Genomic DNA, 56,392 nt, shown 5'->3' with positions numbered 1-56,392 from the left:
GGCTGTCGTCGACCATGACCATCGCATCGTATTTCTCGGCGAGATCGCACACGCCCCGAAGATTGGCGATGATGCCGTCCATCGAGAAGACGCCGTCGGTGGCGATCAGCCGGAACCGACAATCGCGCGCCTCTTTCAGCCGCGCTTCGAGATCGGCCATGTCGTTGTTGGCATAGCGGAAGCGCTTTGCCTTCGACAGCCGTACCCCGTCGATGATCGAGGCGTGGTTCAGCGCATCGGAGATGACCGCATCCTCTTCGCCGAGCAGCGTCTCGAACAGGCCGCCATTGGCGTCGAAGCAGGAGCCATAGAGGATAGTGTCCTCCATGCCGAGGAAATCAGAAATGGTCGCCTCGAGCTGCTTGTGTTCCTCCTGTGTGCCGCAGATGAAGCGCACCGACGCCATGCCATAGCCGTAACGATCGAGCGCCTGCTTGGCCGCCTCGCGCAGTTCGGCGCTGTCGGCGAGGCCGAGATAATTATTGGCGCAGAAATTTAGCACCTTCTCGCCGTCCACCTCGATCTCGGCCGATTGGGTCGAGGTTATCACCCGCTCGGATTTATAGAGACCTGCCGATTTCAGCCCTTCAAGCTCGCTGTCGATGTGGGAGAGGAATGCTGCGGTCATGATCAGGCCCTGTTGAGATCGATGAGGACTGTCGCGCCGCGCGGACGAAAAATCCATCGCAAAAGCGACCGCTTCGGTGGCGGCAATGGCACGGCAGAGGCCGCGATGTTCAAATGCGGAGGTGCTGCGAAAGATTGCAATAACCACTTTGCGGATTTCCCGCCACGGTCGCCGCTGTCGGCCTGTTGCTGCCCTAACCTGTTAACACTTTGAAGCCAAAGGTTGTCGCACAAGAATTCGTTGGCGAGAGGGCCGACTCAGAAAATGTCGCAGCAGCCGGTGCACGCCGTTTCAGGCAGGCTCATACTCCTCATCAAATCGGGCTACTGGCTGGCTCTGCTGATCATCGCCGCCATGGTCGTGGCCTCCTTCATCCTGCTGCAACAGATGATGGCGGCCCAGCAACACAACCAGGCGCTGCTCGATGTGGTCAGCACACAAAAAGCCCTGTCGCAACGCATCGTCTTCCTTGCCGGCGCGACCGGTACCGCCTCACGCGACCAGCAGCCGGCCCTGATCAGCGCGCTCAAGCAAGCGACGGTAGAGTTCGAGAAGAACTACGATCTGCTGCTCGAGCGGACCGCCGCCGATCCGGCGTCGCCGGCAAGGTTCGATCCCAAATCGATCGAGAGCGTGCTTTTCGCCAAGCCGTTCCATCTCGACTATTTCTCGGTCGGGCTTATCGCCAACGGCGAACGCCTGATCTCGTCATTCGAATCGCGGCTCAACATGGCCGGCAATGGTGGCTACAAGGGCGGAGAGGAGCGCGTCAACCTGAACGCTTCCGTTGCCAACGCAACATTGTCGGGCTATGCCGCACTTGGCCAGCGCATCAGCGCCTTTGCAGACCGCCGATCCGAAACACTTCTCGAGCTTAACCGCACATTGTTCTACTCGACCATGGGCGTCATCGTGCTGGTGGCGCTTTTCATTTTCAGGCCGATGTCGAACGCCATCCTGCGCAGGACGCGTGAGCTGGTCGATGCGCGCAATTCCATGGCCTTTATTGCCGTGCATGACGGGCTGACCGGCCTGCACAACCGCACCTTCCTGACCGAGCATTTCAATACGTTGATCAATGCCGCGCAGCGACGGCGTGAACGGGTTGCCGTGGTGCAGTTCGATCTCGACCGGTTCAAGCAGATCAACGACACGTTCGGCCACGCCGCCGGCGATTATGTGCTGGTGACGGCTGCGCAACGCATGCGTGGTTCGTGCCGTACGTCGGATCTCAACGTGCGTCTCGGAGGCGATGAATTCGTCGTCGTCCTCAACGACGCCGGCAGCACCGAGGACATCGATATCGTCGCCAGACGCATGCTGGCCAAACTCAATGAACCGGTCATATTCCGAGGCACGACGATCCATCCGGGCGTAAGTGCGGGGATTGCGGTCTATCCTGTCGACGCCGACAATGCGCAGGATCTGCTCGTCCATGCCGATCTGGCGTTGTATTCCGCCAAGAAGCAGGGCGGCGGCAGTTTGTCGTTCTTCTCCGATGAGCTGAGGCGCGAACTCGACAACCGAAAGCAGCTCGAGCTCGACATCAGGGTCGCCATCTCGGAGAAGGCGTTCGAAGTCTATTTCCAGCCGCAGGTGTCGCTGTCGGACGGCACCATCAGTGGCATCGAAGCTTTGGCTCGCTGGAGGCATGCCGAACGCGGCATGATCGCGCCGGGCGAGTTCATTTCAATCGCGGAAAAATGCGGCTTGATGTCCGAGATTGGCCGCATCGTCATTGCCAAGGCGATCAACGAAGCAGCCGAATGGAACCGCGCAGGCATCGGCTTCGGCCGGATCGCCGTCAACGTGTCCGGTTCGGAGCTGCGCGAGACAGATTTCGAAGTCTTCCTGTTCGGGACGCTGGAAAGGACCGGCCTGCCCGCGCACAAACTATCGCTGGAGATCGTCGAATCCGTCATTCTCGACGACGAGAAGACCGGTATCGCGGCAAAGCTGCGGCACATCCGCGCCGCCGGCATCCATCTTGAGCTCGATGATTTCGGCACCGGCTACGCATCGCTCAGCCATGTCAATCCAAACGAGATCGACCGGCTGAAGATCGACCGCCGCTTCGTCCAGAACATCAACGAGAACAGCGGCAACAACAAGATCGTGCGTGCCCTGACCGAGCTCGCCCGCGGTCTCGGCATCTCGATCGTCGCCGAGGGCCCCGAAACCGAAGCCGAGCTCGACTCGCTGATGGCGATCGGCTGCGACCAGGTGCAAGGCTATTCCATCGCTTTCCCGATGCCGCCGGACAGGGTGCGTGAATGGCTGGTGGCACGGACGCCGAAAAAGGCCAGGCTGACAGTGCTGCAGGGCAGCCGGGCGTAGATCCGTCATGGTTCGGCCTTGCGAACCGACCTGATGGGCCGAGGCGGAAGGTCATCCTCATTACCGGGAAATGCTGCCAGCAATTGTCCAAAGCTGGGCACACGCGCCAGCTTTTCATAGTCCTGGAACGACAGAATGACCGCCTGCTTGCGGCCACGCCGGGTGATGACGGCCGGTTCTCCCGCGATGACCTGATCGAGCACCGCCGAGAGTTTAGCCCTGGCATCCTTCAGCGAAATTTCGCGCATGGCGTCTTCCTAGCCTAATTTCTAGCTCTCGACATTGGCCCGCAGCGCAGCCAGCACCTGTGCAAACTCCGCCAGCCTGTCGTCGGACAGCCCTTTCCGCAGCCGTTTGTCGAAGGCTAACGCGGCCGTGCGCAATTTCAGGAACAACGCCTCTCCGGCCTGGGTCAGCTCCACCTGGTGAACCCGGCGGTTCTCGGGATCGCGGCGGCGCATCAGCAGGCCCTGCGTCTCCATGGCGTTGAGATGGTGGGTCAGCGTTGCGCCCCGAATGCCGATCATGCCGGCGAGCTCGCGTTGGTTGGCCAGCTCCCGCGACTTGACCGACAGCAAAGTGACCCAGACCGGCAGCGTGCCGCCGGCTTCGACCAAGGCAGCGTCGAAAGCCTGCGCGACCAGCTTGGCGGTGCGGGCGAGATTCATCCCGATCGGCGGGCGGTGAAAGGGCGTCATGATCCGACACTAGAACAAGGGCAAAGCCGATGGAACCGGCTCGAGCTTATGCGTTGACATCTAATCATTTGATATCTATCAATATGCCTAGCGGTGGGCAAGATAGGAAATGCGGTCATGCAATATGTCTACATCATCGTCCTCGGCCTTCACGTCATGGCGGGTGTGTTCTGGGCCGGCACCACCATCGCGGTTGCCCGCGAACCGGAGATCAGGGCGGAACGTTTCTTCCGGCCGCAAATGGGCGCGGCCGGCGTGGTTTTCCTCACAGGCTTGCTGCTGTGGTATTTCTTCCACAACGGCTCTTTCGGCTCGATGGAGAGGGTGTTGGCGCTCGGCATCTTGACTGCCTTGATTGCCGGCGGGGTTCAGGGCGCACTGGTGGGTTCCGCCAGCAGGCAGTTGGCCGGCGCCGATGCGGCGAAGCAAACCCAGTTGCGCGCCAAGATGACAAAAGGCGAACGCATCGCCGGCGGCCTGCTGGTCATCACCGTGTTCTGCATGGCCACCGCCAGGATGTTTTGAACGTCCTGCCGCAATCGCAAGATCGTACGGTGCCCGGCGATGGCCGGCGGCGTGCGCGGCGCGCAGCCCGGACCAAAGTACCGTGGTGGCTCTCCGTACGGAGGTTCGGCTGCGCGCCACCAATCAATCCAAAATATTCCTCAGATCCGCAAGCCGAACCTGATGCCGTCATAGATTGCGGCATGGATGTTACGCGAGGCAACTGCGTCGCCGATGCGGAAGAGCACGAAGCCACTTTGCGGATTGCGCACGGGGAAGATGTCGCCGCCATTGACCAGTTTTTCGTAATCGATCGCGCCGGCGTTCTTCGACAGCGGCTTCAGCGCCAGATAGAGATCGTCGAGCGGCAGCGTGCCATGCTCGACCACCACCTGGTCGACCCGCCGCTCGCCGCGCCAGCCATAGGCGAAGTCGGAGGCGAGCTCGGCGATCAGCTGGTTGCCCTCGCGCCGCACAGAACGCAGCCGTGTGTTGATGGTCACCGTGACACCCTTTTCCTGAAAGGCGCGCATGTAGGGCACATGGTTCATCCCGCCCATTTCCGGGGCGAAGAAGCGTTCCGGTGAGACCAGCTCCAGCTTGGCGCCGCTATTGGCGATCAGTTCGGCAGCACCCATGCCCTGATGGCCGCCATTGTCGTCATAGAGCAGCACATTCTCGGCCGGCTTGACGCTGCCGGCCATGATGTCCCAGCTCGAAGTGACGAGATCGTCGCCCGCCGTCAGAGGCGGGTTCTGCGGCAGCCCGCCGGTGGCGATCACCACCACGTCGGGCGACAGCGCCAGCACGTCGTCCTTCTCCGCCCAGGTATCGTAGCGGATCTCGACACGGAGCCGGTCGAGTTCGGCCAGACGCCAGTCGATGATGCCGATCAATTCCTTGCGGCGCGGGTTCTGCGTTGCCAGCCGCACCTGGCCGCCGGCCTGGCTCGATGCTTCCAGCACCGTCACCTGGTGCCCACGTTCGGCGGCGACGCGCGCCGCCTCCAGTCCGCCGGCGCCGGCGCCGACGACGCCCACCTTCCGCTTCGGTCCCTCGGTTTTCGGAATAGTATGCGGTATCGACGCCTCGCGGCCCGTCGCCGCATTGTGGATGCACAGTGCCTCACCGCCCTCATAGATGCGGTCGAGGCAATAGGTGGCGCCGACGCAAGGGCGGATCTCGTGCTCGCGGCCCTCCATCACTTTTTTGACGATATGCGGGTCGGCAATGTGGGCACGCGTCATGCCGACCATGTCGAGCTTGCCAGTGGCGATGGCGTGGCGCGCGGTGGCGACGTCGGAAATCCGCGCCGCATGGAAGGTCGGGAATTTCGTCGCCGCTCTCACCTCCCCTGCGAAGTCGAGGTGTGGTGACGAGCGCATGCCGGTCACCGGGATGACCTTGGTCAGCGCGGCATCGGTCTCGATCGAGCCACGGATGATGTTGAGGAAATCGACCTTGCCGGATCCGGCCAGCCGCCTGGCGATTTCGACGCCCTCCTGTTTCGACAGGCCTTTCTCGAAATCCTCGTCGGCGACCATGCGGATGCCGACGACGAATTTTTGGCCGACCGCCGCCCGCACCGCGTCGAGCACCATGCCGGTGAAGCGCAAGCGGTTGTCGAGCGAGCCGCCGAAATCATCGTCGCGCTGGTTGGTGGCCGGCGACCAGAAACCGTCCATCAGATGGCCGTAGGCCTCGAATTCGATGCCGTCGAGGCCGGCAGCCTGGCAGCGCTGGGCGGCCGCCGCGTAGTCGGCGACGATGCGCTCGATGTCCCAGTCCTCGATGGTCTTGGGGAAGGCGCGATGCGCCGGTTCGCGCACCGGCGAGGCCGACAGCACCGGCAGCCAGTCGGCCTTGTTCCAGCCGGTACGGCGGCCGAGATGGGTGATCTGGATCATCACCTTGCAATCATGCTCGTGGCAGGCGTCGGTCAGCTCGGCGAGCCAAGGCACGATGCGGTCGTCATAGACATGCAGATTGCCAAAAGCGGCCGGGCTGTCGCGCGAGACGATCGCCGAACCGGCGGTCATGGTCAGCGCCATGCCGCCCTTGGCCTTTTCGGCATGGTAGAGCCGGTACCGCTCCTTCGGCATGCCGTCCTCTGAATAGGCCGGCTCATGGCTGGTCGACATCACCCGGTTCTTCAGCGTCAGATGCTTGAGCTGATAGGGCTGGAGGAGCGGGTCGTTGCTAGTCATCGTCTTCCTGCTGTTTCAAATTGTGCTAATGAGCGGCAAATTTTTGTTTTTACGCATGTCGCTGTCCCAAAATCGCTGCGCAGTTTTGGGCGACATGCAGCAAGGAACCTGCTCATGACCGATACGAAAAACCTCACCCAGCTCGGCACCAACGTCGAGGCGCCACAGAGCCCTGAAGCGGCCGTCCTGGAAACCGTGCCGTTTTCGCGCGGCGACGGCCCGCCGGCCATCGTTCGCTTCACCTGCCCGGAATTCACCTCGCTCTGCCCGGTCACCGGCCAGCCGGACTTCGCCCATATCGTCATCGACTACGCACCCGATGCGCTGCTGGTGGAATCGAAGTCGCTCAAGCTGTTCATGACCTCGTTTCGCAACCACGGCGCCTTCCATGAAGAATGCACCGTCATGATCGGTCGCCGTATCATCGCCGCGACAAAGCCATTGTGGTTGCGCATCGGCGGCTATTGGTATCCGCGGGGCGGCATTCCGATCGACGTGTTCTGGCAAACCGGCGCACCGCCGGAAGGTGTGTGGCTGCCCGACACCGGCGTCGCCCCCTATCGCGGGCGCGGCTAATCGGACGGAGCGGCTCATCTGATCCCGGTCCGGCACAGGTTGGTCTCCAGGAAAGGCATCACCGCGTCGCGGTACCGCTGTTGGTCATAGCGATAGAGATCGACATGCGGCGCGCCGTCGAACCACACCAGCTTTGCGTGAGCGCCCGCCGCATCTTTCAACGCCAGTGTCTGGCTGCGAGCGACAAACGGATCCGAATTGCCTGCTAGCAGCAAGATCGGCCGATCAATCGTGCCGATGCGATCGACCGGCCTGACATCCTCTACCCCGAAGCCAAGGCGGAGCTGCATCTGCGCCAAGAGGACGGTCGCCTGTACGTCGCGTAATATAGGCAAGGGCGCTCGCAACGCCGTGGTTTCCAGCAAAGTCGCGTAGAGCTGCTCCAGGACATAGGCATCGGCATGCTCCTGCTGAGCGCCAAACACAAAAGCAGCCGCACCGAGCGACGAACCGATGGCCGCCACCTTGCGACCAGCGAAGCGTTGCCGCGCAAAGGCGAGGATGCGACTGGCGTCCTGCCGTTCGATGTAACCAAAGCCTCTGATATCGCCGCCGCTTTCGCCATGTCCCGACAGATCGAACAGCACGATCGAGTAGCCGCTTTCGAAAAGCAGGTTCGCTCTTGGAACCATGGCCAGCTTGTTTGAACCGCGTCCGTGTAACAGCACGATTGTTCCGCAACTGTCCTGCCGATCCGCCACCCAACCGGCAAGGTCGGGCGCGCCCTCCTGCTTCAGAACGCTGCGCTCCACCGGTAACCCCACAGGCAGCGTGAAGCTTTGCCGAGGCACGCGGGCCACCGCGCGGCTTCCTGCCTCCCAGCTGACAGCGCAGGCCAGGACGCAAACCGCCGCGAATAAAGCAACCACGACAGGACCTCTTCTCATCGATCGGTCACGTGCACTTCGCATCAGTTGAGCGGCAGCCGCCGGTAGCGGCTGGGATTATTCGGGTCGCTGAAATGGCCCATCGGCCCGTGTTCGGCGAAGTGGCCCGCCCAGCGCTTCATCGAAGCCGGATCGAGTTCGACGCCCAGGCCATGCCCCTCCGGCACGCGCACCGTATTGCCGGTCTGCCGGAATGGGCCGTCCTTGATGACATCGCCGATCTGCCAGCGAAACAGCGACTGCGATGCTTCGGTGATCCACGGTGTCGCCGCCACGACGTGCAAATAAGCCGATGTCATGATGCCGAGATCGTTCGAATAGCACCAGAACCCCTTGCCCATCGCCTCACAGGCGGCGATGAATTTCAGAGTTTTCGACAATCCGCCGAGTGCTGCGAAATTGCAGACGAAGTAATCCGGCGCACCGAGCGCGACTGCCCGCCTGAGATCCGGGATGTGCGTGGAGAACGGAATGCGCGAATGCTGGCGCAGCGCCGCCATCTCCTCGAAGGTCGCGACCGGATCCTCGTAATTGCGGATGTTGAACGGCTCGATCTCGCGCAGTACCCAGCGCGCTGTGGTTAGCGACCACTGCATGTTGGAATCGAGTTTGATCTGCGCCTTGTCGCCAAGCGCCTCGCGCAGCATGCGCACTGTCCTGATCTCGAGCTCGGGATCGCCCATGATCAGCTTGCCCTCGAAGATCGTCGAGCCGTGCTGTTCTCGCATGCCGAGACAGTAGTCGACGATCGCTTCGGCGGTCATCTCGCCGCCGGCTCCGCCTTGAGCGGGGCGAAAGGCGAAATATTCCGAAAACGGAATGTCCTTGCGCACCGCGCCGCCGAGCAGCTTATAGAGCGGCATACCGAAGACCTTGCCTCTTATATCCCACAGCGCCAGGTCGACGGCGCCGAACGCCACCGTGGCTGCGTTCTCGCCGGTGTTGGCGGTGATCTGCCAGGGCGGCACACAGCGCGCCTCGCAGTCGGCGATGTCGAGCGGATCGGCGCCAATCAGCGCCGGCGCGATCTCGGCCTTGATCACCTCGCCGAAATGCCACCATGGCGCCTCGCCCAGTCCGACCACGCCTTCGTCCGTCTCGACCTCGATGATCGATTTCGAGGCGCCGCCGTAGAGACCAGCCGTCCACCAGAACGGAGCATCGAGCGGGACGTTGACGTGGGTGACGCGGATGTTGGTGATCTTCATCGGTTCCGTTCTCACTCACACTGGTATTGGCTTAGCGCCCATTCGCCGGTCACCGAGAGAAGGTCCGATATCTTCCAGTCGCCATCGACTTTCCTGAATTTCCACTCCAGCCGGTGCGGGTTGCCGGCGACGACGAAGGCGACGACGACCTTGGCCTCGTCGCCCTTGATCGCTTCGATGGTCTTCAGGCTTTTGTCGATCTCCGCCTTGTCGTATTCGGAATTGTCGAGCGCCATGTTGGGATCGAGGCATTCGCCCTGCCCCGACTTCCGCAGCGCGTCGCTCTTGTCGAGCACCGACTTTGCCGGGTCGGTGAAATGGCCCCGCTGAGCCGGATCGACCTCGAGCCCGGCATGCTCGTAGAACGGCTTCACCACCGCGGTCGGCGAGCCCGGCTGCACGGGTGTGGCCGGCGCGTTTTCTGGCGGCGGCAACACTGCCGGCGGAGGTGCCGCACTGTCGGCCGGAGCGTTTGCGGGCGGCGCGCCGAACAGGCCCTGAGCGGCGGCGCTGCTCAATCCGGTCAGCAGGCACGCAGTCGCCAAAAGCCAGGAATGGCAGCGGAGCACGGCATCACTCCGGCGACTGCCCGGCCAGGCATTCGAGCGCACTCAGCGTCCAGCCGCTGGTCTTCGAGGTGATGTCGGCGACCTTCCACTGGCCGTGGATCTTCTTCAACGACCAGACCATTTCGCGTTTGGAATCATCCCCTTCCGGAAAAAGGTTGAAGGTCGCCGTCACCTCGGCGCTGTCGCCATCCAGCGTTTCGGCCAGCGTCAGCGTCTTGGCCACGGTCTTTTCGTCATAGTCCTGCGCATCGAGACCAGGGGCGAAGTCGATGCAGGGAACTTCATCCGGATGGTTCTTTGCCGCATTGTCGTTCAGTTCGAACAGTTTCGTCACTGGCGCGGTGAAGCGGTCGCGATATTGTGCATCGGCCTCGAATTTGACCGACGGGACATAGAAGAACTTCACGGCGTTGGCAGCGGGGCCGGCAAACGCGGCCGCCGGCAAGGCCATCGAAAGCGCGGCAACAAAAAGTGGCAGTTTCATGCGTGTCCCCGATTGTTCACTGACGGAAGCTATCAGTACCACGCATCTTGCCCGTCGGCTTTCTTGCGGTCCATGAAATCCTGCAACGCGTCCTTTGCTGGCAACTCAGGCGTTCAGCCAGACGTTCTGGAGATCCATCTCGAAGGTTTGGTGGACACCGTAGTTCTTCACCTTCTCGTTCATGTGGCTGAACAGCTTCTGCCAAAACGGCTGAATGATGACGCCCGAATCCTGCAGGATCTGCTCGATGTCCTTCATGACCTCGCGGCGCTTCTCGACGTCGATGAGCGAGAGAGCCTGCTTGAGCTTGGCGTCAAAATCAGGGTTCGAGTAGCCGGTTTCGTTCCAGGCCTCGCCGGTGCGATAGCCGAGCGCCAACACCTGGACGCCAAGCGGGCGCATGTACCAGATGGTCATGGAATAAGGATATTTCGTCCAGTCGTTCCAGAAGGTCGAACCCGGCAGCACCGTGCGTTTCACTTTGATCCCGGCATCGCGCAACTGGCCGGCAATCGCGTCGCCGGTGTTCTTTTGCCAATCGTCCTCGACGGTGATCAGTTCATGCTCGAAGTCGGCCCGCCCGGCCTCCGCCATCAGCTTCTTGGCGCCCGCGGCGTCGCGTGTCTTCTTGGGCAGCGCGTAGTATTCCGGATGAATCGGGCTGACGTGGTGATTTTCACCCACGGTGCCTCGCCCGGCATAGCCAAGTTCGAGCACCGCATTGTTGTCGACGGCCATCTGGAGGGCGTTGCGGACCCGCTTGTCATCGTAGGGTTTGTGCGTGATGTTGGTGCGGGCAACGAGCGTGGTCGCTGTCGCGACCTCCGATTTCACCAGCCCCATCTTGTCGAGGATGTCAATGAAGTCGGCAGGCGTCTCGAAGTTGAGATCGATTTCGCCGGAGTCGAATGCATTTATCGAGGCGTTGAAATCGGTTCCGTAGTCGATGAATTCGACGCCGTCGAGAAGCGCTTCACCACCCCACCATTTGCCAGTCTCACGACGTTTGACGACCGCTTTCTGGCCGACCGCATAAGACACCAGTTCGAACGGCCCGGTGCCAATCGGCTTCTCGATCGGATTGGCGCCGTCGGCGTCGAAGTTGCGATGGACCACCAGCGCCGGATAGTCGGTGAAGTTCGGGATCAGCGAGATGTCCGGTTCGTTCAGCTTCAGCTTCACCGTGTTGTCGTCGACCTTGGTGATCGCTCCTTCCCTGGCCTTGCCGGTCTTTGCATCAATCAGCGCACCGACGCGCGCGGCCATCGAATTGCCGGCGGCAGCCTTCTCGCACCAGCGCGTCAGATTGTAGACCACATCTTCGGCACTAAAAGCATCGCCGTTGTTCCAGGCGATGCCCTTGCGAACATGCAGCACATATTCGGTGGCGTCGTCGTTGACCTCCCAACTTTCGAGCAGAACCGGCTCGAAAGTGAACTGGCGGGTGTAGCGGACAAGCGGCTCCAGCCAGCAGCGTGAAATGTTCGCGAGTTCCACCCAGTCGTAGGTGCGCGGATCCTTTTGTGCCTTCACCGACATCGAAACGTGGAGCGTGCCGCCTTTCTTCGGCTCTTCAGCCAAAGCCCGCTGCGGGACGGCAAGGCCGATCATGCCGTAGGCAAAGGCCGTCGATGCGCCGAAGGCGCTTGCCAGCGCCAGAAACTCGCGCCGGTCGACACGACCTGCACGAGCCTCGCTGGCCATCGCTTCGATGGCGCTCGGTACGCGATCACCGTTGCTTCTGAAGAGTGTCATTTTTTCCTCCGTTATGGTTCCCATCGGGTCTTCGCCCGTTATCAACTAACGCTGTCCGGCAGTTTCTCCTCGCGCCGCGCAATCAAATCTTTGAGACCATCGGCGATGCCCTCGTCGAGCTTCGGCTCCTCGTAATCGGCGAGCATGTTGCGCGCTTTCTCGCGGCCGCGGGTGTCGTGGTCCTTTGCTCCTTCCGCCTTCCACTGTTCGAACGAATTGAAGTCCATGATGCTCGGTATGAAGAAGGCGGACTCGAAATGTTCGAGCGTGTGCTGGGTGCCGAGGAAATGGCCCTGCGGTCCGACCTCGCGGATAGCCGCCATAGCCTCCTTGAAATCGTCGAATGGCAACCCGCCAGCATATTTGTACCAGCCGACAAGCTGCTCGCAGTCGGTGGCAAATTTCGAATAGCCGCAGGTCAGGCCGGCCTCGAGCCAACCGGCGGAGTGCCAGATGTAGTTGGCGCCGGCAAGGATGGCGGCATGCATCAGCATGTTCGCCTCGTAGCCCGCCTGGGCGTCGTTCAGCTTCGAGCCGACATGGAAACCGGACGTGCGCCACGGCAGCCGATACTTCCGCGCCAGCGCGCCCATGAGATACATCATCTGGGCCGCCTCCGGCGTGCCGCCCATGGGAGCGCCGGTCTTCATGTCGACCGTCACCATGAACTGTCCGTAGATCTGCGGCGAACCCGGACGCAACAGCTGTGTGAACGCGACGCCCGCCAGCGCTTCGGCGTTGACCTGCGCGACCGCACCGACGGCAGAGGCCGAAGTCGAGGCGCCGCAAAGGGCGAAGGGCGCGAGAATCAGCGGCTGGTTGTGGCGCGCATAGACTTTCATCGCGTCCAGCATGGTGGCATCCCAGACCAGCGGCGAATTGCAGTTGGTGATCGCCACCAGGACCGGGTTGTCGCGGACATAGTCCTTGCCGAACACGATGCCCGCCATCGCCATCGTGTCTTCGGCTCGATCCCTGGACGTCACGATACCCATGAACGGCTTGTCGGAGTGCTTCAGCGCCGAATGGATGATGTGGAGGTGACGTTTCGGCACTGGAATTTCCATCGGCTCGCAGATGATCGAGCTCGACGAGTGCAGCGCCGGCGCCATGTAGGCGAGCTTGTGGAAATTGTTGAGGTCGGCGAGTGTGCCGTAGCGCCTGTTGTTGTCGAGGTCGCGCACGTATGGCGCCCCATACATCGGCACGAAGATGGAGTTGTTGCCACCCACACGTACGGAACGCTGGGGATTCCTCGCATTGAGCGTAAATTCCGACGGGACCTTCGAGATGAGCTCCATCAGCAGGGCGCGGTCGATGCGGACCCTTGTCTCCGAGACATCGGCGCCCGCCGCCTTCCACAGTGCGATCGCCTCGTCGTCGCGGAACTCGCATCCCACCTCTTCGAGGATCGAGAGCGATTCCTGGTGGATCAGCTCCACCGCCTCGTCCGGAACCATCTGATACACCGGAATCTTGCGGACCAGGGTCGGAAATGACGCAACGGGTGCGCCTCGCAGCGCCTTGCGCCCCAGGCGGCCACCCGCGCGACGATTGGTATGTTCGCTCACTTCAACGGCCGGTGCGTTCATGGAGGCTCCATCTTCCTGTCTCGACCAATCTAGCCAGACAAAATGCAGCTGTGACGCTGGAAAATCCTGATCTCTTGTATAAGGTCAGCTTATGCGAAGCTTGCGCCACCTGCTGCCGTCGGCGGGCAGCCTGATCGTTTTTGAGGCCGCCGGGCGGCTGTCGAGCTTTACCGCCGCCGGACGGGAGCTCGGCATGACGCAGGCTGCCGTCTCCTATGCGATCCGCGGGCTCGAAGAACAGCTCGGCGCCAAACTCTTCCAGCGCCGCCATCGGCAAGTCAGCCTTACAGAGGCCGGCGACCGCTTCCATGCCGACGTCTCGCTCGGCCTGTCGCACATCCGCAAGTCGGCGGAGGATCTGCGCCAGATCGCCGTCGGCGCGCATGTGACGCTCGCCGCCTCGACGGCCTTCGCCTCATTCTGGATGATGCCGCGCCTGCAGCAGTTTCGCGACGAATTACCGGGCATCGACCTGCGCATCCAGACCGCCGACCGCGATCTCGACATCATCGCCGAGGACATCCCGCTCGGCGTCCGCGGCGGCGAGCCCAGGGAATGGCCGGATTATCATTCGCTGCCGCTGGCCGATGAAGTGATATTCCCCGTTGCCGGCGCGAGTTATGTGGCCCGGTTCGGGCTGCCGGAGCGTGTCGCGGACCTTCAATCGCACCGCCTCATCCATCTCGAAGAGCCGTTTCGCGAGGCCGCGAGCTGGGACGAGTGGTTCGCCTCGGCCGGTGTCGACATCGCCGATGCCGGACGTGGCTTGCGCATCAACGACTATGCGCTGGTGATCCAGGCAGTCATGGAAGGGCAAGGCATCGCGCTCGGCTGGGGTCACCTCGCCGAGCGGCTGCTGGCATCAGGGCTGCTGGTGCGCGTCACCGGCCACGCGATGACGACCGGCAAGGGCTTTCATGTCATCTGGTCGAGGAACCGCGAGCTCAGCGACAACGCCCGCAAGGTGCGGGACTGGCTGGCAGCGCAGGCGTGATGCCGATAAATGCCCGGTCAAACCGTCACGACGATCTTGCCGAATTGTTCGTTCGCTTCTAGATAACGATGCGCCTCGACGATCTGGTCGAACGGAAAGGTTCTGGCGATTGCCGGCTTCAGCGAACCCGAGCTTAGTCCGTCAAGGATGAACGCCTTGGCGGCCTGCAGCCGGACCGGATCGCGCACGATCTCATGCATGAGATAACCGCGCAGCGTCAGTGTCTTCGCCAGCACTGCAGGTAGCGGAAAGGGTGTCCGGTCGAGGCTCAATCCGCCATATTCGATGAGAATGCCACCCGGTGCCATCGCTGCCGTCAGAGGCTCGAAAATCGGACCGCCGACGGCGTCGAACACCACGCGCACGCCGTCCGGGCCGGCGATTTGCTTCAGCCTGGCTTCCAGATCCTCCTCTGCCGAAGCGATGACGTGGGCCGCGCCGAACGCAACCAAAGCCCGCTTCTTGGCGGACGTCCGTGTGACCGCGATCGGGGTCGCGCCAATCAGGTTGGCAATCTGGGTCGCCGCAAGTCCGACGCTGCTCGATGCCGCGGTGATGACGACAACGTCCTCCCTGCCAAGTTTGGCAATGTCGATCAGCGCACCATAGGCCGTGAGATATTGCATCCACGCGGCGGCGGCCTCTTCCCAGCTCAGCGCCGGCGGGTGCTTGACGACGAGCTCGGCGGGGTATGTGGCAATCTCACCATAGGCAGGCCAGCGGACCATCGACAATGGCGGCACGATGCTGACGGCATCGCCCGGCGCAAAACCGCTCACGCCTTCGCCCACCATCTCGACGAGGCCAGCGGCCTCAAGCCCAAGACCGGAAGGCAACGGCGCAGTCTGGATATATCTGCCTGAACGGAGCAGCGCCTCGGCCCGGTTGAGACCCAACGCCTTGACACGGATCTGGACCTCGCCTCGCCCGGGCGCAGGCATGTCGACATTCTCGATGCGCAGAACCTCGGGACCACCAAGCTCATGAAAACGAACGACACGCGTCATCGGTCACAACTCCAAAATATTTGAACTGAATCACCTATGCCAGCGGCGATCAGGCGGATAAATAGCCGCTTGAGTAGATCAGCAGAAACTATAGGTTTTGAATATGGATCGCCTTACGAGCATGGCCGTGTTCGTCAAAGCCGTCGATCTGGGCTCGTTCGCGGCCGCGGCGGCCGCTCTCGATCTGTCCGGGCCGATGGTCGGCAAGCATGTCCGGTTTCTCGAGGAGCGCCTGAGCGTGCGCCTCATCAACCGGACCACGCGCCGCCAAAGCCTGACGGATTTCGGGCGCGCCTATTACGAACGCTGCCGGCTGGTGCTTGCCGAAGCGGAGGCCGCGGATGCACTCGCTCCGACCAGCTTGCCGAACCGCGCGGAAAGCTGCGCGTGCTCATGCCGGTGCATTTCGGCCGGCGCTGCGTTGCCCCGATCCTGTTCGGGCTTGCGCAGCAATATCCGGCGCTGGAACTTGACCTGTCGTTCAGCGACGCCCTCGCCGACCTCGCCGAGGACGGCTGCGATCTTGCCATTAGAACGGGCGACCTGGAGGACCAGGCCGGGGTAATGGCGCGTCGCATCGCGCGCCAGCACATGGTCGTCTGCGCGTCGCCGTCCTATCTCGACCGCCACGGCCAGCCGCAGGAAATAGATGACCTGGGCCGCCATCACGCGATCATCTACCGCCGTTCCGGGCGCGCCGTTCAGCCGTGGCTGTTTCCGCGCAACGGCCAGCCCGCGATGGAGATCCGGCCCGTCAGCAGATTGCGGCTCGACGATCTCGATGCCATCGCCGATGCCGCGGCCGCCGGCATGGGGCTCGCCTGGCTGCCGTACTGGCTGGTTCGCCGGCGCATCCAGGCGGGCGCGCTTGTCCTGCTATTGGCGGAACAATCCCGGTTTCTCTACGACGTTCATGCCCTTTGGTTGCAGACGCCTCATCTGCCGATGAAAGTCCGCCTTGCCGTCGATGCACTGGCGGCAGCGCTGCCCAAGCTCATGAGTTGAAGGCACGCTCGCGGTCAGCTGCGCGGATTTCCTCGAGAACGACCCGACGATTGAACAATAATCTATATGGTAAGATTTCGAATATACAGGAGGTAAACCAGAACAACTGTTAGCGATATTGAAATAATTGTCCAAATAGTGAACAAAATTACTCTTGCAATACGACTCTTTCGACGCTGTATCCATCGAGCGAACTTTACCATTAAGTAATCTAGGATGACGTCCAAATGTCGCCTCCAACGGCCATTCGCTTCAGATTTTGGCCTTCGCCCGACTAAATCCACTAAGTCAATTGGGGGCCAAGCCCATTCACTTCAACAATATTCCTATCTCTACATCGTGGCGGGACAGCACCCCCCTCTGGCCTGCCGGCCATCTCCCCCGCAAGGGGGGAGATTGGCGGTTCATGCGTCCCGCCAACCTTTGAGACATTGGAGACTGGCGGAGGCCGAGGCGACATCCGATCTCCCCCCTTGCGGGGGAGATGGCCGGCAGGCCAGAGGGGGGTGGGACGGAGCGCAACGGAGCAGTCTCCCTGCCTTGCAACAATCAACGCTATTCTCCCCCTCCCGCATCGGCCACGAATCCGCCTATAGTGCTGCCATGCCCATCCGCCAGCTTTCCGAAACGATGATCAACCAGATCGCCGCCGGCGAAGTCATCGAGCGTCCGGCAAGCGTGGTCAAGGAACTGGTCGAGAACGCGCTCGATGCCGGCGCTACCAGAGTCGAGATCGTCACCGCCGGCGGCGGGCTGAACCTGATCCGCGTCAGCGATGACGGCTCGGGCATTCCGGAAAAGGAACTGGCGCTGGCGATCGCGCGCCATTGCACCTCCAAGCTCGCCGACGACATTCACGACATCCGCTCACTCGGCTTTCGCGGCGAGGCCTTGCCCTCGATCGGCTCGGTGGCGCGGCTGTCGATCCGCTCGCGCACCGCGTCCAGTGAAAACGCCGCCGAGATCGGCATCGACGGCGGCCGCGTCTCCGCCGTCAGGCCGGCGGCTGCCAATCGCGGCACCACGGTCGAGGTGCGCGACCTGTTCTTCGCCACGCCGGCGCGGCTCAAATTCATGAAGGGCGAGCGCGCCGAAAGCTCGGCCATCGGCGACGTGGTCAAGCGCATCGCCATCGCCTTCCCCGCCGTGCGCTTCACCCTGGCCGGCCCGGACCGCTCGACGCTGGAACTGCCGGCGACCGACGACAGCCCGGAAGGCCGGCTGCGCCGGGTGGCACAAGTGATGGGCGCCGACTTTCCGGACAATGCGATCGCCATCGACGCGATGCGGGACGGCGTGCATCTCGCCGGCCATGTCTCGGTCCCCTCTTTCACCCGCGCCAACGCGCTACAGCAATACGCCTATGTCAACGGCCGCCCGGTGCGTGACAAATTGATCGCCGGCGCCATTCGCGGCGCCTTCGCCGACGTGCTGCCGCGCGACCGCCATGCCGCCACCGTGCTGTTCCTGACGCTCGATCCGGCGATCGTCGACGTCAACGTCCACCCGGCCAAGGCAGACGTGCGCTTCCGCGACCCGGGGCTGGTGCGCGGGCTGATCGTCGGCGCCATCCGCGAAGCGCTGGCCAATGCCGGCATCCGCGCCGCCACCACGGGGGCAGCCGGCATGATGGCAGCGTTCCGGCCCGGCGCGGCATCCTATGCGCATGGCGGGCCGGCCAACGGCCATCGCAGCTACGAGGCCGCCTATCGGGCCTCAGGCTTTGCCGGGTTCGATCCGGCCCGTTCGCCGCAGCGGCCGCTCGATATGGGCGGCGGCTTTGGCGAGGACGAGCAGGCGGCGTTCGATGCCGGGCCGCCGCACAGTGCCGACGCGCGCGCCGGACAGGACCAGGCGGCAGAGACGCTGCTCGGCACGGCATTGGGCGCGGCGCGCGCACAAGTGCATGAGAACTACATCGTCGCCCAGACCAGGGATTCGCTCGTCATCGTCGACCAGCATGCGGCGCATGAGCGGCTGGTCTATGAGGCCTTGAAAAATGCGCTGCACTCACGCGCGGTGCCGTCACAGATGTTGCTGCTGCCCGAGATCGTCGATCTGTCAGAGGAAGACGCCGAACGGCTCGCCATACACTCCGAGACGCTGGCCCGCTTCGGCCTTGGCATCGAGCGCTTCGGCCCCGGTGCCGTCGCGGTGCGCGAGACGCCGTCGATGCTTGGTGAGACCAACGTCCAGCAGCTGGTGCGCGACCTCGCCGACGAGATCGCCGACAACGATACGGTCGACACGCTGAAAGGGCGGCTGGACAAAATAGCCGCGACCATGGCCTGCCACGGCTCGGTGCGCTCCGGCCGGCTGCTCAAGCCCGAAGAGATGAATGCGCTGCTACGCCAGATGGAGGCGACGCCGGGCTCCGGCACCTGCAACCACGGCCGCCCGACCTATATCGAGCTCAAGCTCGCGGATATTGAGAGGCTGTTTGGGAGGCGGTGAGAAGGTCGCTCGCGCTGGCGCTATCTATAACTCGCTAGCAAGGCTGGTTCCACAGGCGGCTTTAATCATCGTCTGGGGGTTCGAACTTCTGACGGACAAACTTCCCCTCGATTCTCAAAAACGCACTTCCACAAGGCGCCTCTAAACAAGAGGTAATGAGCGGGTCGTAATTCGCAATTGTATTGACATCGTACAAGCCGGAATTGTTGGGGTCATTGATGTATTCGTCAGATTCATCGCCTGCAAAAAAGCACCATCCGCTATCAACCGGATGATCTGGCGTTTCGCGGTAAAGATAGCCTACTTGCGCGCCATCCACGGTGATGCGGTCGGTCGCAATACACCTGCCGTAACCAACTGCTATTGGGCGAAACGTCGAACCATCCCTGAAAAACGTCTTAGGCATTCAAAGCTCACTGGTGGCAACCGTACTTCTAGTTAAATCAGCCGCGTACGCCACCAGCAGTCAAGCACTAAAGCTCTCATCTCTTCAAATTCACCACGATGACGCCGCCCAGCGCCAGCGCGCCGCCGAAGATGCCGAGCAGCGTCGGCACCTCGCCCAGCCAGAAGAAGCCGATCAGCGTCGCCACCGGCGACACCAGATAGAGGAAGTTCGAGGCACGCGCCGCGGGCAGGCGGGAAAGTGCTGTTGCCCAGGCGGCATAGGCGATCAGGCTGGGCACGATGCCGAGAAAGATGACGGCGCCGAGCCCGGCGGTGTCGGCGACCGCCGCCTGTGCCAGACCGCTCGACAGGAACGGCGACAGGCAGAGCGCGCCAAGCACCATGTTCGAGCCCGAGATGGTCAGCGGGTGGTGGCGGGCAAACAGCGGCTTCTGGACGATGGTGTTGACGGCCGAGCACAGCGCCGAGCCGAGGACAAGCAGCGCACCATTGTTGAAATGCAGCCCTTGCCCCTCGCCCATGGCGATGATCCCGATACCGGCGAAGGACAGGAATGTGCCGGCCCAGGCGAGGCCCGAGAAGCGTTCGCCGAGCAGCGCCATGGCCATGATGGCGGTGAAGATCGGGCTGACATTGATGATGAAGCCCGCCGCACCGGCCGAAACGGTCAGCTCGCCGAAATTGAGCATCACCGTGTAGAGTGCGACGAAGACGGCACCACCGAAGATAAAGCGCCAGAGTTCATCGAGCCTGGGCAGTGCCGGCCGCTTGACCGCGAGGAAGATCGCCGCCGGAACCGCGGCGATGGCAAAGCGCAGCGCGCCAAGTTCCAGCGGCCCGAAAGCGGCAAGGCCGGCGCGGATCGCCGGAAAGGCGGAGGCCCAGCCGACCACCGTCAGCGCCACCGCGATGGCAGCCGTGGCATCCATGCGCTGTGTCGTATTCAACGTGCCGGTGTAAGCGCTCATCTGGGTGTCCTCGCGATCCAATGCCATGAAGTAGAGAAACGCTATTGCGGGTCGGTTGACAAACGAACAAATCAAGGATCACCTGTGACTATGGATCACAGCTTAGACCCGATGCTGCCGCTCGAAACGCTGCGCGCCTTCGACGCCGCGGCTCGGACCGGCAGCTTTTCGGCGGCGGCCGAGAAGCTCAACATCACCCACGGCGCCGTCAGCCGGCAGATCGCCAAGCTCGAGGGCTGGCTTGGGCTGAAAGTCTTCGATCGCGGCGCGCGCGGCGTCTCTCTGACCGTCGAAGGCAATCGCCTGCATCTGCGCACCACCGAAGCCTTTGCCCTGATCGCCAGCAATTCGGACCGTTGGGTCGAGCCGCGCGGCACGGCGGTGGTGCGGCTGACCTCGATCCCCTCGGTCAGCGGGCTGTGGCTGATGCCGCGCATAGCGGCGCTGGAGAACCACCCGTCCAAGCTGCGTATCGTGCTCGACGTCGACATCCGCCAGGGCGATCTTGCCGACGAGGGCATCGACCTGTCGATCCGCTGCGGGCGCGGTCGCATTCCGGGCCGGATCTCGGTGCAGCTTTTCGAAGAATATGTGTTCCCTGTCGCCTCGCCGGAATTGGCCAGAGAGATCGGTCGCGGAGATCCCGCCCGACTGCTCGAATTTCCGGTGATCAATGATTCCGACGCTTCGGCCTGGCGCGCCTGGTTTGCGGCGCAGGAGATGGACTATCGGCCGCGGCCGCACGACCGCCGTTTCGAGGACTACAACCTCGTGCTCGACGCCGCCGCGCACGGGCTCGGTATTGCGCTGGCACGTCCGCCGTTGACGGTGGACCAATTGAAATCGGGCCGCATCGTCGCCGTCGACGAGCGCAGTGCGCTAAGCCCGATATCTTACTGGCTCGACCGGCCGCTGGGGCGGCCGCGCGCAGCCGCCGCCGAACTCGCCCGGCGCATCGCCGTCCAGGCAGGGCTGCCAGCGGAGAAGATCGAGCAGTTTATCACGGCCGAGGAATGAGATGCCTAAGACGCGTCGCGTTCGACCGGCCTCATGCGACGTGCTTCAGGTTCTTGTGTTTATGCATGTCGCGCAAAACCGCCGCACACTTTTGCGCGACATGCATTGGCATTCGCTTTGCCGGCTTGTTTGAGCAGGTGTCACCAGAAACAGAACCAGGCAAGGCCAACCAAGCTTGACCTCGCCGCAATTTGTGGCGATGACATCGTCATGAATTTCGGCACCACCCCATGATGAACCGTTTCGAAGGACCCGGCGGCAAGGAAGCCCGCATCCGCTATCTCGATGGCGACTTCCAGGTGACCAGCCCCGGCGCCTTCGTGCGCTGCGCGGTGACCGGCGAGAGCATCCCGCTCGACGAGCTCAAATACTGGAGTGTCGCCAGGCAGGAACCCTATGTGAATGCCGCCGCCTCGCTGCGCCGCGAGATCGAAGCGCATCCGGAACTGCGCCGCCGACGCTAGTTCAGCGCAAATGGGAGTCGCCCCGTTGCGATCCTGCGCCCTCTGCCGCGGCGTCAGGCCGGCAACACCGAAACCTTAGAGGTTATCTTGAAATAAAAAACCCGCCTCGGGCTCGAGGGCGGGTCACCGGCGAATCATCACCATACTCAGATTAGTAGCATAGCTGCCGGCACAAAGCAAGAACAAAATACGCTCGACCGGCGGAAAGCTGCAAATTCCAGTCCTACATCGCCTCGGTGCTCAAGCTGCTGGTCAGCCCCTCAGCCTGCGCTGCCGCCAGGCATCCAGCGTCTCGTCGATAATGCGCTGCGGCACGTGGTCAAGCTCGAACACAGTGTCGATCTTCAGCACATCGAGCCCGTCGAGGAATTCCGGCGGTGCTGCGCCGTGACGCAGGCGGGCAGCGTCCTTGGCGGTGGTAATGAGGCCAAGTCCGGCTTTACGTGCTGTCGCCGCCAATTCGGCAAGCTCGTCCGCACTGTAGAAATGATGGTCAGGAAATGGTCGGGCCAGCGCAAGCTCGCCCCCGGCCTCGCTTACGGTGTCGAAAAACCTGTCGGGATGACCGATGCCGGCGAACGCCAGGAACCGCCTGCCGGCCAGCGTCACCTTGCTGCTCGGCGCGGTATGCGCCTCGAAGATCGGCCTGCCGGCGCGCGCTGCCTGGCGCACGACCGTATCGGCCGCGGTGCCCTCGCCCATCTTCAGCAAGGCGCTGGTGAAGACCAATTGGTCGACGATGTTTGCCCGCAGCGGTCCGCCAGGGATGACGCGGCCATTGCCGATGCCATGGCGCGCGTCGACGACGACCAGCGCATAGTCGATGTGGATGCGCGCGCTCTGAAAACCGTCATCCATGATCAGGAAATCGCAGCCGAGCTTCTCCAGCAGAAGCCTGGCGCCGGCGGCCCGGTTCGGCGTCACCGCGACCGGCGCGTGTCCGGCCAGAAGCAGCGGCTCATCGCCGACATGCTTGGCGGCGTCGTGGTGCGGATCGACGATATGCGGCTGCGCGAAGGAGCCGCCATGGCCGCGTGACAGGAAACCCGGATTGAGCTGCATGCGCCGGGCCTGCTCGGCCAATGCGATCGCCACCGGCGTCTTGCCGGTGCCGCCGACGGTGAAGTTGCCGACGCAGAGCACCGGCGCCTCTACCTTTTCGCGCGGCGCATGCCGCATGCGGCGACCGGCGACAAGCGCATAGATGGCGGAGAGCGGCGACAGCGCCGTGACCCGCCAGTCGGGCTCTTCCCACCAGAAGGGCGGCGCTTCCGAGGTCACGTCAGCGCCCGTTCGCGCCCTTCAGGCGCGACTTGACGACCAGCGGCTGGATATAGGGCTCGAGCGACCTGAGGGTATGTGCCAGCGCACCGCGCATCTCGTCGACCGTCGCCGCGCCCGCCGCCATCATCTCATGGCGGGCCGCCTCGTTGGTCAAAAGGAAATTGACGGCGCCGGCCAGCATATCGCGGTCGCGCACCAGCTTGGCGCCGCCGCTATCGAGCAGGCGCTGATAGGCCTCGCGAAAATTCTGGACATTGCGGCCGGCAAGCACCGCCGTCTCCAGCATGGCCGGTTCCAGCGGGTTCTGGCCGCCTTCGGAAGTCAGCGAACGGCCGACAAAGGCGATTTCCGTCAGTCTCAGATAAAGCCCCATCTCGCCGATCGTGTCGCCGAGCAGAATATCGGTGTCGGCAGTGATCCTGTCGCCCTTGCTGCGCTGCGCCAGCTTCAGGCCCATGCCGGAAATCTGGGCGGCCAGCTGCCCGGCGCGATCGGGATGGCGCGGCACGATGATCGTCAAAAGCCCGTGGTGGCGCTTGTGCAGCATGGCGTGAACTTCGGCGGCGACCGCCTCTTCGCCATCATGGGTCGAGATCGCCGCCCAGGTCGGGCGACCGCCGATCTGGCGTTTCAGCGCCGCCAGTGCTCGCTCGTCGGCCGGCGGCGGCGCGGTGTCGACCTTGAGATTGCCGGACACGGTGACCGGCCGGGCGCCGAGCGAAAGGAAGCGCTCGCCATCGAGATCCGATTGGGCAACGACATGGGCGAGATTCTCGAACAATGCTTCGGCAATGTTGGCGCGCTTCTTCCAGGATTTGAAAGAGCGGTCGGACAGCCTGCCATTGACCAGAACCTGCGGCACGCGGCGGGCGCCGAGTTCCAGGATGGTCATCGGCCAGATCTCCGATTCGGCGATGATCGCCAGGTCCGGCTGCCAATGGTCGAGGAAGCGGCTGACCGCCGGCTTGAGGTCGAGCGGCACATATTGGTGGATGATGCGGTCGCCCAGCCGTTCTTCGGCGACCTGCGCCGAGGTGACGGTGCCTGTGGTCAGCACGATGTTGACGCCGTAATCGAGAATGCTCTCGACCAGCGGCACGACGGCGATGGTCTCGCCGACGCTGGCTGCATGGATCCAGATCACCGGGCCTTCGGGGCGCTCGCGTCCGGCGACGCCGTAGCGTTCACGCCGGCGAATGCGGTCCTCCTTGCCTCTGGAAGTGCGCCAGGCGACGTAAGGTCCGACCAGCGGGTAGGCGGCGGCCCCGGCGAAACGGTATGCCGTCAGGAAGGCGCGCGCCCAGCGCATACTCATTTCGAACCGTCCACAAGCCGATAGGCCTCGGCGGTCGCGGCATTGAGCGAGGCCGTGACCTCCTGGCGCTTGCGTTCCATTTCCGCGGCGTCGGCGTTGGCCGGCACGAAGACGGGCGTGCCGACGACAATCGAGGAGCGGCCGAAGGGCAGGTTGATCGTCGTCTTGTCCCAGCTGCCCTCGATCACCTTGCGGCGGCTGGTGGCTATCGCGGCAGGCAGGATCGGCCGGCCGGACAGCCGCGCCAGGAGGACGACACCCAGCCCCGCATCGCGTGGCGTTCCGTGGGGAATATCAGCTATCATGGCGACATTCTTGCCGGTGGCGAGCGACTTTTTGAGGGCGATGAGCGCCTTGGCCCCGCCCTTGTCGAGATGCCTTGCGCTTTGGCGCCCGCCAGAGCCGCGCACCGCCTCGATGCCGAATTTCTCGACCATCAGCGCGTTGAGCTCGGCATCGGCGCTGCGCGACACCATGGCAACCAGCGGCCGTCCCTTGGGATAATAGGCCGGGGTCAGCAAATGCTGGCCGTGCCAGAGGGCGATGATGCCAGGCTCGAGCTGCGCATAGGCGCCGCCGGAAAACTTGGCCGATCCGTCGACCATGCGGTTGGTCAAGCGGACAAGGCGGACGAAATACGCAAACAGCGCGGCAAGCGCATTCTTGACGAATCGCGACTGCGCCAGCGGTTCGCGGATCTTGCGCCAGAACGTCTTCGGCTTGCGACGTCTGACCGCCGACCGCGGGGCTGAACGCTTGACCGCTTCATGGTTCATCGATGTCAACCGACAGCCTTGTTTTCGGGGTCGAGCAGGCGGTGCAGGTGAACGACGAAATAGCGCATATGGGCATTGTCGACACTAGCTTGCGCCTTGGCCTTCCAGACGGCGTGCGCCGATTGGTAGTCCGGATAAATGCCGACGATGTCGAGCGCGTCGAGATCGCGGAATTCGGTGCCGCCCAGCTTCTTGAGTTCGCCGCCGAACACCAGGTGCAAAAGCTGTTTCTTTCCGTCTTCAGCGGCCATGTCGATCCTTCACATATCGTGAGTTTGGGACAGGTCTAGACCAAAGCCGCCGACTTTGGAACTATTGATAGCGCTCAATTGTCCAGCCCGGCGATGACGCCCGCGAGCACGGCGAGGAGTTCGCCGCTGCCGGCGGCGAGCGGTCCGTGACGGATCACTTCGCCGGCATAGAGCGGCGCGCGGCCGTGCCGATCGAGCACGGCGCCGCCTGCCTCGCGCAGGATGAGATCGGCCGCAGCGATGTCCCAGTCATGCGCGTTGGCCTTGACGAAGGTGGCATCGAGCTGGCCGCCGGCGATCATCGCCAGCCGGTAGGCGAGCGAAGGAATATAGGGCACCCGCTTCAGCCGTTTGTGCCATTTCGCCGGCAGCAGGTCGATCATCGGCTTCGGTCCGGCGATTTCGGCCGTTTCCGACGGCGGACGCACGCTGATGCGCTTGCCATTCAGGAACGCGCCCTCGCCGGGCAGCGCCCAATAGATCTCGCCCTTCGCCGGACAGTCGAGCACGCCGGCAAGCGTGCGGCCGTTCTCGACCACCGCTACGCTGACGCACCATGTGGGCAAGCCCTCGAGGAAGCCGCGCGTGCCGTCGATCGGATCGACGACGAAGGTGCGGCGCGCGATAAGCCTTACCGGGTCGTCGACGGTTTCCTCCGACAGCCAGCCGTAGTCCGGCCGGGCCGCCAGCAAGGTTTCGCGCAGATATTTGTCGGCGGCGTGATCGGCTTCGCTGACCGGCGAGGTGCCGCCCTTCATCCACACCTGCGGATTGTTGTTGAAGTACTGCATGGCGATGAGCCCTGCCTCGCGGGCAGCGTCGAGCAGCAGCTGCAGGTCTTCAGTAGCGCCGGCCGAGACGGCCGGATCAAGCTCCGGCAAGGGTCATTCCTTCGATCAAAAGCGTGGGCGCGGCAGTGCCGAAATTGCTGTCGAGATCGCTCGCCGGAACCATGTTGAGGAACATGGTTTTCAAATTGGAGGCGATGGTCACCTCGGCGACGGGATAGGCCAGCTCGCCGTTATCGATCCAGAAGCCGGAAGCGCCGCGGCTATATTCGCCCGTCACCATGTCGACGCCCTGGCCGAACACTTCGGTGACGTAGAAGCCGGTCTTGAGCGACTTGATCAGCTCTTCCGGCGTCCGTTCGCCAGGCTCGATTGCAAGATTGGTCGATGACGGCGAGACGGACGAGCCATTGCGCGAGCCGCGCCCATTGGTGACGAGGCCGAGTTCCCGCGCCGCGGAAGTCGACAGGAACCAGTGGTTGAGCACGCCCTTGTCGACCATGAACAGTTTTTCGCCCTCGACGCCTTCGCCGTCGAACGGGCGCGAGGCCTGGCCGCGGCGCCGGAGCGGCTCGTCGGTGACGGTAATTGCGGCCGAAGCCACCTTCTTGCCCATCATGTCGCGCAGAAAGCTGGTCTTGCGCGCCACTGCGGCGCCATTGATGGCACCAGCGAGATGGCCGGCAATGCCGCGCGCCACGCGCGGATCGAACACCACGTCGACCGGCCCGGTCGCCGCCTTGCGCGCGCCAATACGGCGTACGGCGCGCTCGCCGGCCTTGCGGCCGATGTCTTCCGGCGCGTCGAGATCGGAAAAATGCTGGCGCGAGGAGAATTCGTAATCGCGCTCCATGCCGGTGCCCTCGCCGGCGATCACGCTGGTCGAACGCGAAAAGCGCGACGCGACATAATGGCCGACAAAGCCATGCGAAGTGGCGAGCACAAGGCCGCCCAGCCCGGCACTGGCGCTACTGCCGGCCGAATTGGTGACGCCCTTGACGGCAAGCGCCGCCGCCTCGGCGGCAAGGGCTGCTTCCTTCAACTGGTGGGCCGATACCTGAGTGGCGTCGAACAGATCGAGGTCGCGCGGCGTCTTGACCAGCAAGGCCGGATCGGCCAGACCCTGATAGGGATCTTCGGGCGACACTTTGGCCATGGCGACGGCACGCTCGGCCAGCATATTGGGGTCGGATGCCGCCGTTGCCGAGACGCTCGCTACCCGCTTGCCGACGAAGACACGCAGCGAGACGTCTTCGCTCTCGGACGCCTCTGTGCCTTCGACCTTGCCGAGCCGCACCGACACGCCGGTCGAACGGCCGCGCACCGCAACCGCATCGGCGGCATCGGCGCCGGCCCGTTTGGCAGCCTCGACCAGGGCTGCGACGCGATCGGTCAGTTTCGCTGCGTCGAGCGTATCGGTCATGCGCATGATCCTGTTATTTCCGGCCGGCTGAAGGGCAGCCGTTGCTGCACCATCTATTGTCCCGGTGCGGCTTCTGCAATGGGAGAAGCGGACAATCAGGGGGCATCCAGCCCAGGTCGGCGCGACTCCTGATCGCAACCCGACGGCGAAATGTTCGATCGATCAGGCGCGGAAGCGATCAGCCGAAAACGCCGCGAGACGCGCTGGATCGCCGCGTCCAGCGATCAGTTCGGCGACCAGGCGCGCGGCGATCGGCGCGAGTGTCAGGCCGAGATGACCATGACCGAAGGCATGGATCACCTGGAGCTGCCGCGCGACGGACCGATGACCGGCCGGGAATCGGTGACATTCATCGAGTCCGGGAAGTACAGACCGCTGGCCCCGGTCGCGGGCAGGCCGGGCTCCAGCGCGGCCACCGCTTCCGCCATCACAACCTCTTGATGGACGCCAAACCCGGCGCGCAGTGCCCTGCCCCCAGCGGCCTTGGCGAAATCGCTCTCGCGACGATACAAGTAGAGACAGCCGTGGAGCGCGGCAAGTCTGCCAGGTCAGCGTCCGCCATCACCTCCTCCCAGGCCGTCAGGGCCTCGGCCAGCAGACCGGCGAGCGCCAGCGCATTGGCGCGGGTGGCCGCCGGAAGCGATTGCCGCACGAATTGGAGGCATTGAAAGAGTGCCGCCGGAGCAGGCGATCTTCCTGCAGGTGTTCATGCCCACATTCTTCGTCGCCGCGGTGGAGACGCTGGCCACGCTGATACTGGGCTTCCCCCTCGCCTGCCTCATCGCCTCCGTGCCCAAGGGCCTCGCATGGTGATCCTGTTTCTCCTCGTGCCGATCCTCGTTCCGGTCCCCTTGTCGTTCAACAGCGGCGCCTTCTTCATCTTTCCGCTGGAGGGGATTTCGACGCGCTGGTACGCGGTCGTGCTCGGCACCCAACGCTGGCAATCGGCGATCGGGAACAGCCTGATCGTTGCGTTCGGGACGACGCTGATCGCAACGACACTCGGCACGTTTGCAGCGATTGCGCTTTCCGACGAAAAGTTTCCCGGCCGCCGCATCGTCATGCCGCTGCTGCTGTCGCCCCTGATCGTGCCGGTGGTGATCACCGCCGTTGGCTCATAGCATGTGCGGCAGTCAGCCTGTAGAGTTGGGATCGGCTGGATCCACCCACGGGCGGCCCAACCGTGTCACCATCGCCGCGTACCCGACGGCACCTGCCGCCCAAAGGAAGATGCCAAGCTCTTTGACAGCGTCTTCCGCGATGTCGACCGCCGAACTCGGGCTAGGAAACAGCTCTCCCAGCTGGTCGATCGCTGCTGACATCGCGAGTAGGAAGCCTGCGGCCACAAATACGATCGAGCCGTCGAATGTCTTCCGTCGCAGCCGAAAGAACCAGAACAACCCGGCGACGGCGTAGGCAATCATCGTAACAATCTCTGGTATCGCGACAAACGGCAGCACGTCCTCATGGATCAACAACAGGTCATCGAGGCCCATGACCAAGGTAAGGCCGCCGAGAAACGTGCAATCCCATCGGTGCGTGAGCAGACCGGCAAACAGGGTCGCCGCGCCGGTGCCGATCCACAGTGAAGCACCTAGGGACGAAATCCACCCCGTATAGAAGCCGACATCCGCGGCTGCAGATGGATCTCGATAGAAGATTGTAGCGTCCAGACCAAGAGTTTGCGCGACGAACAGCGCGGCCAAGAGCATCACAACATTAATCGCCACGGCCGCAAGTATGACCAGGCGCCAGGACATTGTCCATTCGCTGCTATGTTTTGCGTTCAGCGCGTTTTTGTCTGGCATTGTGCCGAAGGCCATTCTGAGTACGACGGCCGATAGCTCCGCGGCGCCGAGAACCCCGCCAGCACTATGCCGGCCCACCATGATCGTGGCAACACACGGAACGGTTGCAGCGTCTCGCACATGACGAGGTCGTCGCGGTGCAGTTCCTGGCCAGCGCCAACCAACGCACCATGCCGCTCGAAATGTTCATCGGCTTGCGCGAAAAGCTCTCCCCGGCAATAGCGCCGCCGCCACGCTGATGATGGGGCTGTCGATAATCCTCCTGGTCGTCGCCAATCTTCTGGCTCGACGGAGCCGGCGGCGGCCTGGACCGACCATCTGATCCTGGCTTTCAAGCCGGGCGAGATCGGCTTGTCCAACCTTCCTCAGGGACCAGCCACCGGCGTCCAGATCACGTCGTCGATCCTGAGCGCGCCGGTGGCGAGCATCACCAGCCGGTCGAAGCCGAGCGCCGCGCCGCTCGCCTGCGGCATGATGGCGAGCGCGGCGAGGAAATCCTCGTCGATCGGGTAGCGTTCGCCATAGACGCGCTGCTTCTCATCCATTTCGGCGGCAAAGCGTCGGCGCTGCTCGGCCGGATCGGTCAATTCGCCAAAGGCGTTGGCGAGTTCGATGCCGCAGCAATAGAGCTCGAAACGCTCGGCGGTGCGTGGATCGTCGGCGCTCGGCCGGGCCAATGCCGCCTCCGAGATCGGATATCCGAAAAGAATGGTAGCGCGCCCCTGCCCCAGCGCTGGCTCGATTTTTTCGACCATCACCCGGCTGAACAGGTCGGCCCAATTATCGTCGGGCGCGGTCCGCAATCCGGCCTGGACCAGGGCGGCATGCAACCCCGCGCGGTCGGTGTTGCCATCGGCCGCAACCGTCGCCAGCAGATCGATGCCGGCATGGCGCATGAAGGCTTCGGCGACGCTCAACCGTTCCGGCCCGGCGAACGGATCGGCCTCACGGCCGCGGAAGCTAAAACGCTTCGCTGCGGCCCGTTCGGCCGCCAGCGCTACGAGCTCGGCGCAATCGCGCATCAGGCTCTCATAGGTCTCGCCGACGCGGTACCATTCGAGCATGGTGAACTCAGGATGGTGCAAGGGGCCGCGCTCGCGGTTGCGCCAGACAGCCCCGAGGCTGAAGATGCGCTCTTCGCCGGCGGCAAGCAGCTTCTTGCAGGCGAATTCCGGCGACGTGTGGAGGTAGAGCGGCTGGCGCTGCCCGTCCGGCCCGATCGCCTCGGTGGCAAAGGCCGACAGGTGCGCTTCATTGCCGGGCGAGACCTGCAGGGCCGATGTCTCCACCTCGACGAAGTCGCGGCGGGCGAACCAGTCGCGCATCCCGGTGGCAATGGCATTGCGCAGGATCAGCCGCGGCCGGCGGTCGGCGTGGACATGCGGCGTCCACCACGGCGAGGCGGCGGTCATCGGCTTCAGGGGAATTGCACAGAGGGCTGGCGATTGCGGCCAAGATGCGCTAGGCCGCACGCAACGGCCTCTCCAGCCGATTTGCGCCAACAAATTTTATCAGGATGGAAACCCGTGAAGGTCATCGCCAGCTCCTTACGCAAAGGCAACGTCGTCGAAAAGGACGGCAAGCTTTATGTGATCCTCTTTGCCGAAAACATTCATCCTGGCAAGGGTACGCCGGTCACCCAGCTCGACATGCGGCGTATCTCCGACGGGGTAAAGGTTTCCGAGCGTTACCGCACCACAGAGCAGGTCGAGCGCGCCTATGTCGAGGAGCGCGAGCACACGTTCCTCTACCGTGACGGCGAAGGCTTTCACTTCATGAATCCGGAGACTTACGACCAGGTCGCGGTGCCGGAAAGCGTGGTCGGCGACATGGCGCCCTATCTGGTGGAAGGCATGCCGGTGCAGATCTCGCAATACAACAACATCGCCATCTCGCTGGTACTGCCGCAGCGCGCCACTTTCGAGGTGGTCGAGACCGAGCCGGTGACCAAGGGCCAGACGGCGTCCTCGTCCTACAAGCCGGCAACGCTGTCCAACGGCGTGCGTACCCTGGTGCCGCCACACATCAGCGCTGGCACCCGCGTGGTGGTGATGACCGCCGATGGCGCCTATGTCGAGCGCGCGAAGGATTGAGGCGCGAGGCCTGAAACGCCTCGCCGAACGCGTCGAGGCTGCCGGTCATCGTCAACCGCTTTGTGGCAGGGGCTTTCGAGCATTGGGACGCTTTACGCGGACCGAAGCGTCAACGCCCTGCCAGTTCTTTCCTATTGCACGACGCCAGCGGGCAATCTCTGAGCCTCGAGCAACGCCGACCGTCCCTTTCGCCAGGTGCCAGGTGGAATGCCGACGAACTTTTTGAAGGCGCGATTGAAGGCGGCTTCCGACTCGTAGCCGACCTCGGCACCCGCTTGCGCGATGCTCATTTCAGGGCGTTCGAGCAAGCGTCCTGCCAGTTGTAGACGCCAGCGAGCAAGATAGTGCATGGGCGAAACCCCGACATAGTGGGTAAAGCGGCTCGCAAACGCCGTGCGCGAGAGCCCTACTTCGCGGGCGAGCCGGTCCAATGTCCATTCCTCCCCGGGGCGAGCGTGGATGAGCCGGAGCGCCTCGCCGACATGTGGATCCCGTAGGCCTGACAGCCAGCCGCGCGAATCGTCGGGCAGGGTCTCGAGATGGCGGCGGATGATCTCGACAAACATCAGCTCGCTCAGCTTGGCGAGTATCGTCTCACAGCCCGCCCGCCCACTGCCACCTTCTGCCAGCGCCAGCCGAAAAAGGTCGATAACCCAGCTGCTTCCATCGGCGGGCTTGCGGGCGCACAGGATGGCCGGCAATGCGGCCAGGAGAGGATTGAAGGGACGTGCATCGCAGCCAAGATACCCGCAAATGAACCGGGTCCGCTCGTCTCCCCCGCCACCATGGATCACCGCGAACGGCAGGCTCTCGTCTATCGGCCGATAATACATCGCCATATTGGGTTCGCCCCGCGCCCCCGGCGAGGAGCTCAACACATTCGGAACACCACCGGGGAAGACAACGACATCACCGGCGTTCACGAGCACCGGGGGGACGGAATCGTCTGCCAGCGCGGCCCAGCACGACCCCGACATCACGGCATGAAAAGAGATGATGTGCTCTGCCTCCGGCATGACGGCGGCGGCAATGTCGGCAGTGCCCGGCGACTCGCCGACCCAGGGAGAACTGGCGTCGACGTCGAAATAGATCGCACCGGTGAGGCGAACGGCCCGGAGCACATCGGAAAGGACATCCATGCACTACACCTCCGGAAACGATCGGCTACTCCCTTTGACAACGAGTTTTTCCGCCAGGCATCTCGAACTATCCGGCAATATGGCCGCCCGAGCAACCATCCATCCGGTCTAATCCTACTCTGAACGATCGGGCAACAGAAATGGACGATGTAACATTTGCGGGAACAGCGGACGGGATTAGCGTTTCGTCGGCCGGCCGACAGGTCCAATAACAGGGAGGAATGTCATGAACGATGAAGACATCACCAAATTCGCAGTAAGCCTGCGAGGCGAAGTCATCCGCGCCGGCGACGCCGGCTATGATGAGGCCCGCAAGCTCTACAACGGCATGATCGACAAGCGGCCGCTGATCATCGCCCGCTGTGTCGACGTCGCCGACGTGATCACAGCGGTGAATTTCGGCCGCGACAACAATTTGCTGGTTGCGGTACGTGGCGGCGGCCATAACGGACCAGGATTGGGGAGTTGCGACGACGGTCTGGTGATCGACCTGTCGGCGATGAACGGTGTGCGCGTCGATCCGGATGCCCGTACGGCGCGGGTAGGCCCGGGCTGCACTCAGGGCGACGTCGACCACGCCACCCATGCCTTTGACCTGGCCGTACCGGCGGGCATCATCTCGACCACCGGGGTCGCCGGACTGACGCTGAGCGGCGGCCATGGCTATCTGACGCGCAAATATGGCCTGACCATCGACAATCTGGTCGAGGCCGATGTCGTGCTTGCCGATGGAAGCTTCGTCACAGCAAGCAAGGAGCGGAACCCCAACCTGTTCTGGGCGCTTCGCGGCGGCGGCGGCAATTTCGGCATCGTCACCAGCTTTGTGTTCAAGCTCCACCAGGTCAGCATGGTCTTTGCGGGGCCGATCGCATGGGATCAGCGCCACGCCCGCACCATCATGCAGCATTATCGCGAGTTCCTGCCGAACGCGCCCGAGGAACTCGGGATCTTTCTCGGGCTCAAGACCGTCCTCTCGAGCGCACCGTTCCCGGAAGAGTTTTGGGGAAAGCGGATGTGCCTGCTGATGTGCTGCTACAACGGCCCGGAGGAAAAGGGCAGAGAGGCGCTGGCCCCGCTGCTCGATGCGCTGCCCGCGCCCTGGTTCAACTGGATGGGAACGATGCCCTATCCCGCGGTGCAGAGCATGTTCGATGGGCTCTACCCGAAGGGAATGCAGTGGTACTGGCGGGGCGATTTCGTCAAGACGCTGTCCGACGAGGCGATCGACGCCCATGTCGAGCAGGCGGCGAAGACGCCGAGCGAGCTATCGCTCATGCACCTCTACCCTATCGATGGCGCGGTCCATCGCGTCGGCAAAGACGAGACACCCTGGAATTACCGGGATGCGACCTGGTCGATGGTCATCGCCGGGATCGATCCGGACCCACAGAAAGCCGGGCCGGTGACGCGCTGGACCAAGGCCTACTGGGAGGCTGTGCATCCGTTCGATCTGGGTGGCGCCTACCTGAACTTCATGATGGATGACGAGGGCGATGCAAGGCTCAAGGCGGCTTATGGCGACAATTATGAGCGCCTGGCTACGCTGAAGAAGAAATACGACCCAAACAACCTCTTCCGGGTGAACCAAAACATCCGGCCGGCTGCTTGACGGCGGCGACCGGCCAGGCCGGCAAGTGTCGTACCGGCTGCGGGCCAGCTGAGGCTTGGCCGGTACGATAAGGCGGCCGGTTAGGGCGCTCGCTGGCCTGCCAGCGGGACACTCGGCCGCGCTCGCCGACCGTGTTCCATGAGCGATGTCCGGCATGCGTCAAAAGCGGTCGGCCCGCACCCTTAGGGTCACCCGTAGCCCCGCTTCAACCGACAAGTCCGGGAGAGTAGGCCTCGCGGTCAACGCGTTATGCCTCAACGACTGCTTCTCGCCAGCCCGATCGCGCCGGCAGCCACCGATAGTTTACGCCTCGATGTGGACGTCCGACCTCACGACGACATCCTCCAAGTGCTTATCGAGAACCGGTACTCCCTCCAGAACTAGATAAATTAGCAGTTTCTTAAGTGCCTTTGGAACTTTGTAGCTTTCGTTCCATTTTCAACCGCATGCGAGAGTCTGTGGTCCACGACCCTGGAATGACGGTGAACAGGTCACCGCCTCGCTACTCGCTGGTCCTGCCCGTATACAATGAAGAACAGGTGCTTCCTCGGCTGATCGAGCGGATCAGTTCGCTTATCGGCCGGCTGGACGGCGAAACGGAGGCCATCTTCGTCGATGACGGAAGCCTCGATGGAAGCGTCGAATACCTCCAAAAGGTGGTTGCCGCCGAGCCGCGCTTTCGGCTGATCGAATTTTCCCGCAATTTCGGTCACCAGGTGGCGATTACCGCCGGTATGGACGCCGCTGCGGGCGATGCCGTCATCGTCATGGATGCAGACCTGCAGGACCCGCCGGAAGTCGTTCTCGACCTGGTGGCAAAGTGGAAGGAAGGCTTCGAGATCGTCTATGCCCGCCGAGTCAAGCGCGAGGGCGAATCCTGGTTCAAGCGCTTTACGGCAAGTCTTTTTTATCGCCTGCTGGAGAAAATGACGTCGGTCGATATTCCGCGCGACGTCGGCGACTTCCGCCTGGTCGGCCGCAAGGCGCTGGAAACCTTCAAGCATATGCCCGAACATGACCGCTTCGTCAGGGGCATGTTCGGCTGGATGGGCTTCAAGCAGACGGCAGTGCCATTTGAGCGCCACGCCCGAACCCTGGGCCAGACCAAATACCCATTCTGGAAGATGATGCACCTTGCGGTTCACGGCATCGTTAGTTTCTCCGAGAAGCCGTTGCGCCTGGCCCTCTGGGGCGGATTGGCCATTTCCGCGCTTGCGGTGGTCTTTGGTGCCTACGCCATCTTTGCCTGGTTTTTTGAAACCGGCATCATTGCCGGCTGGACATCAACCGTGGTGATCGTGTCGCTCCTGTGCGGCATCAACCTTTTCATGACCGGCGTGGTCGGACTCTATGTCGGCAGCATCCACGCCGAGGTGAAACGCCGCCCGCTGTATGTGATCGATCGGCTCACCGGCTTCGACGAGGCGATGCGTGCCGTCTCTGGTGAGCGCCGCCGATCGTTTCACAAGCCCAGGAGTGGAGTCCCCGCCAATGGGCGAACTCTTCGACAGCTATAATTCCAACTATGGCGAGGCGGTCGAAGGGTCCATCCGGTTTTCCGGACTCAGGCACGACTTCTTCCTTGTCGCCAAGGCGGACCTGCTGCGGCGTCTGCTCGTCGAGCGAAAGCTTGGACAGGGTGGGGCGACCGTAAGGGCGCTGGATGTCGGCTGCGGCGTCGGTTCGCTCCACCCCTACCTCGAAGGTGCTTTCGACAGCCTGGATGGCTGCGACGTCTCGCAAGAATCGATCTTGCGTGCCAGCCAAGACAATTCGCGTGTGGCCTACAGGACCTGCAGCACGCAGCGGCTGCCTTATGAGGACGGCACGTTCGATCTGGCTTTCGCCAGCTGCGTCGTCCATCATGTCTCGCCCGCTGTCTGGCTGGATTTCTTCCTGGAACTGCGCCGCGTCGTGCGGCCGGGCGGCGTCGCCTGCATCATCGAGCACAATCCCTACAATCCACTGACGCGTCTTGCGGTGTTTCGGTGTCCGTTCGATCACGAGGCAGTCCTGCTCAACGCCGCTAAAGCAAGGTCCCTTTTTCAGGAAACAGGCTTCAGGGACATCCGCTCCGAGCATTTTCTGCTGCTACCCTCGGCAACGCCCTTGGCCAAAAAGGTCGAGCGCCTGCTTTCCGCCCTGCCGCTTGGAGCGCAGTATGCGTGCAGTGCGCATGTCTGAGCGCCGTTCGACCGGCGACGCCAGGCTGAGGCTGCTGGCGCGCTTCGGGTCGGTCGGCATCGCTGCAACGATCCTATATGCGGTGATGGCCACCGCTTTGGTCGAATGGCAACGGTTCGGCCTCTCGCCGGTCGGTGCCTCACTCGCAGCTTATGCCGCTGCCGCCCTGTTTTCTTATCTCGCGCATAAGTTCGTGACCTTCGCGTCGAGCGGATCGCATCGATCGGAGGCTCCGCGTTTTCTCTTGCTGACGGCAACCGGCTTCGCCGTGGCTTACGCGGCGCCGGCGCTTTTGACGGCGAAACTCAGTCTGCCGCCGATCATTGCCACCCTGGTTACATGCTTGCTTGTTCCAGCGGTCAATCTCCTCATGCTCGACCGCTGGGTTTTTGCGCAGCGAAGACGCGGCCAGCAGCGCGATCGCCCGCCCTAATCCGCGTCAGTGGGATCGAGCCGGAGCGACAACAATTTGATGGAGCGCTTATAGATGTTGCTGGCGGCAGGAGTTTGCGGAATGCCGTCGAGGTAGTCGAAGGCGATGTCGAGTGTCTTGGCCTCGGCGAGAGCCGCCGGTGGGATAACGAACGAGACGGTGCGTGGCTCTTTGCCGGACAGCGTCACCGCATGCAGCCGAACGCGGTTTACCGAGATCACGACCCTTTGCGTGACCTGTGGCGGACGAATGACAGCGGCCATTTGCAGCGTGGCCGTCAGGCCGTCGCGAAGCGGCGGTATCTCCAGGCGAAGCCGCGAGGTCTCGCCCAGCGAATGGGTGCCGTCGGCTACCGGTCCCGACCAGCCGCAGACCCTCATGCCGGCTGCCTTTTTGGCTCCGTCGGACCGGAACGACACCGTCTGGCCAAGGGTGTAGCTGCCGACCGCATCGCGATTGAGGCAGGTTGTCGTCCAGTCGATGTAATAGGCGCGATAGTCGGCATTGACGTCTGGATTGAGAGCAAGCGCAAGGATGATGATTTCCGCCCCGGCCAGAACCGCCGCCGGCGTGTAGCCGCCAAGCGAGGCCGCGCGCCGATGCGGGCCCGGAGTGCTAGACCAGGGCAAGATAGCCCCCGATCCACGCGACGGTCATGAAATAGCAGGCGCCCAGGAAGAGACCCAGAGCCGCAAGAAAAGTCAGCTTCGACGCCGACAACAACGTGGTCAGCAATATTGTCAGAGGCGCAAGCCCAACGACGTATCTGACCATCGAGGCCAGGTTCGTGATCAGCGGCGAGATGATGCAGCAGGCGCAGAACAGCGCGGCGCCATATTGCCTGCGAACCGCCAGAACCGCCGATAATGCCAGTCCTATGAGTGCGGCGAGCGCGCTCCATTGCGGCGCCGTAGGCAGCCATCCAGTCGTCGGAACGGCCGAGAGTCCATCCCATATGAAGGCGAGCGGATTGCCCGCCACCCGTCCAAACGCGCGCTGGACGTGCAGGAAGGCAAAGCCGTCCCCGACCGTCAGATAGAGGAACAGGATGTAGGCGAACAAGCCGGCAGGCGAGATGAGAATTGCAACGAGCAGATCCGGTCGGCCAAGCACCCAACGTGGGAAAGAAAGCGCCGATCCGCCCTTTGCGCGGTAATCCCTGAACATCTGAATGACGGTCGCAAATACAACAAGCACTCCGACGAGCCTGGTTGCCGACAGCAGAGCCGATGACAGCCCCGCGGTCAGATAGCTGGAGCGTTTGAGTGCCAGAAAAACGCACGACGTCAGCAGCACGAAAAGAGGTTCGGTCAGGAAGGTTGTGAAGTGAAAGGAGAACGGGCCGCTGAGCAGAAAGGCGCAATACAGCACATAAGCGCGCATGTTCTTCTCGAGCAGCGGCCACGCCACCAGACAGGCCGCGTAGCTGCACGCAAGCGATGTGATCGACGCGAGCAGTATCGTCGGCAAAGGGAAAACAGACCGGATTGCCGCCACCAGCATCGGATAGAGCGGAAAGAAGCCCCAGCGTCCGACATTGCTCTGGTTTGGAATGGGAAAGCGCTCATAACCGTGTTCGGAAATGTCGACATACCACGCGCAATCCCACCGGCAGAGCGCCTGGGCATAGGCTGCGAAGCCTGGTTCCGCCGAGATCGAGGCAAATGCCGCATAGCGAATGGCCAGTCCACCAACGACGAACAGCAATGGCACCGCCACGACGGCGACCGCAATATAGCGACCGCCGGGACGCGCGACAGCTTCGAGCGCCACAATCTGCCTCCACCCGTTCAAGTGACTGGCGCCACTCAAAGCTAGATGACGCGCGCCCGGGCGAATTCAAGGCATGCATTTGGCGGCTCAAATTGGTGATACCAGCGATCCGGCGTCCCTGAGCCAGACCAGCATCTCGCTGCATCACGTTGAAATGGGTTCAGTCGACGCGTTTAACCCGTCGCGTAGGTATTTGTGCAGTCAAGCTGTTGTACACGACAGTTCGAATCCTGATACCGCGCTGGTGTACTCAGCCCTTGAGAATCTTTCAGCCTTCGGCAACATGGCGGCAAGGCTGAGAGCATGAGGATGAGCAAGGTCATTTCCGCCGCATCACGGCGTTCGCCGCGCAAGACACCGATGGCGCTGACCGAGGCGCTGGTCGCCCGCACCTTGCGTGCGGTCGAGGATGCCGGGCCGACGCCGGGCATGGTCTACATGACCGATGCCGATTACGCGCGCATTCGCGACGAGGTGCTGGCCGGCGCGCCGGGCGGGCCGGTGAAGCTGTTCGCCTATGGCTCGCTTCTGTGGAAGCCGGCCGGCGAGGTCAGGGGTGGCGAACGGGCCGTGGCGACGGGCTGGCACCGTTCGTTCTGTTTTACGGTGCAGCGCTTCAGGGGCACCGTCGAGCAGCCCGGCCTGATGATGGCGCTCGACCGCGGCGGCCAATGTCAGGGCATGGTGTTCGAGATCGCCGAGCCAGTGGGGGCCAATCTCGAAACGCTGCTGCGCCGCGAGATGACCATCCTGCCCTCCGTCAACGTGCCGCGCTGGCTGCAGGTCAGGACGGGCGACGGCACAGGCCAAGCGCTTGGTTTCGTTGTCGATCCCGCCAATCCGCGCTATGCAGGCAAGCTCGAAAAGCGAGCGATAGCGGCGACCCTGGCCACGGCCGTCGGCCATTGGGGTTCGGGCGCCGAATATCTGTTCGAGACCATTCGCCATCTCGACGCCTGCGGCATCCGCGACCGCAATCTCTGGCAGTTGCAGGAACTTGTGGCCGAGGAGATCGGTCGGGCGCCGTCGGGCTTCATTCGTCCCTGAGCCAGACCAGCATCTCGCCGGGGTCGCGGTTGTCCCAGGCGAAATACGGCACGGCGGTGAGCTTCGCGTCCTCGACCGCCGGCGGTTCGGTGCGGTAGAGCCCCTCTTCCCAATTTTCGAAAGCCTCCCTTTTGGCAATCGCCGAAAGTGTCACAACGCCGCCCAGAAGGTTCAGCTGCTGATGCGCCTCGATGTCGGCCGTGCGCGGCAGAGCGATGCGATGCAGCTGGCTGGAATTGTCGGTCTCCTCGACGCAGTAGATCAGCGGGCCGCGCGCCAGTGCGACACGGCCGATATCCTGCCGCACCTGCGGATTGGCGTAGAGGCGGTCGACGGCCATTTCGAGGTCGAGCTCGACGCGGTCGCCCTTGCGCCATTCGCGGCGGATCGCGGCATAGCCGTCGCTGCTGATGGCAGCCAGATCGACATCGGCGCCGTTGACCTTGAGCGCTGCCTTGCGGCACCAGGCCGGCAAGCGCAGGTGCAAAGTGAACTCGGTCGGAGCTTCCGGTTCGACAGAGATCGAGACCGCGCCGTCCCATGGATAGTTACTGGTCTGGGTGAGCTCTATTTGCCGGCCCGCGATATCGAAACGAGCCGTGCCGTTTCCATAGAGATGGACGGCGAGTGCGTCGTCCGACAGGCCGTAGAAATAGCTGCCGATCGAGGCGACCATGCGCCCGACATTGGGCGGGCAGCACGGGCAGCGGTGCCATTTCCAGCGGTGGTGGGCGCCGCGGCTTTCGAGCGGATTCTCGTAGAAGAACAGCGAGCCGTCGAGCGACAGGCCCGAGATCGAGCCGTTGTAGAGCGCCCGCTCCATGATGTCGGCGTAGCGCGCATTGGGACCCATGCCGAGCATGCGGCTCGCCCAGAACACCAGGCCGACCGAAGCACAGGTCTCGGCATAGGCGGTGTCGTTGGGCAGGTCGTAGTCGGCGGTGAAACCCTCATTGTGCGAGGACGGCCCAAGGCCGCCGGTGACGTAGAGGTTCTTGGTCATGAGATCGTCCCACAGCCGGTCGAGCGCCACCCGCAGCGTGTCGTCGCCATATTCGGTGGCGATGTCGGCCATGCCCGAATAGAGATACATCGCCCGCACCGCATGGCCGACGACCTTGTCCTGCTCGCGCACCGGTTTGTGCGACTGGTTGTATTCGTAGGTCTTGAAATGATACGCCTTCGGGTCGGCGCCGCGGGCGCGCGCCTCCTCGTCGAAATAATGCGGCTCAAGTCCCCGCTGGTCGATGAAATATCTGGCTAGCTCCATGTATTTGCGCTCGCCCGTCACCCGCGCCAGCTTGACCAGCGCCAGCTCGATCTCCTCGTGGCCGCAATAGCCCTTCTTCTTACCGGGCTCGGGACCGAACGTCTCGGCGATATGGTCGACATAACGGCACATGATGTCGAGCAGCTTGCGCTTGCCGGTGGCCTGGTAGTAGGCGACGGCGCCTTCGATCAGATGGCCGGCGCAATAGAGCTCGTGGCAGTCGCGCAGATTGGTCCAGCGCCGGCCGGGCTGGATGCGTTGGTACCAGCTCGACAGATAGCCGTCGGGCTGCTGCAGCTTGCCGTACATATCGATGACGGCGTCGATCTTCTTCTCCAGCTCCTCGTTGCGGCGGCGGTAGAGCGAATAGGCGGCGGTCTCGATGGTCTTGCCCCAATCCGAATCCCAGAACATCTGCGTCGTCACCGTCGAGCCGGTGAACTCGTTGCCGGCGGTGGCGGCCTCGTCCGGCGAGGGTGAGTGGAACGGAATGACGACGCCGGGCGACGGCCGGTCCGGGTCGATCTGCTCGAGCATGCGCGCCTCGACGCAGCGGTCGTAGAGGATGCCGGCGGTCTTCGAGGCGACGGCATCGACGCGGTCGCCCCAGAAGCCGCGCACGTCGACCTGCGGCACCGGCAGCGGGCGGAAGGCGAGTTTCGGCTTGGCGCCCTGACTGGCGGATTGCGATGCGGTCATCAATTCACTCCGGTTCGGTTCGATTGGTCACTTCACGGCCCCTGCCATCAGGCCGCGGATGTAGAAGCGCTGCAGCAGCAGGAAGAGCACGAGGCACGGCACCATCATGACGGTGACGCCGGCCTGCACGGCACCCCAGTCGATGGCGCCGAAGCGGCCGGACTGGAGTGCGGTCATCATGATCGGCAGCGTGAATTTGGACTGGTCGGTCATCAGCACGAGGGCCGCCAGAAACTCGTTCCAGGCGCCGAGGAAGGCGAACAGCGCGATGGTCACGATGCCCGGCCAGACCAGCGGCAGCATGACCCTCAGGAGCATGGTGACATTGTTGGCGCCGTCCATGCGCGCGGCCTCCTCGATCTCGCGCGGCACCGCGTCGAAGGCGTTGCGCATCATGAAGATCGAGAACGGCAGCTGCAGCGTGACATAGACGCAGACCAGCCCGGTCAGCGTGTTGTGCAGGCCGATTTTTGTCAGCACCAGGAAGATCGGCGTCAGGATCGACTGGAACGGGATCATGATCGTCGACAGGATGACGACGAAGAGCAGGTTCTTCAGCGGAAAACGGAAGCGCGAGAAACCGTAGCCGGCGAGCACGCTGACGATCACCGACAGCACCACGGTCATGACCGAGACGTAGATGCTGTTTTGCGCCGGCAGCCAGAGGCCATCGCCGAAGGTGTTGAGCGTGGCGTAGTTCTCGAGCGAGATGCCGCTGGTCGGCCAGGGCGGCAGCGGCGGTTGGCGTGCCTCCTGCGCCGGCTTGAAGGCCGAAAGCACCGTCCAGGCGATCGGCGCCAGGAACAGAATGGACGCGATGATGCCGGTCGAGTGCTCGGCAATCTGCATGCCGATGCGGCGTTTGCGGCTCCTTGCCTGCGCCATCAGTCGACCCCCTCGGGCTGGCGCAGCAGCCGCAGCTGGATGAGGCTGAGCGCCACCAGGATGACCAGCAGGACCATCGAAAGTGCCGCGCCATAGCCGAGCTTGAACGACACGAAGGACTGGTTGAAGATCCAGTAGACGGCGGTCAGCGTCTGGTTGCGCGGGCCGCCACGCAGGATGATGTAGAACTGGTCGAAGGCGAGGATCGAGCCGGCCACCGACAGGATCAGCGCCAGCGCCAGCGTGCGGCGCATCAAGGGCAAAGTAATCGCCCGGAACCGCGCGAATGGCCCTGCCCCGTCGATCATCGCCGCTTCCTGCAGATCCGGCGGGATCGACTGCAGGCCGGTCATCAGGATGATCATGGTGAAGCCCGCCACCTTCCACACCACCATGGCGATGATCGACCAGAAGGCCGGCTGGAAGGTCGCCAAAAGGTTGAATTTCTTCTCGGTCAGGCCAAGCTCGAAGGCGGCCGGGCTGAACAGGCCTGAATCGACATTGAGCAGCCACGACCACAAAAGGCTGGCCGAGGCAAAACCGATGACCGCCGGCATGAAGAAGGACGTGCGGTAGAAGCCGGTCAGCTGCCGCGGCCTTTCGATGAACAGCGCCAACGGAAAAGCGACGGCGAAGATCGCGATCGTCACCACCACCGTGTAGTAGCCGGTGAACTTCAGCGCGTTCCAGAAGCGGGTGTCGCGCAGGATCGCCCAGTAATTGTCGAGCCCGATAAAGCTGTGCGCGCCCATCAGCGGCCAGTTGTGCAGCGACATCCAGGCGGTCATGCAAAGCGGCACGATGAAGAAGACGACGACAAGCGCGACGGCCGGCGCGACATAGAGGAGGCCGATCCACTGCCGGCGGCCGGCGCCAACGAGTTTGCGGGGGCGCGTCGGAGCGGAGATTGCTGTGATGGTGGTCATGGCTGGCCGCTCGCCTTCCCTTCTCCCCTTGTGGGAGAAGGTGGATCGGCGCGCAGCGCCGAGACGGGGCGTTGGAAGGATCGCCGTGGGTGCCAAGCTGGAGCACCCCTCATCCGTCGCCTTCGGCGACACCGCCCGGGGGCGAGCCACTGGTCTCGCCCCGTCCTTCGGACCCCACAAGGGGAGAAGGGGGAGCCAGCATTGCAACGGCGTACTGTGATGGTGCTCATGCCTGTTGTTCCATTGGCGGGACGTCCCCCTCCCCCTCGAGGGGAGGGTCCGGCCGAAGGCCGGGGGTGGGGTCCTCCGCGAAGCGCGCCGACATCAAAAGAGCGTCGAGCACTGCCGCAACGACCCCACCCGGACCTGCGGTCCGACCTCCCCTCGAGGGGGAGGTGGCGCTTTACTTCTGCGGCGCCGAATCGATGATCGACTGCATGGTTTCCTGCGCGTTGGCGATGGCGCCGTCGACGTCTTCGCCGAAGAAGACCTCGTTCATCATCTGGTTCCACGGACCGTTGGCCGAGTTGATCAGGTCGTTGAATACCACCGAATAGGGCGTACGGCCCTTGGCCATGGCTTCGGCGGCAACCTTGTAGCGCGGGTCGAGATCTTTCAGCGCCTCATTGGCGATGTCGCCGCGCACCGGCAGGCTGCCGTATTTCGCCAGGATGGTCTGGCCTTCGAGCGAATAGGCGAAATCGAGGAACTCCTTCACCACCGCAACCTTGGTGGTGCCTTTGGTGACGACGAAATTGTCGCCGCCGGCAAACGACGACCAGCCGCCGTCCTTGCCGGGCAGGAAGGTGATGCCGTAGTCAATGTCGGGATATTGCGTGTTCAGCGCGCCGATGGCGAAGGCGCCGGACGGCGAGATGCCGATGTTGCCGGTGGCGAAGGCGGCAAAGAAGTTGGAGCCGGTGTCGGTCTGCGCGCCTGAAGGCACCAGGTCCTTCTTGACCATCGAACGGTAGAGGTCGATGGCGCCGCGCATCTGCGGCGTGTCCAGCGTCGCCTTGGAGCCGTCCTCCGTCAGGATGTCGCCTCCCGAGGCCCAGATCAGCGGCGTGAAGGTGAAGATGTTGCAGCCGCCGCAATTGCCGGAGAAGTAGAAGCCCTTGATGTCGCCGCCGAGCGCGTTGACCTTTTCGGCGTCGCTCTCGATCTCGGCCCAGTTGGTCGGGCCCTTTTCGGGGTCGAGGCCGGCCTGCTTGAAAAGCTTCTTGTTCCAGATCAGCACCGAGGAATCGGCCGAGAACGGCAGCCCGTAGATGCGGCCCTTATAGGTGCCGGTCTTGACATGCGCCGGCGACAGGCTGGCGAAATAGGGTAGCGATTTCGCCCAGTCGGTGATGTCCTCCAGCTGGCCGGCGGCGGCGAAGGACGGCGTGTAGATCAGGTCGAGCGAGAGTGCATCCGGTGCGGTGCCGCCGGCGGCGGCGGCGCCGTATTTCGGGATGATTTCGGCGTTGGGGATGATGTCCAGCTTGATCTGGTTCTGATGCCCCTTGTTGAAGGCGTCGACGATGCGCGGCATGAAGTTCGAGCCGTCGGCGCGAACCCAGATGTTGGCGGTGTCGGCGGCGGCCGGACCGACTGTCGCCAGCGTGCCCAAAATGCTCGCGGCGATGGCGAGCCCGGTAATGGTGGTTCTCATGCTTCTCCTCCACATGGTTTTAACTCGGCCGCGCCCCAGCGCTTTGCAATCGACACGGCCCGTTTCGTTTCAGCCGTCCGGCGGACGGCCGCATGACTGACGCACCACCAGCCGGCACGGCAGTTTTCTGATGCCCGGCACAGCGGGTTCGCCGCCGACGAGCGAAAGCAGGGCAAGGCCGGCCTCGCGGCCAAGTGCTGCGAGATTCATGTCGACCGAGGTCAGCGGCGGGCGGGTAGCCTCGGCGACGATCTGCCAATTGTCGAAGCCGATGACGCCGACCTCGTCCGGCACGCCGATACCGCGTTCGCGCAAGGCGTCGATGACGCCGCGCGCGATCTGGTCGTTGCCGCAAAACACCGCGTCCGGTTTTTCGCGCGTGCCGTCAAACCCCTCACCGTCGAACAGTGTCTTGACCGCCTCATGCCCCCAAGCCTCCGACCAGTGGCCAAGCAGCGGCTCCATGACCGGCAGGCCGTTCTCGGCCAGCACCGCGCGATAGGCCTCGGCGCGGGCATGCACCACGGCAAAGCTCGCCGGACCGCTGACATGGGCGATGCGCTTACGCCCGAGCCGGCAAAAGTGCTCGACCGCCAGCCGCGCCCCGCCGGCATCGTCGGACACGAAAGCGATGGCGTTTGGATCGGGCTCGGTAAAGGCATAGATCGCCGGAATGCCGAGATTGGCGAGGTCGACCGGCAGGTGGCGGTCGATGCGTTTGCCGGTGGCGATGATGCCGTCGACGCGCTTGTCGAGCATGGCATCGACATGCAGCTGGGCAAGGCGCGGGTCGTCCTCGACATTGCACAAAAACACCGAGACGCCGGCATCGACCAGCGCATCGGAAACGCCGGCCATCAGCGGCAGCGAAAAGCGGCCATAGGTGTCGTTGGTCAACAGCCCGACGGTAAAGGAGCGCCGCCTGAGCAGGCTCTGCGCCAGGCTGTTCGGGCGAAAGCCAAGCCGCTGCGCCGTCTCGCGAATCCGGGTTCGCGTCTCGGCCGTCATCCGCCCCTGCCCGTTCAGCGCCTTGGACGCCGTGGCAACGCTGACGCCGGCAATGGCCGCCACTTCACGCAAGGTGACGGGCTGCTTGGCGGGCGTTGGCTGGACGTCGGACGGCATGATTTGGACATGATCCTCCCAGGTGGGAAAAGCTTTTCTCTTATGACCCCTCAGGGTGCTGATCGGTGATGTCAGCGGATGCGAGGCGAGTTGGGAAAAGGTTTTCTCAAGGGAGAGATTAGGACGAAGGATGTGGGGATGGCAAGGGGGGAATGGCCGCTCAGCGGCACCGCGATCGAATAATCGCGGTGCCGTAGTCTACCCGTACGGCTAGCAGCTCTCAGTCTGCGGATCGCACGCCTTGTTTTTCTGCTTCTCCGGCTTGGGCTTGGCCGCCTGTTCCGGCTCGGCTTGCTGCTGCTCGGCGGGCTGCTCCTTGGCCTTCTGCTTTTCGGGCTTGGCCGCCTGCTCGGGCTCGGCCTGCTGCTGCTCGGCGGCGGGCTGCTTCTTGGACTTCGGCTTCTCAGGCTTGGCCGCCTGCTCGGGCTCGGCCTGCTGCTGCTCGGCGGCGGGCTGCTTCTTGGTCTTCTGCTTCTCAGGCTTGGCCGCCTGTTCCGGCTCGCCCTGCTGCTGCTCGGCGGCGGGCTGCTCGCCGACCTTCGGCTTCTCAGGCTTGGCGGTTTCTTCGGGCTTGGCCTGCTCGGTCGATGCAGCACCTTCGGTCGGCTTCGATTTGCGGCCAGCCTGAACCTGCTTCACCTCCTCGATGTCTTTGAGCTTAGCTGGTTTGGCCTTAGGGTCGGCTTTCACCTCGCCCTCAAAGACAGCGACCGTATCGTTTTCCAGTTTGCCGGACCGCTCGGGCGCGTCGGTCTTGCTGACCTTGACGGCAGTCACCTTCTGGTTCGTCTCTTTTTCGATCACATCGACATCAATGACTTTGTTGATCACGACGTTGTTCCGGATCGTCACGTCGCCGGCCGGCTCGGCCGCCTCCACGATGCGCACAAATTCTGGCTCATCACGGATGACGACGGTAGAAACGTCCGCGGCAAGGAATTCGCGGGTGGGGACCACAACCCAGTAATAATCCGGCGTCGTGTCGAAGGTGATCTCGATGGAAATCAGATCCGGATCGCGGCGCGGCGGCAGCGGAGCCCAAATCATGTGCTCCCTGTCACGACGCCAACTCACCCATGCTGGCGCCCAGCGAGTGCCCGGAACCCAATACCAGCCGATATCGTCGGCATAGCCCCACCGGCCGTAATGGTACGTCGCCCAGCCGAATGGCTCGTCGGATACCCACAGCCAGCCGTACTGCTCGGTATAGACCCAATGTCCAACGGTATACGGACGCCAATCGTCAGGCACATCGACCGGCACGAAAACGGTCGCTCCGTGATACGAGACCCAATCGCCGTAGGAAGACAGGTCTTCATAGAATGTGCTGATCGAAACGGTGGTGGCAGCCCTTGCCTCTGACACAAGCGACAATGGCGCAATTGGGTTGGGAATCTCGACGACCGTGAGCAGGCAGGCGGCGCCGAGCATCAGTCGCACCGCATGTTGGGCAAGGACGCGTTTCATCGTAATCTTCCTCCGAAACAGATCGCCCTTCATCGTACAAACCCGCCGGCTGCCGGATTGTTCCACTTTGCTGACGTTACCCGCATCCCCTCGCGCAACGGCTTGGCATCGCACGATCATATTTGGGGTCAGAGTTGCTTCATGAGGGCGGTGACCATCACAAATGCGCGCCGGAGGCGCGGCGATAGGTGTCGTTGGTCAAAAGCCCGACGGTAAAGCTGCGCCGCCGCAACAGGCTCTGCGCCAGGCTGTTCGGGCGAAAGCCTAGCCGTTGCGCCGTCTCGCGAATCCGGGTCCGCGTCTCGGCGGTCATTCCGCCCCTGCCCGTTCAGCGCCTTTGACGCCGTGGCCACGCTGACGCCGGCGAGCGCCGCCACTTCGCGAAGGGTGACCGGCTGCTTGGCGGGGGCTGGCGAGGTGTCGCACGCCATGATTTGGATATCGATCCGCCCAGGGGGAAAAGCTTTTCTCTTATGGCGCTGCGAGGCGCTGAATGGTGAGGTCAGCGGATGCGGGCGGGTTGAGAAAAGGTTTTCTTAGTAGGAGATTAGGGGAAGGATTTGGGGTTGGCAAGGGCTAGCGGAGGGCGCCTAAGCAATGGGTGACAGCGGCTCGAAACCGGTTGCCGCATCAGGCCCCTGAGAAGGATGAGGAGATTTGTCGCCCCGCCCAAAAAGATCAGATTAATCGTGTGGCTACGACAATCACTATAACTTGTTGGCCTGTTGGCTGTCTTCGCCGGCCACAGACAGCGAAGGCGATAGTCCTTTAGCCCTCAAGGAGAGAGTGGCAGACTCAGCTAGGAGTAGCTAGACTATGGGCCAGCATTTTTTTGGGGGGATTATGGCCAAGCGAGTGAGTGTAATAAATTTCAAGGGTGGTGTCGGGAAAACCACCCTATCCTTTCAGTTCGCTGCTGGATTGGCTCGTTTCCATCGTAGTCGTGTACTGCTGGTTGACGTCGACCATCAAAGCAGCCTTTCGATTGTTTGCTTGACTGCTCCAATATGGACGCGTTCCGTGCAGGCCAACCGAACTATTAACGAAATATTCAAGCCATTTATAGGGCAATCACCTTCGTTACCTGGACCTGGGATCATAGAAAAAAATGCTATCAAAACGGTCTATGGTAACTACTACGCTTCGCTAGACATTGTGCCGGCGAGCTTGCAGCTAGACGATATTGAAATTGATCTTACTGCCTCTCATCATGGCAACGCGATACATTCCGAATGGGACAAGCGAACGCTAATTTGCAAATGGTTAGAGACAGCCGGAATCGATGACTTGTACGACTACATCATTTTTGACTGTCCGCCGGCCACAAAAATCGTATCGCAGAATGCAATCGCCGCCAGCCATGGATACATTCTTCCAGTTATCCCCGAGGCCGTCATGGAACGTGGCGCACCCCATCTGGTGGGAATGATTCAAAACGGTATCGATGTAAAGCTGAAGGCGCTAGCAACCATGGGGGCCAGCCGTCCTATGCATGTTCCAGATACGCAGTTGGTCGGCGTCGCCATAACCCGTATCCGCACTCATGGAGCGGCATATTCTGGATATGTCGATGACCACACGGTTCATCTCGCATCGCTGCAAAGGCGCTGGGCCCAAGATCTGCTGCTGCCCTACATTGAAGAAGGGACTGGTGTGTCACAAGCCCTTGCCGATGCGGTGCCTGTCTATGATCGATCAAATACCCAGAATATTGGCGGGAGAGGCCTACATACAATGTACCGCGAACTCACCGATACACTCAAAGCACGGATTGACGCACTTTGAAAAGCCGAAAGAAAATGACAGGTATGGGCAATCGGATCGCCAAGGGCCTTTCCGATCAGGACGTTGTACGATTTTTGAGGCAACTAGTCAGCATGTACAAAGATCGTCGCAGCGGAAATCCTGCTTTGGCCGAAGCACTCAGGAGACTCGCTGATCGGCTAGAGAAGGAGGCTGAGTCTGAGCGCGCTGATCCCTCACCCGCGCAATCGTCACTTTGGGTAACGCCGTCCACTGAAGAGTTAAGGGCCTACGACGACGACGCAATTTTGAACTATATCGCTGACGAGGCCCGTACGAAGCTAGACTTGGTCGAGCTTGCCTTTGCGCGCTTTTCAATCCCGCGCGCGAAGCTTCAGCGGATGCCTGCGGCTGAAATTCGGGATGCTATCAGTGCAGCCCTCAAGCACGAACAGTCGCTTAAGATAATCGCAGAAGAAGCAGAGCGATACGGCTCAAGTCGTCGGTCCTAGCACTTGATGGACGAATCGATTTGCCCGCAGGCGCAATCGTCGGCGGGCGCAAGTTAGGTTTGAGCATCGCGCAGTCGCCTATCTGCCTGCCTAAAAATGCGCCCGCGCTTGCCGCTAAGCAGCTTCCGAGTACGGCCAATGATGAGAAGACGAGTACTCATCTACTTTCACCTTAACAGACACATTGAAGCGGGCCCCAAGTGCGCTGTCTGAAACTGCCTTAGGGCAGCGTTTGATATTGATCGTTGTATCCAGTCCCTGACCGTCCACGGCCCGAACAACCCTCTTCTTTCCGTCTTGTATTACCTCTACTAGGTAACTCTGGTAGGAGGCATGCCCAGCTTTGGCTTCACTGTGATCGGGGATGAATGTTAACAAGCAGGGGATTCGCGCAAAATCGAGTCTCTGCATGTTTCGCATCAAACTAAGTTTCGAGAAGAGAGGAAGATTCGCGGAGGCTCCTTCCAGATCCTTGTGGGTAATGATGCCAAATACGATCTTGTATTCCGAATCTGCAAACGGCGCCAGAAAGTTAGCCGGATCAGCGCCTCCTAACTTTTGAATTATGATCTCTTCCAACTTCTCACGGGACGCCGGCTCTTGCGTAATCAGCTCAACAGAATTCACGCCTTGGTTGAATAGGTGACTGAGGTGCGACGAACGTGTGGAAATCTTGATATGATAAAATACGCCTCGATGACCGGACCTCGCGGTCGCATCGGCGCGCGCAGTGTAGATATCACAAGGCTCGATCGCAGTATTTCCAGAGGGGCTGATGTCCGTTTGATCTAGGCAAAGTAGCCCGGCATGGGCGGCTGCCATTGCCTTGTTGTAGCTTTCCTCGCTGTAGACCCGCTTTCCCTTATCCATAGCGTCATGATTATAAGGACTTAGGTCGGTCAGCTCGCACTTTGCGTCTAAGTAGGTCCTCAGCCGAGTCGCGAAAGCCTTTTCAACTTTATACCAAGCGCCCTCACAGAGATGATAGATCACGTCCTCACCCGGAGGCTCCAAGTCGAATATAACGCTGCGGTAAAGCCCATATGATTTATCGGGCGAACCTTCTGTGTCGGTGAGAATAAGACGGTATTCACGCTTAAGGGCATCCACGGTGATATTAGCAAGGACCCCATCGCCCAAGTATTCGTAGAACTGCTCAATGGAGATATCGGGATAAATCTGGCTTGGACCTTCACCGCCCCCAAACATGCAGCAGGTGTTATCCTTGTAGTCAACGATGTCCGGGATGGTGAGTGTCGTCGCTCCGTCTTTCCCTCTGATCGAGGCAAGGAGATGAGCATCCAGCGGCGCGATGTCGGCGGGATTGCGCACAGGTGTTATGTTTTCAATGTTCGGAAACGACGCCTTGTATTCGTCACTCTCGTAAAGTTCCAGAAAGCGACTGCATCGATCAGATAGTTCTTCCGGCTCGATTTTGAGGCTGATCTTGAGGCTAGCCGAGCCTGTCGCGCTCTTGAAAAGCTCTGCAAACCCCGGCTTCACCTTGCCGGTGAGACTCTTGATGATCTCGCTATTGGCGTCGAAATCGAGGTACGTCAATTCAGTCGAAATCGGCACTTGCGTGCGCTTTCGACGCGCTGGCCCCGGCTCAACCATATCAGCGCTTCGCAGTTCCTTGGGATCAAGCATGTTTAGGGTAACGCGCAAGCCGAAGTCATACTCGTAGGCGACATCTTTAAGATTGTGATGGACTTGCCCGAAACAGATGGCGAAATGGCGTTCGCCTACCGGCAAGAACAGGAGCGCCCCTTTGAACTCCTGCCAGATGTCATCCTCGATGCCGAAGTAGGAGCGCCACCAAGGGCGCTTGCGATCGGCATCAAGTATATATACGACCGCGCCTTCGGGCGCGTGATTGGCCTCAGCGGCCTCCAGACCGTGATCATCTACGAGAGAATTGTTCGCGTCATAACCTTCACGCAGAAGATAAATAGAAAACGGTCTTGACTTGTCTGCCATGCCATCCCCCGGACAACCCAACTACTTTCAACAACAACTCATCACAGAAATCTGCATAAGACAACAACACAGCTACAGGTCGACAGAGAATGATGCAGGCTCCCTTCTAGACCTGTGCCCCGCCTCACTGCTTAAAGCACTTCTCGCGGTGCCACTGCAAGAAATGAGGATGCGGATGTTCAAACTGTCGACGGGGCGAAAGCGCGCGGCGAGTCTTGTTTATGAACGCCTGCACGCTGTCGAGATCATTGACCTGCCGGGAGATCATGATTTCCAAGTCATCGGATAGGCTGATCAATCCGCGATCGAACATCCAATGCGCTGTACCGGACAGTGCGATCCCATTGTTGATGACATCGGGTCCGTTCGCTTCGACCGGTCGAATATGGGCGGCCGAAACCTCTGCTCTGCCGCCGCCATTTATCAACTTTAGTCCCGTGATCGCGCAGCGCTCATCATAGGCGCGCAGGACGATGCGACGGAAAATGCGATCCCGCACGGTTCGCGACCCAATATAGCTCACGCGGTCCCGGCTCTGCTCGAACTCGAACGGCGCCTGCTCATCCTGAAAGCCGATGGATGTGCCGACCTCATCAATGCGCGGTAGCAAAAACTCATTCGTTTCCAGGCCCAGATCGATAATGCGGTTGAAATCAGGTGGACTGATTGGGCGGACGGCCGATTGGGCGCGACCGGAAATCCGTCCTTCGTCATTGAGCAAGCCTCGTTCGACGAGACCATCAGTTCCGTTAAATGGAACAGGGTTGACGAAATCGAGATAGGTTCCGGGCTCGATCAGAGCGAGGTACATATCAGGTGTCACGGGATCGGGAATGATCTGTTGGATTTTGGCCACCGCGTAGTAGCCACGGGTATCGTTTACCTTGCTAGGCTCGTAGTAAATGATCCAACTGCCGACGCATGCTTCGACGCGGCGCAGATACGGGCGAGGAAACTGGTATTGTTCCGCGGGCCGGTCGTTGTAGATCGAATCTGAGCGGTGAATGAAGACCCCGAATCCCATGATTTTCCTGCAATGCTTTCTTTGGGGATTTCTGGCTCAGATGTAACACCAAATCCGATCTTGAGGGTTCAGTCTAGGCCGGAGAAAGTTTTCCCCATGGTATCGGTCTTTTTGAACCGCACGTTGTTCCGATAGGGAAAGCCCCCTAACAAAGCGCCGCTATTTTTCACGAAGCATGCAACAAAAGGCTGGCGCAGCCCGTCCCCCGAGAAAAGAACCCGCCATGCCAAAACTCATCGTCACCGAATTCATCAGCGTCGATGGCATTGCCGAGGTCGAGAAGCTGCCGAGCGTGACCTGGAACGATGAGATGCAAAAATTCAAGGACGACGAGCTTGCCGACTGCGGCGCCATGCTTTTGGGACGCACGACCTATGAGATTTTTGCCGGCTCGTGGCCCAGCGAAACCGAGGACTTTGCCGAGCGGTTCAACGCCTGCCTCGATGAGCTTGACGCCGCGCGGATCCCTCCCGCGATTGATGCGATCGAGTTCGCAGCCACCAGGCGGAGGGTTCTGATCCGCCCTTTCTTGCTGCTGCGTAGAAGACATCTTGATTCAGCCACAAGCCCAAATTGCTGGATTTGGCGGCCCAGGAAGGATAAGCTTGGTTTTTGGTTCAGCGATGGAACAGAGACTAGCCGCAATTCTGGCTGCCGATATGGCGGGCTACAGTCGGCTAATGGAGGCCGACGAATCCGGCACGCTCGCACGTCTTCGGACCCATCGCATAGAACTGGTCGATCCCGCCATCGCTAAGAACAAGGGCCGGATCATCAAGACCACCGGAGACGGCATGCTCGTTGAGTTCCAGAGCGTGACCGATGCGGTGAAATGCGCCGTGGAAATCCAACAGCGCATGAAACGGCGCAATTCGGATGTGCCGCAAGAACGGCGTATCGAATTCAGGATCGGCATAAATCTCGGCGACATCATTTTCGACGATGAGGATATTTTCGGCGACGGCGTCAATATTGCCTCGCGCATCGAGCAACTCGCCGACGTCGGCGGTATCTGCGTGACCGCAGCGGTGGCGACCCAAATTGCCGACCGTCTCGAAATTGCCATGGAGGACCTGGGCGAGAAGACGTTAAAGAACATCAGCCGCCCGGTTCGCCTCTATCGCGTTGGGTTTGATAGTCCTGCCCTGCCGGAAGTCGAGGCGAAGCGATCCATCTCGAAACCTTCAATAGTGGTGCTGCCATTCACCAACATGAGCGGCGACCCCGAGCAGGAATTTTTCGCGGACGGACTGACCGAGGACATCATCACCGAACTGTCCCGCCACCATGAGCTGTTCGTCATCTCGCGCAATTCCAGCTTCGTCTACAAGAACCGCGCCGTGAATGTGCGCGAGGTGGCCGAGAAACTCGAGGTCCAATATCTGGTGGAGGGAAGCGTCCGCAAGATCGGCGAGAGGGTGCGCGTGACGGTTCAGCTCATCGACACCGCGAATGACGCTCATATCTGGGCAGACAAATATGACCGGAAGCTGGTCGACATATTCGCGATTCAGGATGAGGTGACGGCGGCGATCGCAGCCACGCTGCCCGGTCGTGTCGAGGCGGCTCAGCGGGACCAGCTCGCGCGGGCGAAACCTGCAAACATGGCCGCGTATGAATGTGTGCTCGCTGCCAAGGTGCTGCATCACCGAAGCACGATTGCGGATAATGAACGCGCGCGAACCTTGATAGAAAGGGCCGTCGCGCTCGACCCCGATTATGCCCATGCCCATGCGTGGCGGGCCTGCATTCTTGGCCAGGCCTGGGTCCATAACTGGTGCGAAGACAGGGATGCCGTCTGGAACAGCATTATGGCGGCGCTGGACAGGGCGCTGGCGCTGGACAACAACGATGCCGATGTCCACCGCATTCTCGCGGCAGTGAACGTGAACAACAATGAGCTGACCACAGCGCGCTACCATCAGGAGCGGGCGCTGGCCCTCAATCCCAATTACGACCTCGTGGTGGTGCAGCAAGGCGAGTTATTGACGTGGCTCGGGAGACCGGAAGAGGGAATTGAATGGATCCGCAAGGCCATGCAGTTGAACCCGCACCACCCGGAGAGGTTCTGGAGCCATCTGGGAAAGGCGCATTTCGCCGCGCGCCAGTATGGCGAGGCGATCGAAGCTTTCATGCATCTGTCAACCATGGACGCAGCTCAGCACGCTTTCGCCGCTGCCTGCTACGGCTGGCTCGGCGACGAAATCGCGGCCGCGGCGCATCTGGGCAAGATCAGAACGCTCGATCCCCAATTCGACCTCGATTCATTCATTGCCACCCTGCACTATGCCCAGGAGTCCGATGTGCAGCACGTCCGCGAAGGGCTGCTGAAAGCCGGTATTGCCAAGCTGTAGGCAGCCCGTGACCCGCACGATCGGCGATAAGCTGGACCTTAGCCACCGCGAAATAGCTCGGCTCTATTCTACCTTGGTGCGCTCATAGTAGATGATCCAGTCGCCCACGCATGCTTCGACATGGCGCAGATACTGGCCAGGAAACTGGTATTGCTCAGCCGGGCGGTCATTGCAGATCGAATCTGAACAGGGAAAACCCTCCCCCTGAAAAAGCGCCGCGCTAGTTGACGGTGCAGTTCGCACAAGACCCGCACGGCCGTCCCGACAGAAGGAACCCGCCATGAGAAAACTCATCATTACCGAATTCATCAGCGTCGACGGCATTGCCGAGGTCGAGAAGCTGCCGAGCGTGGCCTGGAACGATGAGATGCAAAAGTTCAAGGACGACGAGCTTGCCGACAGTGGCGCCATGCTGTTGGGGCGCACGACCTATGAGATTTTTGCCGGTTCGTGGCCCAAGGAGACCGGAGACTTCGCCGACCGGTTCAACGCGCTGCCGAAATATGTCGCCTCGACCAGCTTGCAGGCGCTCGACTGGCAGCCGGCCGAACTCCTGCAGGGCGCGTTGCCGGAAGCGGTCAGAGGGCTGAAGCAAGGCAGCGGCGGCAACATCTATGTGCATGGCAGCCTCAGCGTCGCGCAGGAATTGCTGCGCAACGGCCTGGTCGACCGCATCAGGCTGCTCAGCTACCCCGGTGCCGTCGGCCAGGGCAAGCTGCTGTTCCCGCCTGGCGCGCAATTGCCGCTCGAGCTGATCTCGGCCACGCAATTCAGCCACGGCGTGGTGGCGCTGGAGTATGCGGCCGGGACGGCGTGATGCGCTTCGGTGCAGTTGCGCTTTCATCGATAAGTCGGGCAGCGCCCCCCTCTGCCCTGCCGGGCATCTCCCCCTCAAGTGGGGAGATTGGATGTCACGCCGGTTTTCGCCAACATTCAACGTTGCAGAACAGGCGGTGTGAGGGAAGCTGCCAATCTCCCCCCTGTTTGGACCGGGGACATCGCGAACAGCTGTGCGAGGACATCGCGAACAGTTTGCCATCCTATCGTTGGCTTGCATTGAGGTCG

54 protein-coding genes and 3 pseudogenes (1 of these 57 cut by a window edge) are annotated in these 56,392 nt (G+C 62.1%); 23 read left to right on the top strand and 34 right to left on the bottom strand.

What is annotated here, in order from left to right; all coding sequences use genetic code 11:
* Positions 1–628, bottom strand: the 5' portion of a protein-coding gene (locus tag NKJ17_RS26275; protein ID WP_352509587.1) for a glycine C-acetyltransferase. 560 nt of this gene lie to the left of the window's left edge; 628 of the gene's 1,188 nt are visible here — the first part of the coding sequence; the start codon lies at positions 626–628; the stop codon falls past the left edge of the window.
* A 264-nt stretch (positions 629–892) separates the two neighbouring features.
* On the opposite strand from NKJ17_RS26275, the gene NKJ17_RS26270 reads away from it, so the two are divergent.
* Entirely contained in the window at positions 893–2,965 is a 2,073-nt protein-coding gene (locus NKJ17_RS26270; protein WP_352690816.1) for a putative bifunctional diguanylate cyclase/phosphodiesterase, read from the top strand.
* Between the two features lie 5 nt (positions 2,966–2,970).
* On the opposite strand, the gene NKJ17_RS26265 is transcribed toward NKJ17_RS26270, so the two are convergent.
* A complete protein-coding gene (locus NKJ17_RS26265; protein WP_352509585.1) occupies positions 2,971–3,213 on the bottom strand; it encodes a type II toxin-antitoxin system Phd/YefM family antitoxin in 243 nt (80 codons plus the stop codon).
* Between the two features lie 21 nt (positions 3,214–3,234).
* Positions 3,235–3,663 carry a MarR family winged helix-turn-helix transcriptional regulator gene (locus NKJ17_RS26260; RefSeq protein WP_352509583.1) on the bottom strand — a complete coding sequence of 143 codons (429 nt, stop codon included), beginning with the start codon at positions 3,661–3,663 and terminating at the stop codon, positions 3,235–3,237.
* A gap of 117 nt (positions 3,664–3,780) precedes the next feature.
* Between NKJ17_RS26260 and NKJ17_RS26255 the strand changes: the two genes are divergently transcribed.
* Complete coding sequence (locus NKJ17_RS26255) at positions 3,781–4,188, top strand: hypothetical protein (RefSeq protein ID WP_352509581.1); 408 nt, start codon at positions 3,781–3,783, stop codon at positions 4,186–4,188.
* A gap of 140 nt (positions 4,189–4,328) precedes the next feature.
* Here NKJ17_RS26255 and NKJ17_RS26250 read toward each other — a convergent pair whose 3' ends face one another.
* Positions 4,329–6,374 (bottom strand): oxidoreductase, encoded by a 2,046-nt coding sequence (locus NKJ17_RS26250; protein WP_352690808.1) that lies wholly within the window; start codon positions 6,372–6,374, stop codon positions 4,329–4,331.
* A 114-nt stretch (positions 6,375–6,488) separates the two neighbouring features.
* On the opposite strand from NKJ17_RS26250, the gene queF reads away from it, so the two are divergent.
* Positions 6,489–6,950 carry a preQ(1) synthase gene (gene queF, locus NKJ17_RS26245; protein ID WP_023674394.1) on the top strand — a complete coding sequence of 154 codons (462 nt, stop codon included), beginning with the start codon at positions 6,489–6,491 and terminating at the stop codon, positions 6,948–6,950.
* Between the two features lie 14 nt (positions 6,951–6,964).
* On the opposite strand, the gene NKJ17_RS26240 is transcribed toward queF, so the two are convergent.
* The 6 genes from NKJ17_RS26240 to NKJ17_RS26215 all read right to left on the bottom strand — a co-directional run bounded on the left by NKJ17_RS26240 (position 6,965) and on the right by NKJ17_RS26215 (position 13,445).
* Positions 6,965–7,837, bottom strand: coding sequence for an alpha/beta hydrolase (locus NKJ17_RS26240; protein ID WP_352690805.1), 873 nt, complete (start codon positions 7,835–7,837; stop codon positions 6,965–6,967).
* Between the two features lie 23 nt (positions 7,838–7,860).
* Positions 7,861–9,045, bottom strand: coding sequence for a mandelate racemase/muconate lactonizing enzyme family protein (locus NKJ17_RS26235; RefSeq protein WP_352690799.1), 1,185 nt, complete (start codon positions 9,043–9,045; stop codon positions 7,861–7,863).
* Between the two features lie 11 nt (positions 9,046–9,056).
* Positions 9,057–9,614, bottom strand: coding sequence for a hypothetical protein (locus NKJ17_RS26230; RefSeq protein WP_352690796.1), 558 nt, complete (start codon positions 9,612–9,614; stop codon positions 9,057–9,059).
* A 4-nt stretch (positions 9,615–9,618) separates the two neighbouring features.
* The gene (locus tag NKJ17_RS26225) at positions 9,619–10,098 is read right to left on the bottom strand and encodes a DUF3828 domain-containing protein (protein ID WP_352690791.1); all 480 of its coding nucleotides are present in this window, start codon (positions 10,096–10,098) and stop codon (positions 9,619–9,621) included.
* Positions 10,099–10,203: 105 nt separating this feature from the next.
* Complete coding sequence (locus NKJ17_RS26220; protein WP_352690786.1) at positions 10,204–11,853, bottom strand: ABC transporter substrate-binding protein; 1,650 nt, start codon at positions 11,851–11,853, stop codon at positions 10,204–10,206.
* A 41-nt stretch (positions 11,854–11,894) separates the two neighbouring features.
* On the bottom strand, positions 11,895–13,445 hold the full coding sequence (locus NKJ17_RS26215) for a trimethylamine methyltransferase family protein (protein ID WP_352690781.1): 1,551 nt from the start codon (positions 13,443–13,445) through the stop codon (positions 11,895–11,897).
* 91 nt (positions 13,446–13,536) lie between these two features.
* Here NKJ17_RS26215 and NKJ17_RS26210 point away from each other — a divergent pair, with 91 nt between their 5' ends.
* On the top strand, positions 13,537–14,439 hold the full coding sequence (locus tag NKJ17_RS26210) for a LysR substrate-binding domain-containing protein (protein WP_352509569.1): 903 nt from the start codon (positions 13,537–13,539) through the stop codon (positions 14,437–14,439).
* A 17-nt stretch (positions 14,440–14,456) separates the two neighbouring features.
* On the opposite strand, the gene NKJ17_RS26205 is transcribed toward NKJ17_RS26210, so the two are convergent.
* The gene (locus NKJ17_RS26205) at positions 14,457–15,446 is read right to left on the bottom strand and encodes a zinc-dependent alcohol dehydrogenase family protein (RefSeq protein WP_352509568.1); all 990 of its coding nucleotides are present in this window, start codon (positions 15,444–15,446) and stop codon (positions 14,457–14,459) included.
* 103 nt (positions 15,447–15,549) lie between these two features.
* Between NKJ17_RS26205 and NKJ17_RS26200 the strand changes: the two are divergent.
* Together NKJ17_RS26200 and mutL are read left to right on the top strand one after the other, a co-directional pair.
* Positions 15,550–16,451: pseudogene (locus tag NKJ17_RS26200) on the top strand (LysR family transcriptional regulator).
* A 603-nt stretch (positions 16,452–17,054) separates the two neighbouring features.
* Positions 17,055–18,905: a DNA mismatch repair endonuclease MutL gene (mutL, locus tag NKJ17_RS26195; protein ID WP_352690837.1), complete on the top strand. Its 1,851-nt coding sequence runs from the start codon at positions 17,055–17,057 to the stop codon at positions 18,903–18,905.
* Positions 18,906–18,966: 61 nt separating this feature from the next.
* Here mutL and NKJ17_RS26190 read toward each other — a convergent pair whose 3' ends face one another.
* Positions 18,967–19,311: a DUF2185 domain-containing protein gene (locus NKJ17_RS26190; protein WP_352690779.1), complete on the bottom strand. Its 345-nt coding sequence runs from the start codon at positions 19,309–19,311 to the stop codon at positions 18,967–18,969.
* Positions 19,312–19,387: 76 nt separating this feature from the next.
* Positions 19,388–20,281 (bottom strand): DMT family transporter, encoded by an 894-nt coding sequence (locus tag NKJ17_RS26185; RefSeq protein WP_352690775.1) that lies wholly within the window; start codon positions 20,279–20,281, stop codon positions 19,388–19,390.
* Between the two features lie 90 nt (positions 20,282–20,371).
* Here NKJ17_RS26185 and NKJ17_RS26180 point away from each other — a divergent pair, with 90 nt between their 5' ends.
* Together NKJ17_RS26180 and NKJ17_RS26175 are read left to right on the top strand one after the other, a co-directional pair.
* Complete coding sequence (locus NKJ17_RS26180; protein ID WP_352690774.1) at positions 20,372–21,298, top strand: LysR family transcriptional regulator; 927 nt, start codon at positions 20,372–20,374, stop codon at positions 21,296–21,298.
* 230 nt (positions 21,299–21,528) lie between these two features.
* On the top strand, positions 21,529–21,762 hold the full coding sequence (locus tag NKJ17_RS26175; protein ID WP_031211156.1) for a DUF2093 domain-containing protein: 234 nt from the start codon (positions 21,529–21,531) through the stop codon (positions 21,760–21,762).
* A 252-nt stretch (positions 21,763–22,014) separates the two neighbouring features.
* Here the strand turns inward: NKJ17_RS26175 and lpxK are convergent, their stop codons facing one another.
* From lpxK to NKJ17_RS26145, 6 genes are all read right to left on the bottom strand, one after another.
* A complete protein-coding gene (gene lpxK / locus NKJ17_RS26170; protein ID WP_352690770.1) occupies positions 22,015–23,043 on the bottom strand; it encodes a tetraacyldisaccharide 4'-kinase in 1,029 nt (342 codons plus the stop codon).
* 1 nt (position 23,044) lies between these two features.
* On the bottom strand, positions 23,045–24,361 hold the full coding sequence (gene waaA, locus NKJ17_RS26165) for a lipid IV(A) 3-deoxy-D-manno-octulosonic acid transferase (RefSeq protein ID WP_254817457.1): 1,317 nt from the start codon (positions 24,359–24,361) through the stop codon (positions 23,045–23,047).
* Entirely contained in the window at positions 24,358–25,137 is a 780-nt protein-coding gene (locus NKJ17_RS26160) for a lysophospholipid acyltransferase family protein (RefSeq protein WP_352509467.1), read from the bottom strand. The genes waaA and NKJ17_RS26160 overlap by 4 nt, the downstream gene beginning before the upstream one ends.
* Before the next feature lie 5 nt (positions 25,138–25,142).
* On the bottom strand, positions 25,143–25,388 hold the full coding sequence (locus NKJ17_RS26155) for a DUF4170 domain-containing protein (protein WP_023674378.1): 246 nt from the start codon (positions 25,386–25,388) through the stop codon (positions 25,143–25,145).
* A 74-nt stretch (positions 25,389–25,462) separates the two neighbouring features.
* Positions 25,463–26,269: a 3'(2'),5'-bisphosphate nucleotidase CysQ gene (locus NKJ17_RS26150; protein WP_352509466.1), complete on the bottom strand. Its 807-nt coding sequence runs from the start codon at positions 26,267–26,269 to the stop codon at positions 25,463–25,465.
* On the bottom strand, positions 26,256–27,599 hold the full coding sequence (locus tag NKJ17_RS26145; protein WP_352690763.1) for a TldD/PmbA family protein: 1,344 nt from the start codon (positions 27,597–27,599) through the stop codon (positions 26,256–26,258). Before NKJ17_RS26145 ends, NKJ17_RS26150 begins: the two co-directional genes overlap by 14 nt.
* A 150-nt stretch (positions 27,600–27,749) precedes the next feature.
* On the opposite strand from NKJ17_RS26145, the gene NKJ17_RS26140 reads away from it, so the two are divergent.
* From NKJ17_RS26140 to NKJ17_RS26130, 3 genes are all read left to right on the top strand, one after another.
* Positions 27,750–28,040 carry a hypothetical protein gene (locus NKJ17_RS26140; RefSeq protein ID WP_352509463.1) on the top strand — a complete coding sequence of 97 codons (291 nt, stop codon included), beginning with the start codon at positions 27,750–27,752 and terminating at the stop codon, positions 28,038–28,040.
* Between the two features lie 231 nt (positions 28,041–28,271).
* On the top strand, positions 28,272–28,412 hold the full coding sequence (locus NKJ17_RS26135) for a hypothetical protein (RefSeq protein WP_352509461.1): 141 nt from the start codon (positions 28,272–28,274) through the stop codon (positions 28,410–28,412).
* Complete coding sequence (locus NKJ17_RS26130; protein WP_352509460.1) at positions 28,406–28,720, top strand: ABC transporter permease; 315 nt, start codon at positions 28,406–28,408, stop codon at positions 28,718–28,720. Before NKJ17_RS26135 ends, NKJ17_RS26130 begins: the two co-directional genes overlap by 7 nt.
* Before the next feature lie 12 nt (positions 28,721–28,732).
* Here NKJ17_RS26130 and NKJ17_RS26125 read toward each other — a convergent pair whose 3' ends face one another.
* Complete coding sequence (locus tag NKJ17_RS26125) at positions 28,733–29,422, bottom strand: DUF8692 domain-containing protein (RefSeq protein WP_352690755.1); 690 nt, start codon at positions 29,420–29,422, stop codon at positions 28,733–28,735.
* An 89-nt stretch (positions 29,423–29,511) separates the two neighbouring features.
* Between NKJ17_RS26125 and NKJ17_RS26120 the strand changes: the two genes are divergently transcribed.
* Complete coding sequence (locus NKJ17_RS26120) at positions 29,512–29,646, top strand: hypothetical protein (RefSeq protein ID WP_352474393.1); 135 nt, start codon at positions 29,512–29,514, stop codon at positions 29,644–29,646.
* 126 nt (positions 29,647–29,772) lie between these two features.
* Here the strand turns inward: NKJ17_RS26120 and epmA are convergent, their stop codons facing one another.
* The gene (gene epmA, locus NKJ17_RS26115; RefSeq protein WP_352509458.1) at positions 29,773–30,819 is read right to left on the bottom strand and encodes an EF-P lysine aminoacylase EpmA; all 1,047 of its coding nucleotides are present in this window, start codon (positions 30,817–30,819) and stop codon (positions 29,773–29,775) included.
* Between the two features lie 114 nt (positions 30,820–30,933).
* On the opposite strand from epmA, the gene efp reads away from it, so the two are divergent.
* Positions 30,934–31,500, top strand: coding sequence for an elongation factor P (gene efp, locus NKJ17_RS26110; protein WP_023674374.1), 567 nt, complete (start codon positions 30,934–30,936; stop codon positions 31,498–31,500).
* Positions 31,501–31,631: 131 nt separating this feature from the next.
* Here the strand turns inward: efp and NKJ17_RS26105 are convergent, their stop codons facing one another.
* On the bottom strand, positions 31,632–32,639 hold the full coding sequence (locus tag NKJ17_RS26105) for an AraC family transcriptional regulator (protein WP_352690753.1): 1,008 nt from the start codon (positions 32,637–32,639) through the stop codon (positions 31,632–31,634).
* Between the two features lie 226 nt (positions 32,640–32,865).
* Between NKJ17_RS26105 and NKJ17_RS26100 the strand changes: the two genes are divergently transcribed.
* The 4 genes from NKJ17_RS26100 (at position 32,866) to NKJ17_RS26085 (ending at position 36,865) form a co-directional block, all read left to right on the top strand.
* A complete protein-coding gene (locus tag NKJ17_RS26100; RefSeq protein WP_352690752.1) occupies positions 32,866–34,248 on the top strand; it encodes an FAD-binding oxidoreductase in 1,383 nt (460 codons plus the stop codon).
* Positions 34,249–34,724: 476 nt separating this feature from the next.
* Positions 34,725–35,765 carry a glycosyltransferase family 2 protein gene (locus NKJ17_RS26095; RefSeq protein ID WP_352509473.1) on the top strand — a complete coding sequence of 347 codons (1,041 nt, stop codon included), beginning with the start codon at positions 34,725–34,727 and terminating at the stop codon, positions 35,763–35,765.
* Entirely contained in the window at positions 35,740–36,432 is a 693-nt protein-coding gene (locus NKJ17_RS26090; RefSeq protein ID WP_352509455.1) for a class I SAM-dependent methyltransferase, read from the top strand. Before NKJ17_RS26095 ends, NKJ17_RS26090 begins: the two co-directional genes overlap by 26 nt.
* Complete coding sequence (locus NKJ17_RS26085) at positions 36,410–36,865, top strand: GtrA family protein (RefSeq protein WP_352690750.1); 456 nt, start codon at positions 36,410–36,412, stop codon at positions 36,863–36,865. The genes NKJ17_RS26090 and NKJ17_RS26085 overlap by 23 nt, the downstream gene beginning before the upstream one ends.
* Here NKJ17_RS26085 and NKJ17_RS26080 read toward each other — a convergent pair.
* The gene (locus NKJ17_RS26080; protein WP_352690748.1) at positions 36,862–37,494 is read right to left on the bottom strand and encodes a hypothetical protein; all 633 of its coding nucleotides are present in this window, start codon (positions 37,492–37,494) and stop codon (positions 36,862–36,864) included. The two genes, NKJ17_RS26085 and NKJ17_RS26080, sit on opposite strands and share 4 nt — an antisense overlap.
* Entirely contained in the window at positions 37,481–38,638 is a 1,158-nt protein-coding gene (locus NKJ17_RS26075; RefSeq protein ID WP_352690747.1) for a putative hexosyltransferase, read from the bottom strand. Before NKJ17_RS26075 ends, NKJ17_RS26080 begins: the two co-directional genes overlap by 14 nt.
* A 309-nt stretch (positions 38,639–38,947) precedes the next feature.
* Here NKJ17_RS26075 and NKJ17_RS26070 point away from each other — a divergent pair, with 309 nt between their 5' ends.
* A complete protein-coding gene (locus NKJ17_RS26070; protein WP_352690746.1) occupies positions 38,948–39,685 on the top strand; it encodes a gamma-glutamylcyclotransferase in 738 nt (245 codons plus the stop codon).
* Here the strand turns inward: NKJ17_RS26070 and NKJ17_RS26065 are convergent.
* The 7 genes and pseudogenes from NKJ17_RS26065 to NKJ17_RS26035 form a co-directional block, all read right to left on the bottom strand.
* A complete protein-coding gene (locus NKJ17_RS26065) occupies positions 39,672–41,654 on the bottom strand; it encodes a glycoside hydrolase family 127 protein (RefSeq protein WP_352690742.1) in 1,983 nt (660 codons plus the stop codon). The two genes, NKJ17_RS26070 and NKJ17_RS26065, sit on opposite strands and share 14 nt — an antisense overlap.
* A 27-nt stretch (positions 41,655–41,681) precedes the next feature.
* Complete coding sequence (locus NKJ17_RS26060; protein ID WP_254817449.1) at positions 41,682–42,539, bottom strand: carbohydrate ABC transporter permease; 858 nt, start codon at positions 42,537–42,539, stop codon at positions 41,682–41,684.
* On the bottom strand, positions 42,539–43,465 hold the full coding sequence (locus tag NKJ17_RS26055) for a carbohydrate ABC transporter permease (RefSeq protein ID WP_352690739.1): 927 nt from the start codon (positions 43,463–43,465) through the stop codon (positions 42,539–42,541). Before NKJ17_RS26055 ends, NKJ17_RS26060 begins: the two co-directional genes overlap by 1 nt.
* A gap of 403 nt (positions 43,466–43,868) precedes the next feature.
* Entirely contained in the window at positions 43,869–45,122 is a 1,254-nt protein-coding gene (locus NKJ17_RS26050; protein ID WP_352690737.1) for an ABC transporter substrate-binding protein, read from the bottom strand.
* A 69-nt stretch (positions 45,123–45,191) separates the two neighbouring features.
* A complete protein-coding gene (locus NKJ17_RS26045; RefSeq protein ID WP_352690736.1) occupies positions 45,192–46,247 on the bottom strand; it encodes a LacI family DNA-binding transcriptional regulator in 1,056 nt (351 codons plus the stop codon).
* 210 nt (positions 46,248–46,457) lie between these two features.
* Positions 46,458–47,747, bottom strand: coding sequence for a DUF6600 domain-containing protein (locus NKJ17_RS26040; RefSeq protein ID WP_352690734.1), 1,290 nt, complete (start codon positions 47,745–47,747; stop codon positions 46,458–46,460).
* 139 nt (positions 47,748–47,886) lie between these two features.
* Positions 47,887–48,145: pseudogene (locus tag NKJ17_RS26035) on the bottom strand (LacI family DNA-binding transcriptional regulator); the annotation flags it as partial.
* Between the two features lie 385 nt (positions 48,146–48,530).
* Between NKJ17_RS26035 and NKJ17_RS26030 the strand changes: the two are divergent.
* Both NKJ17_RS26030 and NKJ17_RS26025 read left to right on the top strand, forming a co-directional pair.
* A complete protein-coding gene (locus NKJ17_RS26030; RefSeq protein WP_352690731.1) occupies positions 48,531–49,499 on the top strand; it encodes a ParA family protein in 969 nt (322 codons plus the stop codon).
* Positions 49,496–49,969: a hypothetical protein gene (locus tag NKJ17_RS26025; protein WP_352690728.1), complete on the top strand. Its 474-nt coding sequence runs from the start codon at positions 49,496–49,498 to the stop codon at positions 49,967–49,969. Before NKJ17_RS26030 ends, NKJ17_RS26025 begins: the two co-directional genes overlap by 4 nt.
* 114 nt (positions 49,970–50,083) lie before the next feature.
* On the opposite strand, the gene NKJ17_RS26020 is transcribed toward NKJ17_RS26025, so the two are convergent.
* Positions 50,084–51,949, bottom strand: a complete 1,866-nt coding sequence (locus NKJ17_RS26020; protein ID WP_352690726.1) for a DUF6119 family protein — start codon at positions 51,947–51,949, stop codon at positions 50,084–50,086.
* Between the two features lie 124 nt (positions 51,950–52,073).
* Positions 52,074–52,973 carry an HNH endonuclease gene (locus NKJ17_RS26015; protein WP_352690723.1) on the bottom strand — a complete coding sequence of 300 codons (900 nt, stop codon included), beginning with the start codon at positions 52,971–52,973 and terminating at the stop codon, positions 52,074–52,076.
* 223 nt (positions 52,974–53,196) lie between these two features.
* Here NKJ17_RS26015 and NKJ17_RS26010 point away from each other — a divergent pair, with 223 nt between their 5' ends.
* Both NKJ17_RS26010 and NKJ17_RS26005 read left to right on the top strand, forming a co-directional pair.
* Positions 53,197–53,730, top strand: coding sequence for a dihydrofolate reductase family protein (locus NKJ17_RS26010; RefSeq protein WP_352690721.1), 534 nt, complete (start codon positions 53,197–53,199; stop codon positions 53,728–53,730).
* Positions 53,633–55,327, top strand: a complete 1,695-nt coding sequence (locus NKJ17_RS26005) for an adenylate/guanylate cyclase domain-containing protein (RefSeq protein WP_352690834.1) — start codon at positions 53,633–53,635, stop codon at positions 55,325–55,327. Before NKJ17_RS26010 ends, NKJ17_RS26005 begins: the two co-directional genes overlap by 98 nt.
* 19 nt (positions 55,328–55,346) lie before the next feature.
* Here NKJ17_RS26005 and NKJ17_RS34115 read toward each other — a convergent pair.
* Positions 55,347–55,570, bottom strand: a pseudogene (locus NKJ17_RS34115) (hypothetical protein); the annotation flags it as partial.
* Positions 55,571–55,607: 37 nt separating this feature from the next.
* On the opposite strand from NKJ17_RS34115, the gene NKJ17_RS26000 reads away from it, so the two are divergent.
* Positions 55,608–56,144, top strand: a complete 537-nt coding sequence (locus tag NKJ17_RS26000; protein WP_352690719.1) for a dihydrofolate reductase family protein — start codon at positions 55,608–55,610, stop codon at positions 56,142–56,144.
* Positions 56,145–56,392: the final 248 nt, after the last annotated feature.

It is taken from the genome of Mesorhizobium sp. M0208 (assembly GCF_040322015.1).
GTDB lineage: Bacteria > Pseudomonadota > Alphaproteobacteria > Rhizobiales > Rhizobiaceae > Mesorhizobium.
This window is presented reverse-complemented; position numbering and strand designations above follow the sequence as displayed.

Coding starts and splice junctions, on each gene's coding strand:
- NKJ17_RS26040 (WP_352690734.1), bottom strand. CDS start 47,747: ATGAAGGGCGATCTGTTTCGGAGGAAGATTACGATGAAACGCGTCCTT.
- NKJ17_RS26015 (WP_352690723.1), bottom strand. CDS start 52,973: ATGGGATTCGGGGTCTTCATTCACCGCTCAGATTCGATCTACAACGAC.
- NKJ17_RS26005 (WP_352690834.1), top strand. CDS start 53,633: ATGGCGGGCTACAGTCGGCTAATGGAGGCCGACGAATCCGGCACGCTC.
- queF (WP_023674394.1), top strand. CDS start 6,489: ATGACCGATACGAAAAACCTCACCCAGCTCGGCACCAACGTCGAGGCG.
- NKJ17_RS26010 (WP_352690721.1), top strand. CDS start 53,197: ATGCCAAAACTCATCGTCACCGAATTCATCAGCGTCGATGGCATTGCC.
- mutL (WP_352690837.1), top strand. CDS start 17,055: ATGCCCATCCGCCAGCTTTCCGAAACGATGATCAACCAGATCGCCGCC.
- NKJ17_RS26240 (WP_352690805.1), bottom strand. CDS start 7,837: ATGAGAAGAGGTCCTGTCGTGGTTGCTTTATTCGCGGCGGTTTGCGTC.
- waaA (WP_254817457.1), bottom strand. CDS start 24,361: ATGAGTATGCGCTGGGCGCGCGCCTTCCTGACGGCATACCGTTTCGCC.
- NKJ17_RS26255 (WP_352509581.1), top strand. CDS start 3,781: ATGCAATATGTCTACATCATCGTCCTCGGCCTTCACGTCATGGCGGGT.
- NKJ17_RS26090 (WP_352509455.1), top strand. CDS start 35,740: ATGGGCGAACTCTTCGACAGCTATAATTCCAACTATGGCGAGGCGGTC.
- NKJ17_RS26045 (WP_352690736.1), bottom strand. CDS start 46,247: ATGCCGTCCGACGTCCAGCCAACGCCCGCCAAGCAGCCCGTCACCTTG.
- NKJ17_RS26030 (WP_352690731.1), top strand. CDS start 48,531: ATGGGCCAGCATTTTTTTGGGGGGATTATGGCCAAGCGAGTGAGTGTA.
- epmA (WP_352509458.1), bottom strand. CDS start 30,819: ATGACCGCCGCCTCGCCGTGGTGGACGCCGCATGTCCACGCCGACCGC.
- NKJ17_RS26190 (WP_352690779.1), bottom strand. CDS start 19,311: ATGCCTAAGACGTTTTTCAGGGATGGTTCGACGTTTCGCCCAATAGCA.
- NKJ17_RS26235 (WP_352690799.1), bottom strand. CDS start 9,045: ATGAAGATCACCAACATCCGCGTCACCCACGTCAACGTCCCGCTCGAT.
- NKJ17_RS26185 (WP_352690775.1), bottom strand. CDS start 20,281: ATGAGCGCTTACACCGGCACGTTGAATACGACACAGCGCATGGATGCC.
- NKJ17_RS26145 (WP_352690763.1), bottom strand. CDS start 27,599: ATGACCGATACGCTCGACGCAGCGAAACTGACCGATCGCGTCGCAGCC.
- NKJ17_RS26100 (WP_352690752.1), top strand. CDS start 32,866: ATGAACGATGAAGACATCACCAAATTCGCAGTAAGCCTGCGAGGCGAA.
- NKJ17_RS26225 (WP_352690791.1), bottom strand. CDS start 10,098: ATGAAACTGCCACTTTTTGTTGCCGCGCTTTCGATGGCCTTGCCGGCG.
- NKJ17_RS26105 (WP_352690753.1), bottom strand. CDS start 32,639: ATGGATGTCCTTTCCGATGTGCTCCGGGCCGTTCGCCTCACCGGTGCG.
- NKJ17_RS26000 (WP_352690719.1), top strand. CDS start 55,608: ATGAGAAAACTCATCATTACCGAATTCATCAGCGTCGACGGCATTGCC.
- NKJ17_RS26155 (WP_023674378.1), bottom strand. CDS start 25,388: ATGGCCGCTGAAGACGGAAAGAAACAGCTTTTGCACCTGGTGTTCGGC.
- NKJ17_RS26130 (WP_352509460.1), top strand. CDS start 28,406: ATGGTGATCCTGTTTCTCCTCGTGCCGATCCTCGTTCCGGTCCCCTTG.
- NKJ17_RS26020 (WP_352690726.1), bottom strand. CDS start 51,949: ATGGCAGACAAGTCAAGACCGTTTTCTATTTATCTTCTGCGTGAAGGT.
- NKJ17_RS26140 (WP_352509463.1), top strand. CDS start 27,750: ATGTTCGATCGATCAGGCGCGGAAGCGATCAGCCGAAAACGCCGCGAG.
- NKJ17_RS26060 (WP_254817449.1), bottom strand. CDS start 42,539: ATGGCGCAGGCAAGGAGCCGCAAACGCCGCATCGGCATGCAGATTGCC.
- NKJ17_RS26175 (WP_031211156.1), top strand. CDS start 21,529: ATGATGAACCGTTTCGAAGGACCCGGCGGCAAGGAAGCCCGCATCCGC.
- NKJ17_RS26215 (WP_352690781.1), bottom strand. CDS start 13,445: ATGAACGCACCGGCCGTTGAAGTGAGCGAACATACCAATCGTCGCGCG.
- NKJ17_RS26270 (WP_352690816.1), top strand. CDS start 893: ATGTCGCAGCAGCCGGTGCACGCCGTTTCAGGCAGGCTCATACTCCTC.
- NKJ17_RS26180 (WP_352690774.1), top strand. CDS start 20,372: ATGGATCACAGCTTAGACCCGATGCTGCCGCTCGAAACGCTGCGCGCC.
- NKJ17_RS26070 (WP_352690746.1), top strand. CDS start 38,948: ATGAGCAAGGTCATTTCCGCCGCATCACGGCGTTCGCCGCGCAAGACA.
- NKJ17_RS26210 (WP_352509569.1), top strand. CDS start 13,537: ATGCGAAGCTTGCGCCACCTGCTGCCGTCGGCGGGCAGCCTGATCGTT.
- NKJ17_RS26160 (WP_352509467.1), bottom strand. CDS start 25,137: ATGAACCATGAAGCGGTCAAGCGTTCAGCCCCGCGGTCGGCGGTCAGA.
- NKJ17_RS26095 (WP_352509473.1), top strand. CDS start 34,725: ATGACGGTGAACAGGTCACCGCCTCGCTACTCGCTGGTCCTGCCCGTA.
- NKJ17_RS26050 (WP_352690737.1), bottom strand. CDS start 45,122: ATGAGAACCACCATTACCGGGCTCGCCATCGCCGCGAGCATTTTGGGC.
- NKJ17_RS26220 (WP_352690786.1), bottom strand. CDS start 11,853: ATGACACTCTTCAGAAGCAACGGTGATCGCGTACCGAGCGCCATCGAA.
- NKJ17_RS26250 (WP_352690808.1), bottom strand. CDS start 6,374: ATGACTAGCAACGACCCGCTCCTCCAGCCCTATCAGCTCAAGCATCTG.
- NKJ17_RS26260 (WP_352509583.1), bottom strand. CDS start 3,663: ATGACGCCCTTTCACCGCCCGCCGATCGGGATGAATCTCGCCCGCACC.
- NKJ17_RS26265 (WP_352509585.1), bottom strand. CDS start 3,213: ATGCGCGAAATTTCGCTGAAGGATGCCAGGGCTAAACTCTCGGCGGTG.
- NKJ17_RS26065 (WP_352690742.1), bottom strand. CDS start 41,654: ATGACCGCATCGCAATCCGCCAGTCAGGGCGCCAAGCCGAAACTCGCC.
- NKJ17_RS26055 (WP_352690739.1), bottom strand. CDS start 43,465: ATGACCACCATCACAGCAATCTCCGCTCCGACGCGCCCCCGCAAACTC.
- NKJ17_RS26125 (WP_352690755.1), bottom strand. CDS start 29,422: ATGGCCTTCGGCACAATGCCAGACAAAAACGCGCTGAACGCAAAACAT.
- NKJ17_RS26085 (WP_352690750.1), top strand. CDS start 36,410: ATGCGTGCAGTGCGCATGTCTGAGCGCCGTTCGACCGGCGACGCCAGG.
- NKJ17_RS26205 (WP_352509568.1), bottom strand. CDS start 15,446: ATGACGCGTGTCGTTCGTTTTCATGAGCTTGGTGGTCCCGAGGTTCTG.